The organism is Citrobacter sp. CFNIH10, from assembly GCF_002934585.1.
GTDB classification, from domain to species: domain Bacteria; phylum Pseudomonadota; class Gammaproteobacteria; order Enterobacterales; family Enterobacteriaceae; genus Citrobacter_A; species Citrobacter_A amalonaticus.
Genome location: NZ_CP026211.1, coordinates 1 through 51,267, shown reverse-complemented (window position 1 = coordinate 51,267; position 51,267 = coordinate 1). Strand labels below are relative to the sequence as shown.

General features: G+C 52.5%; 51 protein-coding genes and 11 pseudogenes. 31 read left to right on the top strand and 31 right to left on the bottom strand.

Annotation, left to right across the window (positions count from 1 at the left end):
* Positions 1-1,028 precede the first annotated feature (1,028 nt).
* From C2U53_RS00845 to ardB, 7 genes are all read right to left on the bottom strand, one after another.
* Positions 1,029-1,361: a hypothetical protein gene (locus tag C2U53_RS00845; RefSeq protein ID WP_012561126.1), complete on the bottom strand. Its 333-nt coding sequence runs from the start codon at positions 1,359-1,361 to the stop codon at positions 1,029-1,031.
* Between the two features lie 208 nt (positions 1,362-1,569).
* A complete protein-coding gene (ccgC, locus tag C2U53_RS00840) occupies positions 1,570-1,854 on the bottom strand; it encodes a protein CcgC (RefSeq protein ID WP_001750002.1) in 285 nt (94 codons plus the stop codon).
* A 68-nt stretch (positions 1,855-1,922) separates the two neighbouring features.
* Positions 1,923-2,264 (bottom strand): hypothetical protein, encoded by a 342-nt coding sequence (locus tag C2U53_RS00835; RefSeq protein WP_015344948.1) that lies wholly within the window; start codon positions 2,262-2,264, stop codon positions 1,923-1,925.
* 14 nt (positions 2,265-2,278) lie between these two features.
* Positions 2,279-2,575, bottom strand: coding sequence for a protein CcgD (gene ccgD, locus C2U53_RS00830; RefSeq protein WP_000545925.1), 297 nt, complete (start codon positions 2,573-2,575; stop codon positions 2,279-2,281).
* Positions 2,576-3,460: 885 nt separating this feature from the next.
* Positions 3,461-3,700 carry a hypothetical protein gene (locus C2U53_RS00825; protein WP_000932975.1) on the bottom strand — a complete coding sequence of 80 codons (240 nt, stop codon included), beginning with the start codon at positions 3,698-3,700 and terminating at the stop codon, positions 3,461-3,463.
* A gap of 9 nt (positions 3,701-3,709) precedes the next feature.
* Complete coding sequence (ardR, locus tag C2U53_RS00820; RefSeq protein WP_000881513.1) at positions 3,710-4,114, bottom strand: antirestriction protein ArdAB regulator ArdR; 405 nt, start codon at positions 4,112-4,114, stop codon at positions 3,710-3,712.
* Positions 4,115-4,171: 57 nt separating this feature from the next.
* The gene (gene ardB, locus C2U53_RS00815; protein WP_000447669.1) at positions 4,172-4,597 is read right to left on the bottom strand and encodes an antirestriction protein ArdB; all 426 of its coding nucleotides are present in this window, start codon (positions 4,595-4,597) and stop codon (positions 4,172-4,174) included.
* A 414-nt stretch (positions 4,598-5,011) separates the two neighbouring features.
* Here ardB and mucA point away from each other — a divergent pair, with 414 nt between their 5' ends.
* The 3 genes from mucA (at position 5,012) to C2U53_RS00795 (ending at position 7,647) form a co-directional block, all read left to right on the top strand.
* Positions 5,012-5,452 (top strand): translesion error-prone DNA polymerase V autoproteolytic subunit MucA, encoded by a 441-nt coding sequence (gene mucA / locus C2U53_RS00805; RefSeq protein WP_000861760.1) that lies wholly within the window; start codon positions 5,012-5,014, stop codon positions 5,450-5,452.
* Complete coding sequence (mucB, locus tag C2U53_RS00800) at positions 5,440-6,705, top strand: translesion error-prone DNA polymerase V subunit MucB (protein ID WP_001749980.1); 1,266 nt, start codon at positions 5,440-5,442, stop codon at positions 6,703-6,705. The genes mucA and mucB overlap by 13 nt, the downstream gene beginning before the upstream one ends.
* Before the next feature lie 150 nt (positions 6,706-6,855).
* Positions 6,856-7,647, top strand: coding sequence for a SprT-like domain-containing protein (locus C2U53_RS00795; RefSeq protein WP_001452808.1), 792 nt, complete (start codon positions 6,856-6,858; stop codon positions 7,645-7,647).
* Positions 7,648-7,661: 14 nt separating this feature from the next.
* Here the strand turns inward: C2U53_RS00795 and ardK are convergent, their stop codons facing one another.
* Complete coding sequence (gene ardK, locus C2U53_RS00790; RefSeq protein WP_000057569.1) at positions 7,662-8,003, bottom strand: antirestriction protein ArdAB regulator ArdK; 342 nt, start codon at positions 8,001-8,003, stop codon at positions 7,662-7,664.
* Positions 8,004-8,562: 559 nt separating this feature from the next.
* Between ardK and C2U53_RS00785 the strand changes: the two genes are divergently transcribed.
* Positions 8,563-9,282: a replication initiation protein gene (locus tag C2U53_RS00785; RefSeq protein ID WP_001749982.1), complete on the top strand. Its 720-nt coding sequence runs from the start codon at positions 8,563-8,565 to the stop codon at positions 9,280-9,282.
* A gap of 1,956 nt (positions 9,283-11,238) precedes the next feature.
* Here the strand turns inward: C2U53_RS00785 and C2U53_RS00775 are convergent.
* On the bottom strand, positions 11,239-11,859 hold the full coding sequence (locus C2U53_RS00775) for a recombinase family protein (protein WP_075583770.1): 621 nt from the start codon (positions 11,857-11,859) through the stop codon (positions 11,239-11,241).
* Here C2U53_RS00775 and C2U53_RS00770 point away from each other — a divergent pair.
* On the top strand, positions 11,850-12,554 hold the full coding sequence (locus C2U53_RS00770) for an IS6-like element IS26 family transposase (RefSeq protein ID WP_001067855.1): 705 nt from the start codon (positions 11,850-11,852) through the stop codon (positions 12,552-12,554). The two genes, C2U53_RS00775 and C2U53_RS00770, sit on opposite strands and share 10 nt — an antisense overlap.
* A gap of 47 nt (positions 12,555-12,601) precedes the next feature.
* Positions 12,602-13,453 (top strand): annotated as a pseudogene (locus tag C2U53_RS00760) (APC family permease); the annotation flags it as partial.
* A gap of 107 nt (positions 13,454-13,560) precedes the next feature.
* Here the strand turns inward: C2U53_RS00760 and mltB are convergent.
* Positions 13,561-14,310 (bottom strand): annotated as a pseudogene (gene mltB / locus C2U53_RS00755) (lytic murein transglycosylase B); the annotation flags it as partial.
* 54 nt (positions 14,311-14,364) lie between these two features.
* Positions 14,365-15,069 (bottom strand): IS6-like element IS26 family transposase, encoded by a 705-nt coding sequence (locus tag C2U53_RS00750; RefSeq protein ID WP_001067855.1) that lies wholly within the window; start codon positions 15,067-15,069, stop codon positions 14,365-14,367.
* Positions 15,070-15,126: 57 nt separating this feature from the next.
* Here C2U53_RS00750 and C2U53_RS00745 point away from each other — a divergent pair.
* The 8 genes and pseudogenes from C2U53_RS00745 to C2U53_RS00700 all read left to right on the top strand — a co-directional run.
* Positions 15,127-16,473: pseudogene (locus C2U53_RS00745) on the top strand (Tn3 family transposase); the annotation flags it as partial.
* A 184-nt stretch (positions 16,474-16,657) separates the two neighbouring features.
* Positions 16,658-17,680: an IS110 family transposase gene (locus tag C2U53_RS00740; RefSeq protein WP_000156887.1), complete on the top strand. Its 1,023-nt coding sequence runs from the start codon at positions 16,658-16,660 to the stop codon at positions 17,678-17,680.
* A 362-nt stretch (positions 17,681-18,042) separates the two neighbouring features.
* Positions 18,043-19,065 (top strand): IS110 family transposase, encoded by a 1,023-nt coding sequence (locus tag C2U53_RS00735; protein ID WP_000156887.1) that lies wholly within the window; start codon positions 18,043-18,045, stop codon positions 19,063-19,065.
* Positions 19,066-20,111: 1,046 nt separating this feature from the next.
* A complete protein-coding gene (locus tag C2U53_RS00725) occupies positions 20,112-20,441 on the top strand; it encodes a type II toxin-antitoxin system RelE/ParE family toxin (protein ID WP_000493286.1) in 330 nt (109 codons plus the stop codon).
* The gene (locus C2U53_RS00720) at positions 20,422-20,703 is read left to right on the top strand and encodes a helix-turn-helix transcriptional regulator (RefSeq protein WP_000780222.1); all 282 of its coding nucleotides are present in this window, start codon (positions 20,422-20,424) and stop codon (positions 20,701-20,703) included. The genes C2U53_RS00725 and C2U53_RS00720 overlap by 20 nt, the downstream gene beginning before the upstream one ends.
* Positions 20,704-20,980: 277 nt before the next feature.
* Positions 20,981-21,961, top strand: a complete 981-nt coding sequence (locus C2U53_RS00715) for an IS5-like element ISKpn26 family transposase (protein WP_016947617.1) — start codon at positions 20,981-20,983, stop codon at positions 21,959-21,961.
* Positions 21,962-22,080: 119 nt separating this feature from the next.
* On the top strand, positions 22,081-22,785 hold the full coding sequence (locus C2U53_RS00710; RefSeq protein ID WP_004118358.1) for an IS6-like element IS26 family transposase: 705 nt from the start codon (positions 22,081-22,083) through the stop codon (positions 22,783-22,785).
* 326 nt (positions 22,786-23,111) lie between these two features.
* Entirely contained in the window at positions 23,112-23,612 is a 501-nt protein-coding gene (locus C2U53_RS00700) for a non-heme ferritin-like protein (protein ID WP_001752509.1), read from the top strand.
* A gap of 320 nt (positions 23,613-23,932) precedes the next feature.
* On the opposite strand, the gene C2U53_RS00690 is transcribed toward C2U53_RS00700, so the two are convergent.
* The 9 genes and pseudogenes from C2U53_RS00690 to C2U53_RS00645 all read right to left on the bottom strand — a co-directional run.
* Complete coding sequence (locus tag C2U53_RS00690; RefSeq protein ID WP_004118358.1) at positions 23,933-24,637, bottom strand: IS6-like element IS26 family transposase; 705 nt, start codon at positions 24,635-24,637, stop codon at positions 23,933-23,935.
* 84 nt (positions 24,638-24,721) lie between these two features.
* On the bottom strand, positions 24,722-25,279 hold the full coding sequence (locus tag C2U53_RS00685) for a recombinase family protein (RefSeq protein WP_001162010.1): 558 nt from the start codon (positions 25,277-25,279) through the stop codon (positions 24,722-24,724).
* A gap of 129 nt (positions 25,280-25,408) precedes the next feature.
* Positions 25,409-25,621 (bottom strand): DUF3330 domain-containing protein, encoded by a 213-nt coding sequence (locus tag C2U53_RS00680; RefSeq protein ID WP_000993245.1) that lies wholly within the window; start codon positions 25,619-25,621, stop codon positions 25,409-25,411.
* Positions 25,622-25,686: 65 nt separating this feature from the next.
* The gene (gene merE, locus C2U53_RS00670; protein ID WP_001087807.1) at positions 25,687-25,923 is read right to left on the bottom strand and encodes a broad-spectrum mercury transporter MerE; all 237 of its coding nucleotides are present in this window, start codon (positions 25,921-25,923) and stop codon (positions 25,687-25,689) included.
* A complete protein-coding gene (merD, locus tag C2U53_RS00665) occupies positions 25,920-26,285 on the bottom strand; it encodes a mercury resistance co-regulator MerD (protein WP_001277463.1) in 366 nt (121 codons plus the stop codon). Before merD ends, merE begins: the two co-directional genes overlap by 4 nt.
* Before the next feature lie 17 nt (positions 26,286-26,302).
* Positions 26,303-27,985 carry a mercury(II) reductase gene (merA, locus tag C2U53_RS00660; RefSeq protein WP_000281123.1) on the bottom strand — a complete coding sequence of 561 codons (1,683 nt, stop codon included), beginning with the start codon at positions 27,983-27,985 and terminating at the stop codon, positions 26,303-26,305.
* 38 nt (positions 27,986-28,023) lie between these two features.
* Positions 28,024-28,431 carry an organomercurial transporter MerC gene (gene merC / locus C2U53_RS00655; protein WP_000522993.1) on the bottom strand — a complete coding sequence of 136 codons (408 nt, stop codon included), beginning with the start codon at positions 28,429-28,431 and terminating at the stop codon, positions 28,024-28,026.
* A 27-nt stretch (positions 28,432-28,458) separates the two neighbouring features.
* Positions 28,459-28,734: a mercury resistance system periplasmic binding protein MerP gene (merP, locus tag C2U53_RS00650; protein ID WP_000732276.1), complete on the bottom strand. Its 276-nt coding sequence runs from the start codon at positions 28,732-28,734 to the stop codon at positions 28,459-28,461.
* A 15-nt stretch (positions 28,735-28,749) separates the two neighbouring features.
* Positions 28,750-28,842, bottom strand: a pseudogene (locus C2U53_RS00645) (mercuric transporter MerT family protein); the annotation flags it as partial.
* 265 nt (positions 28,843-29,107) lie between these two features.
* Between C2U53_RS00645 and arsR the strand changes: the two are divergent.
* The 11 genes and pseudogenes from arsR to C2U53_RS00580 all read left to right on the top strand — a co-directional run.
* The gene (arsR, locus tag C2U53_RS00640; protein WP_001114073.1) at positions 29,108-29,461 is read left to right on the top strand and encodes an As(III)-sensing metalloregulatory transcriptional repressor ArsR; all 354 of its coding nucleotides are present in this window, start codon (positions 29,108-29,110) and stop codon (positions 29,459-29,461) included.
* Between the two features lie 47 nt (positions 29,462-29,508).
* On the top strand, positions 29,509-29,871 hold the full coding sequence (gene arsD / locus C2U53_RS00635; RefSeq protein ID WP_000783215.1) for an arsenite efflux transporter metallochaperone ArsD: 363 nt from the start codon (positions 29,509-29,511) through the stop codon (positions 29,869-29,871).
* A 17-nt stretch (positions 29,872-29,888) separates the two neighbouring features.
* Positions 29,889-31,640 (top strand): arsenite efflux transporter ATPase subunit ArsA, encoded by a 1,752-nt coding sequence (gene arsA, locus C2U53_RS00630; RefSeq protein WP_001556710.1) that lies wholly within the window; start codon positions 29,889-29,891, stop codon positions 31,638-31,640.
* Between the two features lie 48 nt (positions 31,641-31,688).
* Entirely contained in the window at positions 31,689-32,978 is a 1,290-nt protein-coding gene (gene arsB, locus C2U53_RS00625) for an arsenite efflux transporter membrane subunit ArsB (protein WP_000922630.1), read from the top strand.
* Positions 32,979-32,990: 12 nt separating this feature from the next.
* A pseudogene (locus C2U53_RS00620) lies at positions 32,991-33,182 on the top strand (arsenate reductase); the annotation flags it as partial.
* A gap of 73 nt (positions 33,183-33,255) precedes the next feature.
* Positions 33,256-33,944, top strand: a pseudogene (locus C2U53_RS00615) (IS3-like element ISEc52 family transposase); the annotation flags it as partial.
* A 672-nt stretch (positions 33,945-34,616) separates the two neighbouring features.
* Positions 34,617-36,125 (top strand): group II intron reverse transcriptase/maturase, encoded by a 1,509-nt coding sequence (ltrA, locus tag C2U53_RS00605; RefSeq protein ID WP_001189111.1) that lies wholly within the window; start codon positions 34,617-34,619, stop codon positions 36,123-36,125.
* 80 nt (positions 36,126-36,205) lie between these two features.
* Positions 36,206-36,394: pseudogene (locus C2U53_RS00600) on the top strand (DDE-type integrase/transposase/recombinase); the annotation flags it as partial.
* A 272-nt stretch (positions 36,395-36,666) separates the two neighbouring features.
* On the top strand, positions 36,667-37,743 hold the full coding sequence (locus C2U53_RS00590; protein WP_000227969.1) for an IS110 family transposase: 1,077 nt from the start codon (positions 36,667-36,669) through the stop codon (positions 37,741-37,743).
* Between the two features lie 16 nt (positions 37,744-37,759).
* Positions 37,760-38,068: pseudogene (locus C2U53_RS00585) on the top strand (integrase core domain-containing protein); the annotation flags it as partial.
* A 7-nt stretch (positions 38,069-38,075) separates the two neighbouring features.
* A pseudogene (locus tag C2U53_RS00580) lies at positions 38,076-38,312 on the top strand (ArsC/Spx/MgsR family protein); the annotation flags it as partial.
* Positions 38,313-38,342: 30 nt separating this feature from the next.
* On the opposite strand, the gene C2U53_RS00575 reads toward C2U53_RS00580, so the two are convergent.
* From C2U53_RS00575 to C2U53_RS30645, 3 genes are all read right to left on the bottom strand, one after another.
* Positions 38,343-38,717 carry an ArsA-related P-loop ATPase gene (locus C2U53_RS00575; RefSeq protein WP_000110555.1) on the bottom strand — a complete coding sequence of 125 codons (375 nt, stop codon included), beginning with the start codon at positions 38,715-38,717 and terminating at the stop codon, positions 38,343-38,345.
* A gap of 38 nt (positions 38,718-38,755) precedes the next feature.
* Positions 38,756-39,328: a recombinase family protein gene (locus C2U53_RS00570; RefSeq protein WP_001556711.1), complete on the bottom strand. Its 573-nt coding sequence runs from the start codon at positions 39,326-39,328 to the stop codon at positions 38,756-38,758.
* 143 nt (positions 39,329-39,471) lie between these two features.
* Positions 39,472-39,630, bottom strand: coding sequence for a hypothetical protein (locus C2U53_RS30645; protein ID WP_233790600.1), 159 nt, complete (start codon positions 39,628-39,630; stop codon positions 39,472-39,474).
* Here C2U53_RS30645 and C2U53_RS30640 point away from each other — a divergent pair.
* A pseudogene (locus tag C2U53_RS30640) lies at positions 39,562-39,795 on the top strand (hypothetical protein); the annotation flags it as partial. The gene C2U53_RS30645 and the pseudogene C2U53_RS30640 sit on opposite strands and share 69 nt — an antisense overlap.
* On the opposite strand, the gene C2U53_RS00560 reads toward C2U53_RS30640, so the two are convergent.
* The gene (locus C2U53_RS00560) at positions 39,686-40,390 is read right to left on the bottom strand and encodes an IS6-like element IS26 family transposase (protein ID WP_001067855.1); all 705 of its coding nucleotides are present in this window, start codon (positions 40,388-40,390) and stop codon (positions 39,686-39,688) included. The pseudogene C2U53_RS30640 and the gene C2U53_RS00560 overlap by 110 nt on opposite strands.
* A 65-nt stretch (positions 40,391-40,455) precedes the next feature.
* Between C2U53_RS00560 and C2U53_RS00555 the strand changes: the two are divergent.
* Positions 40,456-40,953, top strand: a pseudogene (locus C2U53_RS00555) (Tn3 family transposase); the annotation flags it as partial.
* A 9-nt stretch (positions 40,954-40,962) separates the two neighbouring features.
* Here C2U53_RS00555 and C2U53_RS00550 read toward each other — a convergent pair.
* The 4 genes from C2U53_RS00550 to C2U53_RS00535 are packed head-to-tail and all read right to left on the bottom strand — an operon-like array spanning position 40,963 to position 46,385.
* A complete protein-coding gene (locus tag C2U53_RS00550; protein ID WP_012561167.1) occupies positions 40,963-41,328 on the bottom strand; it encodes a DUF6710 family protein in 366 nt (121 codons plus the stop codon).
* On the bottom strand, positions 41,328-44,564 hold the full coding sequence (gene mobF / locus C2U53_RS00545) for a MobF family relaxase (protein ID WP_012561166.1): 3,237 nt from the start codon (positions 44,562-44,564) through the stop codon (positions 41,328-41,330). Before mobF ends, C2U53_RS00550 begins: the two co-directional genes overlap by 1 nt.
* Positions 44,564-46,093 carry a type IV secretion system DNA-binding domain-containing protein gene (locus tag C2U53_RS00540; RefSeq protein ID WP_000342688.1) on the bottom strand — a complete coding sequence of 510 codons (1,530 nt, stop codon included), beginning with the start codon at positions 46,091-46,093 and terminating at the stop codon, positions 44,564-44,566. Before C2U53_RS00540 ends, mobF begins: the two co-directional genes overlap by 1 nt.
* A gap of 1 nt (position 46,094) precedes the next feature.
* The gene (locus tag C2U53_RS00535) at positions 46,095-46,385 is read right to left on the bottom strand and encodes a hypothetical protein (RefSeq protein WP_000706094.1); all 291 of its coding nucleotides are present in this window, start codon (positions 46,383-46,385) and stop codon (positions 46,095-46,097) included.
* Between the two features lie 616 nt (positions 46,386-47,001).
* Between C2U53_RS00535 and stbA the strand changes: the two genes are divergently transcribed.
* The 4 genes from stbA (at position 47,002) to C2U53_RS00515 (ending at position 49,042) form a co-directional block, all read left to right on the top strand.
* Positions 47,002-47,421, top strand: a complete 420-nt coding sequence (stbA, locus tag C2U53_RS30165) for a plasmid stabilization protein StbA (RefSeq protein WP_001749974.1) — start codon at positions 47,002-47,004, stop codon at positions 47,419-47,421.
* Between the two features lie 8 nt (positions 47,422-47,429).
* The gene (stbB, locus tag C2U53_RS00525; RefSeq protein ID WP_001749973.1) at positions 47,430-48,146 is read left to right on the top strand and encodes a StbB family protein; all 717 of its coding nucleotides are present in this window, start codon (positions 47,430-47,432) and stop codon (positions 48,144-48,146) included.
* A 1-nt stretch (position 48,147) separates the two neighbouring features.
* On the top strand, positions 48,148-48,516 hold the full coding sequence (gene stbC / locus C2U53_RS00520) for a plasmid stabilization protein StbC (RefSeq protein ID WP_000414913.1): 369 nt from the start codon (positions 48,148-48,150) through the stop codon (positions 48,514-48,516).
* Positions 48,517-48,697: 181 nt separating this feature from the next.
* On the top strand, positions 48,698-49,042 hold the full coding sequence (locus C2U53_RS00515; protein ID WP_000999874.1) for a hypothetical protein: 345 nt from the start codon (positions 48,698-48,700) through the stop codon (positions 49,040-49,042).
* A gap of 110 nt (positions 49,043-49,152) precedes the next feature.
* Here the strand turns inward: C2U53_RS00515 and ccgAII are convergent, their stop codons facing one another.
* The 3 genes from ccgAII to C2U53_RS00500 form a co-directional block, all read right to left on the bottom strand.
* Positions 49,153-49,473 carry a protein CcgAII gene (gene ccgAII / locus C2U53_RS00510; protein ID WP_001749971.1) on the bottom strand — a complete coding sequence of 107 codons (321 nt, stop codon included), beginning with the start codon at positions 49,471-49,473 and terminating at the stop codon, positions 49,153-49,155.
* Between the two features lie 54 nt (positions 49,474-49,527).
* Positions 49,528-49,707 carry a protein CcgAI gene (gene ccgAI / locus C2U53_RS00505; RefSeq protein WP_000214483.1) on the bottom strand — a complete coding sequence of 60 codons (180 nt, stop codon included), beginning with the start codon at positions 49,705-49,707 and terminating at the stop codon, positions 49,528-49,530.
* A gap of 726 nt (positions 49,708-50,433) precedes the next feature.
* Positions 50,434-50,943, bottom strand: a complete 510-nt coding sequence (locus C2U53_RS00500; protein WP_000129958.1) for an antirestriction protein ArdA — start codon at positions 50,941-50,943, stop codon at positions 50,434-50,436.
* Positions 50,944-51,267: the final 324 nt, after the last annotated feature.

Genomic DNA, 51,267 nt, shown 5'->3' with positions numbered 1-51,267 from the left:
GCGGCCCGCCTGCGGGTCGCGGCGCCGTACTGCGAGTTAGCGGCCGCCGCGCGGCCGGTTACGGGGGACACCGCACCGTCACGGCCAGCGCCCCGCTGAGCTGCACAATCCACGGATAACACAATAGCGCACTGGCAAAGGATGCCGACGCCTGAAGGGCGTTGGCACCCCGAAGGGGCGGGGCGGCCGCTTGCGGCCGGGCGAGTCCGGCGCAGGGTGTGGCCTGCCAAGCGGAGCGCGGAGGCCGAAGGCCGGAGGCGTTAGCGGCCGCTGCCCGCGTAAGCGGGGCGAGACGGGAACCGGCTCGATGCGCAGCACAGCAGAGCGGCCCCGAAGGGGTAACGCCCTGTGTGGCATCAGGATTTAGCACAATGTCAGAACATAAACTGGAGAGATCACCGGCAAGCAGCTGCAAAGGGGCGGCACAGCCGCCCCGATGGCTGTTACTTGTCTTTGTCGCGTAGCACTTTGATTAGGCCGGTTACGGCCGTAATCAGAGCGGCCAGCGAGGTGATGATTTGCGGTAGGTTTTCGAGGATGGTAGAGGTCATATAGCACCTGTAGAGAAGTTGGCGGGGTGTCGTTTCCGACGGCCGCACTGTAACCGGGCGAATAAGGCAGGTTGTCAACAGCTTGAGCGAAGCGTCTGTTGACAACCTGCCGCGCCCGGTTTCACTGCGGTCATAGGCGGAACGACCCACGCCAACGGAACGGCTTTATGACCGGGCAGCTGAGATACCGGCGAACCTGGCTGGCGGCTGACGCCAGCCGCCAAGCGCCAGCGCGGAGGGCGAAGCCCGGAGGCCAAGCGGAGCGCGGAGGCCGAAGGCCGGAGGCGTTAGCGGCCGCTGCCCGCGTAAGCGGGGCGAGACGGGAACCGGCTCGATGCGCAGCACAGCAGAGCGGCCCCGAAGGGGTAACGCCCGGAGTCTGCCGCTGTTTATCTCTCGTTCCATCTGAAATCGGCGGTAAGGCCATTAAAAGGGTCAGTTTATCAGGGGGGCGTTAGCCCCCCATGTTGTTAATCATCAGGCAATATCGTCTTTGTAGCAGGCATAACCGAAGCTAAGCTCTGTTTTCATATAGTGGCGGGCAAAGTCCCAGGCATCGTGGCCGAAGTCCTCATAATCTGCCAGGACGATTTCGCGGGCTTTGTGCCATTGCTGTACGGAAGAAAGCGGCAGAACAGGGCAGGGAAGCGACCAGTCAGTGACGGTGTTGCAGATCATATCTGCCAGACGCTCCAGGGAGCCGTAAACCAGCTCTGTGCGCAGATCCGCCACCATGCGTTGTTTACGCAGTGATGCCAGATAATCAATCTCTTTGGTTATATCAGAATTTAAGCGGGTCTGGTAATCCATGATGTACTCCTTTGCGCGCCGATACCGGCAATTTTGCGGGCGACGGTGTTGCCTCCCGATGATTTAATTATCGGTGATTACGTCCTCAAAGTCAATATAAGTACTGAATGTGCATACAAAATTTTATATCTTGCAAAGCGTTCATAGAGTGCCTGAATCGCTTTCTGACAGCCTCAATAAAAAAGGCGGGGATTACCCGCCTTTTTTCTTACAGCTGCTTACGTGGCTTTTTACGCGTCATATACAACGGTATCGCGCAGTCTACCGCGTACAAAAAGCACGCCAGCGCGCCGCAACCGTACAGAAACGCAAGCGGCTTATTATCGAAGTAGCTGAAAACCCCTGTCGCCGCACACAGGCCCAGAACAGAGACGCAGGCGCAGGTGATCTGCACCAGATCCCTGTATCCCGCACGAACGATAAACCAGGGCAGGGCAAGCGCAGCGGCGCTAAAAATTAATGCGAGAGGGACAAAAACGAGATAGTGATACATGTGAACTCCTTGATGGTTGCCGATACCGGCGATTGTTCGGGCGGCGGTATTGCCACCCGATGATTTAATTAGAGGTTTTGCGCGTCCAGGAGATTGACCTGAGCCGGGGTAACGTGAAACTTTTCCCCTTTATGGATCACGTTATGCGGGGCGCTAATTTCATCACTGATAAAGCTAACCGGGTAACGTTTTTTACCGCAAATCCGCTCGCTAAACCACGCCACTTTTGCCGCTGGCCGATCCACTGGATGAACAATCACACCGGCCATGCTGCAACCCGTTGCGGGTTCGTCCAGCGTAATGCTTACCGGGACTGTATCCCGGTAAAAAAACTTAACCGGCGGCACACCTGCCTGCGTAGCGGCTGCGACAACTGCAAGCCCGATAACCGCTATCCGATTAATAAGCATTTTATTCCCCTTACTCATGCTGATATCACCTTGCCAGCTGTTACCAGTTTACGAAATTCGCTTTCATGAATTTCACGCCCATGCTCAAGCGTTGAATACACGTTGCCGATAAGCCAGTTACCAGCCGTTTTTGTCTCGGTATACCACCATGCTTCTGTCAGAGTAAGCAGCGGTTCGCTATCCTCGCCCTTCTCATAGATCCAGATTTTAGTGACGTCTTTACCCGTTTCGTTGCTGCCCTGAATGGTAGGGTCAAAGGTATGTTCAATCTCTATATCGAAGTAACGCTGAAGGAAGTTAGTAAAGTGCATGACGACTCCTGTAAGCGCCGATACCGGCAATTTTTCGGGTGGCGGTGTTGCCTCCCGATGATTTAATTATCGGTGATTACGCCTTTAAAGTCAATACAAGTACGGAATTTATTTACATGTTTTTATGCCCGTCAGGGCATGGAAGGCGACCGCGCCGGACTCCACCGGACACCGGCCGCAAATCGCCGGAAACTGCGGGACTGACCGGAGCAACAGGCCAACCCCCCTTCCTGCTAAGCCATAACCCAGCCCGCCGCCACGCAGCTGCCGCACGTCCCCCACGGGGGTGCGCAGTGGGCGCCGCGCGCCTGCGCGCGGGTACGGCGGCCCGCCTGCGGGTCGCGGCGCCGTACTGCGAGTTAGCGGCCGCCGCGCGGCCGGTTACGGGGGACACCGCACCGTCACGGCCAGCGCCCCACTGAGCTGCACAATCCACGGATAATGCAGGAGACGAATCATGATAGGAGGCTGAAGGGGAAATGAGCGGCAGCAGGGGAAGGGGTTGCCAAGCGGAGCGCGGAGGCCGCAGGCCGGAGGCGTCAGTGGCAGCTGCCCGCGTGAGCGGGGCGAGACGCGTAGCGGCTCGATGCGCAGCACAGCAGAACGGCCCCGGAGGGGTGACGTCCGGGGGTTCGCTTTTAAAGATTTTCGACCACATCAGTAAATCGTAGTGACACCATGAAGCAAAAGTATCGTGCAGACCAGAATCAACAACAGTAACAGCAGACCTTTTTTTCGACGTAATAAAACCGGCCCCAAAGCGCCCGCAAGAAGCACACTCAACACGATTTCCGTTATGCTAATCGTATTCATAATCTCTCACGTTTCCCTTTTTAGAACTCTGCCACACACGGATAAAACCTTATAACAAAGCAACAAAACCCGTTATTCAGACACGGTAATGCCTAGTTTTTTTGCCAGAATTTCAGATGACAAAGAAACCCTTATCGACTTCCCGGTTACAAGGTGAATGATTGTGGCTTCATGCCCTTCAACAGAGTGGGATATTAACTCACGCTGAATGATATGCGTCTCTCCATCATTTCCCGTCACGGCTATTAGGCTCTCTGTAGAACAGGGGTTGATACTACTAATGTTGGTGTTGTTTTCGGTTTTGTTCAGCATCGCTGATCCTCAAATATCGGTTTGTGTTACGTCTGCCGCTTTGCGCTGGATAAGCGACTTAAAGAAATCCGACGCCTTCAGAATATCGCTATCCTGGAAGTCGGGAAATGTCGCTTCTGTCAGCTCCTGCGCCGTACCTGCCCGTATAACGGTTTCATCGCGGATCATCGTTCGCTTAACGCCATCAGCCTGTTTTTTGCTGAAGGAGTGCCGGAAAATAATCGCGTATTGGCCGCCGCTATCCTGATGAACAGAAGTATCCCAGCGATGATTACCCTGTTTACGATAGTGGTGATAGATTTGCTGGCCGTAGCGCTCCTGATCGGAATTACGGTAATCGAACATTAACAGTTCCAAAAGCATTAACCGATCTGGCAATTGCCAGGCGGTAGGGTGTTGAAGTGTCGCTAACATAGTTTCCCCTGAGCGTGACAGTCACGATAAGGCGGGCTTTGCCCGCCTGGTTATCAGTTAATCAATGGCACGATAAATACGATTCTGGCTTTCGTTCTCCAGCGTATTAACGTACTCCCGCAACAGGTGATACCGGTTAGCCATCGTTTCGTTCAGTTCGGCTTTGCCTTCTTCATATGCCAGCCCGCAAAAGTAACTGTAGGCATACAGACAAACAATAATCCCTACTTCGCGCGCGCTGCATTCACCTTCAAAATAGTTAGGTAACGAGAGCCAAAGAGGTTGGGGCGCTTCCATAAAAAACGCGCCATTGCTGGCCTGAAGGTATTCCCAATACCCTCCCTGGTAGTCTTTAGCGTAACGATTCAGAAAGGACTGAATGAAGTGATCTGCGCTGAAGAAAGCGCCACGAAATGCCGCAGGCATGAAGTTCATGCGGGCGTTTTCAGAAATGTAGCGGGCGGTGATTTCGATAGTTTCCATGATACTTCCTCTTTAAGCCGATACCGGCGATGGTTAAGCGGCAGGCACATCACCTGCCACTTTTTAATTATCGTACAATGGGGCGTTAAAGTCAATACAAGTACGGATTATATTTACCTAATTTTATGCCCGTCAGAGCATGGAAGGCGACCTCGCCGGACTCCACCGGACACCGGGGGCAAATCGCCGGAAACTGCGGGACTGACCGGAGCGACAGGCCACCCCCCTCCCTGCTAGCCCGCCGCCACGCGGCCGGTTACAGGGGACACTGAGAAAGCAGAAAGCCAACAAACACTATATATAGCGTTCGTTGGCAGCTGAAGCAGCACTACATATAGTAGAGTACCTGTAAAACTTGCCAACCTGACCATAACAGCGATACTGTATAAGTAAACAGTGATTTGGAAGATCGCTATGAAGGTCGATATTTTTGAAAGCTCCGGCGCCAGCCGGGTACACAGCATCCCTTTTTATCTGCAAAGAATTTCTGCGGGGTTCCCCAGCCCGGCCCAGGGCTATGAAAAGCAGGAGTTAAACCTGCATGAGTATTGTGTTCGTCACCCTTCAGCAACTTACTTCCTGCGGGTTTCTGGCTCGTCAATGGAAGATGGCCGCATCCATGATGGTGACGTACTGGTTGTGGATCGCTCGCTGACGGCCAGCCACGGCTCAATCGTAGTCGCCTGCATCCATAATGAATTTACCGTGAAGCGGCTACTGCTGAGGCCCAGACCCTGCCTGATGCCGATGAACAAAGATTTTCCTGTGTACTACATTGACCCGGATAATGAGAGCGTTGAAATCTGGGGAGTGGTTACGCATTCCCTTATCGAGCATCCGGTATGTTTGCGCTGATTGATGTCAATGGCATGTACGCCAGCTGTGAGCAGGCATTTAGGCCAGATCTGGCAAACCGAGCAGTGGCCGTTTTATCCAACAATGACGGCAACATTGTGGCCCGTAATTACCTGGCGAAGAAAGCGGGCCTGAAAATGGGCGATCCGTACTTCAAAGTCAGACCCATAATCGAGCGTCATAACATCGCTATTTTTAGCTCTAATTACACTCTCTATGCCTCCATGTCGGCCCGGTTCGCGGCCGTAGTTGAGTCCCTTGCAAGCCACGTCGAACAGTATTCAATCGACGAGCTTTTTGTTGACTGCAAAGGGATAACGGCCGCCATGAGCCTTGACGCTTTCGGGCGCCAACTGCGCGAGGAAGTCAGGCGACACACAACGCTGGTATGCGGGGTCGGTATTGCCCGTACTAAGACGCTGGCGAAGCTGTGTAACCACGCTGCAAAAACATGGCCCGCTACTGGCGGGGTGGTTGCTCTGGACGATGGCGCCAGACTGAAGAAATTAATGAGCATCCTGCCGGTTGCGGAAGTCTGGGGCGTCGGCCATCGTACAGAGAAAGCACTCGCCACAATGGGGATCAAAACGGTGCTGGATTTAGCCAGGGCAGATACGCGCCTAATCCGTAAGACGTTTGGTGTTGTGCTTGAAAGAACGGTACGGGAGCTACGCGGCGAGGCTTGCTTCAGCCTGGAAGAAAACCCTCCGGCGAAGCAGCAGATTGTTGTATCGCGCTCATTCGGCCAACGCGTAGTAGCCCTGGCGGATATGCAGCAGGCGATCACCGGATTTGCAGCGCGCGCAGCTGAAAAACTGCGTAATGAGCGGCAATACTGCCGCGTCATAAGCGTCTTTATCCGCACCAGTCCTTATTCAGTGCGTGATACACAGTATGCCAATCAGGCAACCGAAAAACTGACGGTGGCAACCCAGGACAGCCGCACGATAATTCAGGCGGCACAAGCCGCGCTGGCGCGGATCTGGCGGGAAGATATTGCGTATGCAAAAGCAGGGATCATGCTGGCCGATTTCAGCGGAAAGGAGGCCCAGCTGGATTTATTCGACTCTGCTACGCCTTCAGCTGGCAGCGAGGCGTTAATGGCTGTTCTCGATGGCATAAACCGGCGTGGCAAGAGCCAGCTGTTTTTTGCAGGCCAGGGCATCGATAACTCCTTTGCCATGCGCCGTCAGATGTTGTCACCTGATTACACGACAGACTGGCGCTCGATACCAACAGCAACCATCAAATAATTACCGGCGCCGCACGCGGGCCGGTCAACCCCTCAACCGGCCGAAACGAGTTTCGGCGCGGTTTCGCGGTTTTCGGTAAAAGGCGTTTCATCTGTATAAAAGATCAGCTAAATTATGTGTATTGCACAATACATATATGTGAGGTTAACAGTGAATTTGCCTACGCCCGAAACCTACGATGAACTTCAGAGAGCCTACGATTTTTTTAATGAGAAGCTATTCAGCAACGAGCTGCCGCCATGCCTGATAACGTTGCAGCGTGAGAAGCGAACGTATGGCTATTGTTCCTTTAAGCGTTTCGTCGGCCGTGAGAGTGGGTACACGGTAGACGAGATCGCTATGAATCCGGTGTATTTCTCGATCAGAACCATAAAGGCCACGCTTTCAACACTGGTGCATGAGATGGTTCATCAGTGGCAATTCCATTTTGGCGAGCCTGGCCGCCGTGGCTATCACAACAAACAGTGGGCGGCCCGGATGGAACGGGTAGGACTAATGCCTTCTGATACCGGCGAACCGGGAGGCAGGAAAGTGGGCCAGAGCATGACCCATTATATTATTGCCGGTGGCCCTTTCGATATGGCCTGTGATGAACTGCTGACAGGCCATTTCCGGCTTTCCTGGATGGACAGGTTTCCGCCTTACCAGCCTAAGCCTGGCGCTGTGCTAAGCCCTACAGGAAAAGGCTATATTGACGACGAGGAAGATGATAGCGAACACGAACAGGAGGTGGAGGAAGGGCGCGACCCGGTTGAACTCGACGACGAGATCATAGAGGCCATGCGATTTGTAACCCCGCCGCCTGAAGCGCCGGTGAACAAAACAAACCGGGAAAAGTACAGCTGCCCGGTGTGTCATATCAATCTCTGGGGTAAACCGGGGATAGTGGTTTACTGTGGTGGCGAGCACTGTAATAAAGCCGCGTTAGTAGTCTTAAAATAAAGTCCTTTCGGACTTTATTTTTTTTCCATTTCCGAGGTCGTGATGTTATTAATGCTGTACTTCGCGGCTTCTTTTAAAACAGTTTCAGCAAGGCTTGCTGGTATCCAGACCTGAACTAATTTTAATGGTTCGCCGTTCTCGGCTTTAAGAGTGGTGTTCTGGTACAAATCCCAGATTCGCTTAACGGTGCTGGAAATGTTTTGCTTGGAACGGCCTACTCGCGTGGCTACGTCTGATGATTTCTCACCTTTGACAAGCACGGAATAGCCAATATCTGTTGTGATGTGTGCAAAGGAAGCCATTTGCGGCAGCAGCTGTTTCCATTCTGTTTCTGAAATTCTGTTTTTCTGAGCCATCTGTGGCGCCTCCGTAGTTTTGGTTACAGAAAGGATATACTCAGAATAAACTGGGGTCAATACAAGTACGATTTTTATAAACTTTATTTTATTTGAGGGTGAGGCCCGGTGCGGCAGCAGCGCGGGCCTCGATGGTGCCGCGAAGGTGCTGGCGCCATGCTTGGATTAAAACATGAACCGTGAAGAACTGCGAAACTTGTTTTCGCGGTTCTGAGGGGTTGACCGAGCCGCGAAGCGGCGCTGGTAAGCGATGATATGCACATATCCACAGGCATATTTTTAAAAGGTATTTTATAGATTTTTTATCTTTTTAAAGTCTTTTAGAGCTATATAACTCATTGATTTAAAATCATAAATAAGTGTTATCTCTGGGAATCCGCCCACCTTGTTATGGGAATTGGCCCACCTATCTATGGGAAACACCCCACCTTACTATGGGAATTAGCCCACCTTGTTATGGGAATTGGCCCACCTTAGACGAAACTGTAAAAAATGTATTTACTTGTTTGAACTTTGTGGTAGTGTGGAGAGTAATTTTTAACCCACAAAGGCAAGGCTCATGGATAAGTTGCTGAACAAAAAGATAAAAGTTAAGCAGTCTAACGAGCTTACCGAAGCTGCTTACTACCTCTCGCTAAAAGCAAAGCGCGTTCTCTGGTTATGTCTTATGCAGACGTATTTCACAGCTTCAGTAAGCGAAGATGATGATGAGATGGCTGTACTCGGTGACTCTACTTTCAAAGTAAAGGTGGCTGACTATGAGCAAATTTTTCAGGTAAGCCGTAACCAGGCTATCAAGGATGTTAAAGAAGGCGTGTTTGAGTTAAGCCGTTCTGCGGTAATCTTTTACCCGAAAGAAGGGAGTTTTGACTGCGTCGCGCGCCCCTGGCTAACAGAGGCTGGCAGCCGATCAGCTCGTGGTATCTGGGAAATCGAATTTAACCATAAACTCCTGCGGTACATTTACGGCCTGACGAACCAGTTCACCACCTACTCGCTCCGCGATTGTGGCAGTCTTCGAAATCCACGGACGATCCGCCTTTATGAAAGTCTTGCTCAATTCAAATCTTCAGGCTTATGGGTTACTACTCATGCTTGGTTAAATGACCGTTTCCTTTTGCCGGAATCCCAACAGAAGAACTTGGCAGAGTTGAAACGATCTTTCCTTGATCCTGCACTCAAGCAGATAAATGAGAAAACACCTTTACTTGCTAAGTATAGTATTGATGATTCAGGAAAATTTCTGTTCTCAATAATTGATAAGCAAAATCCCGTCTGACATAAATCAGCACACATGAGCCTGTCATTTGACAAATTTTTGTCATGAAGATGGGCGAATTTCCACACAGCACCGGCGCCCGGCAAGGTGGGCGGATTCCCACACGGCACCGGCGCCCGGCAAGGTGGGCGGATTCCCACACGGCACCGGCGCCCGGCAAGGTGGGCGGATTCCCACACGGCTCCGGCGCCCGGCAAGGTGGGCGGATTCCCACACGGCACCGGCGCCCGGCAAGGTGGGCGGATTCCCACACGGCTCCGGCGCCCGGAAAGGGTGGGCGGATTTCCACACAGCACCGGCGCCCGGCAAGGTGGGCGGATTCCCACACGGCACCGGCGCCCGGCAAGGTGGGCGGATTCCCACACAGCACCGGCGCCCGGCAAGGTGGGCGGATTCCCACACGGCACCGGCGCCCGGCAAGGTGGGCGGATTCCCACACGGCACCGGCGCCCGGCAAGGTGGGCGGATTTCCACACGGCACCGGCGCCCGGCAAGGTGGGCGGATTCCCACACGGCACCGGCGCCCGGCAAGGTGGGCGGATTCCCACACAGCACCGGCGCCCGGCAAGGTGGGCGGATTCCCACACGGCACCGGCGCCCGGCAAGGTGGGCGGATTCCCACACGGCTCCGGCGCCCGGAAAGGGTGGGCGGATTTCCACACAGCACCGGCGCCCGGCAAGGTGGGCGGATTCCCACACGGCACCGGCGCCCGGAAAGGGTGGGCGGATTTCCACACAGCACCGGCGCCCGGCAAGGTGGGCGGATTTCCACACGGCACCGGCGCCCGGCAAGGTGGGCGGATTCCCACACGGCACCGGCGCCCGGCAAGGTGGGCGGATTCCCACACGGCTCCGGCGCCCGGCAAGGTGGGCGGATTCCCACACGGCACCGGCGCCCGGCAAGGTGGGCGGATTCCCACACGGCTCCGGCGCCCGGAAAGGGTGGGCGGATTTCCACACAGCACCGGCGCCCGGCAAGGTGGGCGGATTCCCACACGGCACCGGCGCCCGGCAAGGTGGGCGGATTCCCACACGGCTCCGGCGCCCGGAAAGGGTGGGCGGATTTCCACACAGCACCGGCGCCCGGCAAGGTGGGCGGATTCCCACACGGCACCGGCGCCCGGAAAGGGTGGGCGGATTTCCACACAGCACCGGCGCCCGGCAAGGTGGGCGGATTTCCACACGGCACCGGCGCCCGGCAAGGTGGGGGGATTCCCACACGGCACCGGCGCCCGGCAAGGTGGGCGGATTCCCACACGGCACCGGCGCCCGGCAAGGTGGGCGGATTCCCACACAGCACCGGCGCCCGGCAAGGTGGGCGGATTCCCACACAGCACCGGCGCCCGGCAAGGTGGGCGGATTCCCACACGGCACCGGCGCCCGGCAAGGTGGGCGGATTTCCACACGGCACCGGCACCCGGCAAGGTGGGCGGATTCCCACACGGCACCGGCGCCCGGCAAGGTGGGCGGATTTCCACACAGCACCGGCGCCCGGCAAGGTGGGTGGATTCCCACACGGCACCGGCGCCCGGTAAGGTGGGCGGATTTCCACACGACAGCGGCGCCCGGCAAGATGGGCGGATTCCCATATCGACATGTATGTAGCTTGTGTTATCCGTGGATTGTGCAGCTCAGCGGGTCGCTGGTCGTATGGCGTAGTGTCCCCCGTAACCGGCCGCGTGCGGCCGCTAACTCGCAGTACGGCGCCGCGACCCGAAGGCGGGCCGCCGTTCCCGCGCGCAGGCGCGCGGCGCCCACTGCGCACCCCCGTGGGGGACATACGGCAGCTGTGTGGCGGTGAGCGGGATTAGGGCTTTGCAGGGAGGGGGCTGGGTCGGGCGATACGTTCAGCATTGCGGTTTCCGGCGATTTGCGGCCGGTGCCCGTTTAACTCCGGCGTGGTCGCCTTCCATGCCCTGACGGCATAAGAAAATAAAACCGCCATGCTGCGGTCATTCATGATTTTGTGGTGTAGCGATAAATAGTCATGCGAGAAACGTTGAAGCGCTTAGCAACTGCACCAACTGTCATTTCAGGATCAGCAAGTAAGATTCTAATTTGTTTAACATCTTCTTCAGAAAGTGACGGTTTTCTCCCTCCCACACGGCCCCTTGCGCGTGCAGCTGCAAGGCCTGAGCGCGTTCTTTCAATATTGCGGTTGCGTTCAAAGCTAGAGAATATCGCCATCAGATGAGTATAGATTTCCCCTATAACTGGCGCATTTGTGTCTATTCTGTCCTTGATGGCTATGAAAGTTATTCCGCGTTTCTTCAGGTCGTCGAGTAAAGTAATGACTTGACCCAATGAACCGCCGAGCCGATCTAGTGCCCAAACTACTAGGGTATCTCCCTCGCGCAATGCTTTCAGGCAGTTCTCCAGTTCCGGCGCACCTTTTTTGTCGCGCTTTGGGCCGCTACGTGAGGTCTGATCCTGATAGATTTGCTCACATCCAGCTTTTGTTAGTTCGTCAACCTGGTGCGCCACATCCTGAAGATGCGTAGATTGGCACTGTTGCAAATAGTCGGTGGTGATAAACTTATCATCCCCTTTTGCTGATGGAGCTGCACATGAACCCATTCAAAGGCCGGCATTTTCAGCGTGACATCATTCTGTGGGCCGTACGCTGGTACTGCAAATACGGCATCAGTTACCGTGAGCTGCAGGAGATGCTGGCTGAACGCGGAGTGAATGTCGATCACTCCACGATTTACCGCTGGGTTCAGCGTTATGCGCCTGAAATGGAAAAACGGCTGCGCTGGTACTGGCGTAACCCTTCCGATCTTTGCCCGTGGCACATGGATGAAACCTACGTGAAGGTCAATGGCCGCTGGGCGTATCTGTACCGGGCCGTCGACAGCCGGGGCCGCACTGTCGATTTTTATCTCTCCTCCCGTCGTAACAGCAAAGCTGCATACCGGTTTCTGGGTAAAATCCTCAACAACGTGAAGAAGTGGCAGATCCCGCGATTCATCAACACGGATAAAGCGCCCGCCTATGGTCGCGCGCTTGCTCTGCTCAAACGCGAAGGCCGGTGCCCGTCTGACGTTGAACACCGACAGATTAAGTACCGGAACAACGTGATTGAATGCGATCATGGCAAACTGAAACGGATAATCGGCGCCACGCTGGGATTTAAATCCATGAAGACGGCTTACGCCACCATCAAAGGTATTGAGGTGATGCGTGCACTACGCAAAGGCCAGGCCTCAGCATTTTATTATGGTGATCCCCTGGGCGAAATGCGCCTGGTAAGCAGAGTTTTTGAAATGTAAGGCCTTTGAATAAGACAAAAGGCTGCCTCATCGCTAACTTTGCAACAGTGCCGCTTTCTTTCAGTCAGGCCGATTTAAGCCCGGAAGCGTTAATGAAGCCACTGCTGGTGAACGCTGGTGACCTATCGGGGTTACTCTCTGGTGCGGCAGTGCTCTGTTTAGCCTTCCTTGGTTTTGATGCCATCGCGACCATGGCCGAAGAGGCGCACGACGCCAAACGCACCTTGCCACGGGCCATACTCTTTACGGTGATCAGCGCCGGTGCTATTTTTATCGCCGTTTCCTATGCTGCCCATTTGGCCTATCCCGACTGGCAATCGTTGATCCCGCATCAGGATACCGCCAGCCTGATTATCTCCGAGCATGTCGGTGGGAAGTGGATGTATAACTTCTTTATGGCCACTTATTTGACCGGCGTTTATGCCTCAGCAATGACCGCGCAGACCAGTGTGTCACGTATTTTCTATGCCATGGGGCGAGAAGGCGTACTACCACGCAAAGTGTTCTTCCATCTGCATCGCAAATTCCACACACCGTGGCGGGCCATTTTGTTCGTTGCCACCATCTCGCTGCTGGCCCTGTTCCTTGACCTGAACTTAGTGGTATCGATGATAAGCTTTGGTGCCCTCGGTGCTTTCACCTTTGTTAATTTGAGTGTGATAAAGCACTTTATTATCAATGAGAAACACCGCGGTACTGCGGCTATGTTTAAGTACGGGCTATTACCCATGATGGGATTCGTCATGTCGGTGTGGCTGTGGGTTCACCTTGAGCAACGGGCGCTTGAAGTCGGCTTATTGTGGCTATTGGCAGGCTTTATCTACTTGTTGTGGCTGACTCGCGGCTGGCGTAAATCGCCGCCATCCGTTAATCCAGATGATATTTCACACCTGTTGTAATAAGCACCAACCACGAATAGAAATAGAAAGGGCCGCATCGTAACATGTGGCCCTTTTACTGCTTGCCATAACGGCGCTAACCGTCGGCAACGCCTTTCACTCACCATTTACTGTATTGAACGTGCCCTGCCTACTGCCTCACCTAGCTGCCATACCGCCATCGCGTAATGGGTGCTGTGGTTGTAGCGGGTAATCGTGTAGAAATTGGGTAACCCGTACCAATACTGATAACCGGTGCCGACATCCAAACGCAGTAAACTGGCTTCCTGATAGCCCCCTAACGAACCGGACGGGCTCAGCCCTGCGGCAGATAACGTCGAGGTAGGGTATTTCGTCTTAAAGCCATTATCAAGGTATGGCGCTTGCCCATTAGCGGGCACCGCGACCATCGCACCTTTGGTCCAGCCATGGGATTTGAAGTAGTTAGCGACACTGCCGATGGCATCCTCCGGGTCCCATAAATTGATGTGGCCGTTACCATTAAAATCAACAGCATAGCTTTTGAATGACGATGGCATAAATTGGCCGTACCCCATCGCTCCAGCATAAGACCCCCGCAAGCTGAGCGGATCATTACCCTCCGCACGTGCCATCAACAGGAAGGTTTCCAGCTCGCCAGAAAAGTACTCAGCACGGCGTGGATAGGCAAAGGAGAGTGTTGCCAAGGCATCAATGATACGCGTTTTACCCATCACCCGGCCCCAGCGAGTCTCAACCCCAATGATTCCGACGATAATTTCTGGTGGCACGCCGTAAACCTCATAGGCGCGTTGCAACGCCTCTTGATGCTGATTCCAGAAGTTCACACCGTTTTGCACATTATCAGGGGTAATAAACTGTTTGCGATAGCGGTTCCACGGGCACTGTTGCAAAGTTAGCGATGAGGCAGCCTTTTGTCTTATTCAAAGGCCTTACATTTCAAAAACTCTGCTTACCAGGCGCATTTCGCCCAGGGGATCACCATAATAAAATGCTGAGGCCTGGCCTTTGCGTAGTGCACGCATCACCTCAATACCTTTGATGGTGGCGTAAGCCGTCTTCATGGATTTAAATCCCAGCGTGGCGCCGATTATCCGTTTCAGTTTGCCATGATCGCATTCAATCACGTTGTTCCGGTACTTAATCTGTCGGTGTTCAACGTCAGACGGGCACCGGCCTTCGCGTTTGAGCAGAGCAAGCGCGCGACCATAGGCGGGCGCTTTATCCGTGTTGATGAATCGCGGGATCTGCCACTTCTTCACGTTGTTGAGGATTTTACCCAGAAACCGGTATGCAGCTTTGCTGTTACGACGGGAGGAGAGATAAAAATCGACAGTGCGGCCCCGGCTGTCGACGGCCCGGTACAGATACGCCCAGCGGCCATTGACCTTCACGTAGGTTTCATCCATGTGCCACGGGCAAAGATCGGAAGGGTTACGCCAGTACCAGCGCAGCCGTTTTTCCATTTCAGGCGCATAACGCTGAACCCAGCGGTAAATCGTGGAGTGATCGACATTCACTCCGCGTTCAGCCAGCATCTCCTGCAGCTCACGGTAACTGATGCCGTATTTGCAGTACCAGCGTACGGCCCACAGAATGATGTCACGCTGAAAATGCCGGCCTTTGAATGGGTTCATGTGCAGCTCCATCAGCAAAAGGGGATGATAAGTTTATCACCACCGACTATTTGCAACAGTGCCATTAGCAGTCTGGATAAACTGGATGAGCCACCGGCACTGATACAATTGAATCGTCGGGTAAGAGAATTGATCCCTCCGGTTGATCTGACGGAGCTGTTGCTTGAAATAGATGCCCGAACCGGTTTTACCCGCGAATTCAGCCACGTCAGTGAATCAGGTGCTCGGGCGCAGGATCTCCAGGTCAGTCTGTGCGCAACACTGCTGGCAGAAGCCTGCAATATAGGGCATGAACCCCTGATAAAGCATAATATTCCCGCGCTTACTCGCCATCGTCTGAGCTGGGTTAAACAAAATTATCTCAGGGCAGAAACGCTGGTCACCGCTAATGCACGGCTGGTTGATTTTCAGTCCACGCTGCCGCTCGCGGGGTACTGGGGAGGTGGTGAGGTTGCCTCCGCAGATGGTATGCGTTTTGTCACACCGGTTAAAACGGTTAATTCCGGACCAAATCGTAAATACTTTGGTTCAGGACGCGGTATCACCTGGTACAACTTCGTCTCCGATCAATACTCCGGTTTCCATGGCATTGTAGTTCCCGGGACGCTTCGTGATTCCATCTTTGTACTGGAAGGGCTTCTGGAGCAGCAGACCGGGCTGAATCCGGTAGAAATTATGACGGACACGGCAGGATCCAGCGATATCATTTTTGGCCTGTTCTGGTTACTGGGCTACCAGTTTTCCCCTCGTCTGGCCGATGCAGGCGGGGCGATATTCTGGCGGGCAGATAAAACGGCACATTATGGTGCCCTGAATGAGCTGGCCCGGGGATGTGTTGAACTGTCAAAAATAGAATCCCAATGGGATGAAATGATGCGAATGGCGGGCTCACTGAAGCTTGGGACCATCCATGCATCAGAGCTTATTCGTTCACTGTTGAGAAGTAGCCGACCATCTGGTCTGGCTCAGGCGATTATGGAAGTGGGCCGGGTCAACAAGACGTTGTATCTTCTCAACTATATCGATGATGAGGATTACCGGCGTCGGATCCTCACTCAGCTCAACCGGGGAGAAGGACGCCATGCAGTGGCTCGAGCCATTTGCTACGGACAACGTGGTGAGATTAGAAAACGCTACCGTGAAGGGCAGGAAGATCAACTCGGTGCTCTGGGTCTGGTGACCAATGCGGTTGTGCTGTGGAATACACTTTACATGCAGGAGGCGTTGTCACATCTTCGCAAATCGGGGGAAACACCTGAAGAGGAGCATCTGGCAAGATTATCGCCGCTGATACATGGCCATATAAATATGCTGGGACATTATACGTTTTCGTTACCGGAAGATATTCTGAAGGGCGAGTTAAGACCATTAAATTTGAATACAAACAATGAATTAACCTCTTAGCGTGGTTTTTTACATCATTGGACCTCGAACCCCACTACCGCCTTAGCTGGCGGGGATTCTGCACGTCTGCAATAAACCTCAGTACAAAAAACAGCCTTAACGAATGGAAGGGACTTCCCCTGATTATGCGCCTGATTAACTCTTGTGCAATCATGGGGTACACATCGTCCCGGAGGAATTCGTTATGACTATCACGACTGTCGGTATCGATCTTGCTAAAAATGTGTTTGCTGTTCACGGTGTTGATCAAAATGGTAGAACTGTTCTGGTTAAGCCTAAAGTATCGCGTGCTGCACTTCCTGAGTTAATTGCAAGTTTGCCTCCCTGTGTTATCGGGATGGAAGCATGCTCCGGGGCTCACTACTGGGCAAGATTGTTTCGGCAGTATGGTCATGAGCCACGTCTGATGGCTGCTAAGTTTGTATCGCCTTATCGTATGGCCGGAAAATCAGGAAAAAATGATGCAGCTGATGCTCAGGCTATCTGTGAAGCTGTTCGTCGTCCGCATATGCGGTTCGTACCAGTGAAAGACGAAAGCCAGCAGGCCATGCAGTGTTTACATCGTACCCGTCAGGGTTTTATCGAAGAGAAAACAGCAACGTATAATCGTCTGCGAGGATTGATATCTGAATTCGGTGTCATCGCGCCACAAAGTGCTGATGCCCTGCGCCACATGGTTTCTGTGCAGAAGAGCTCTTTACCGCTTCAGGTTCAGCAATGTGTTGATGATTTGATGGAACACGTTGATCGCATTGAAGCTAACATCACTGAATATGACCGAATTTTGTCCCACATAGCCAAAACAGATCATCGCAGTCAGCGGCTGATGGAGCTAAAGGGCGTTGGTCCCACAACGGCCTGTGCACTGGTCGCCAGTATCGGTAATGCACATGATTTTAAAAATGGACGTCAACTGGCAGCCTGGCTGGGGCTGACGCCATCACAATACAGCAGCGGGGGAAAGTCGAAACTCGGCAGGATCACAAAAGCCGGTGATTCGTATCTGCGAACGCTTCTGGTTCAGGGGGCTCGTTCAGTGCTTATTGGCGCCGGGAAAAGGACTGACTCATTCAGCCGTTGGGTTTGTATGTTGGTTGAGCGCAGAGGGTACTGGCGGGCTGTTGTGGCCATCGCCGCCAAAAATGCGCGGCTGTGTTGGGCATCACTACATTACGGTGATGATTTCCGGCTGTACTCAGTCAACTAAAGCTCGAAGCTGTATAACCATCTGACCTGCAATTCGTTGATGATAAAGGGTTAGACCCCGTGAGGCCTATCTGGCTATTGTACAGGATATACGTATCCGCTTAACGAACAAGAACCTCACGCGCGTCTTTCATCAGGGCCCGAATCGATGACGATTCATCATGGCCGTTTATAGTACCGCAGTCTCTCCCCTTTATTTTTACTGAAGAGCAGACAGAAACCATAAATACCGGCTTTGACATGCCGGGGAAGTCCTTATAGTACAAAAAACAGCCTTAACGAATGGAAGGGACTTCCCCTGATTATGCGCCTGATTAACTCTTGTGCAATCATGGGGTACACATCGTCCCGGAGGAATTCGTTATGACTATCACGACTGTCGGTATCGATCTTGCTAAAAATGTGTTTGCTGTTCACGGTGTTGATCAAAATGGTAGAACTGTTCTGGTTAAGCCTAAAGTATCGCGTGCTGCACTTCCTGAGTTAATTGCAAGTTTGCCTCCCTGTGTTATCGGGATGGAAGCATGCTCCGGGGCTCACTACTGGGCAAGATTGTTTCGGCAGTATGGTCATGAGCCACGTCTGATGGCTGCTAAGTTTGTATCGCCTTATCGTATGGCCGGAAAATCAGGAAAAAATGATGCAGCTGATGCTCAGGCTATCTGTGAAGCTGTTCGTCGTCCGCATATGCGGTTCGTACCAGTGAAAGACGAAAGCCAGCAGGCCATGCAGTGTTTACATCGTACCCGTCAGGGTTTTATCGAAGAGAAAACAGCAACGTATAATCGTCTGCGAGGATTGATATCTGAATTCGGTGTCATCGCGCCACAAAGTGCTGATGCCCTGCGCCACATGGTTTCTGTGCAGAAGAGCTCTTTACCGCTTCAGGTTCAGCAATGTGTTGATGATTTGATGGAACACGTTGATCGCATTGAAGCTAACATCACTGAATATGACCGAATTTTGTCCCACATAGCCAAAACAGATCATCGCAGTCAGCGGCTGATGGAGCTAAAGGGCGTTGGTCCCACAACGGCCTGTGCACTGGTCGCCAGTATCGGTAATGCACATGATTTTAAAAATGGACGTCAACTGGCAGCCTGGCTGGGGCTGACGCCATCACAATACAGCAGCGGGGGAAAGTCGAAACTCGGCAGGATCACAAAAGCCGGTGATTCGTATCTGCGAACGCTTCTGGTTCAGGGGGCTCGTTCAGTGCTTATTGGCGCCGGGAAAAGGACTGACTCATTCAGCCGTTGGGTTTGTATGTTGGTTGAGCGCAGAGGGTACTGGCGGGCTGTTGTGGCCATCGCCGCCAAAAATGCGCGGCTGTGTTGGGCATCACTACATTACGGTGATGATTTCCGGCTGTACTCAGTCAACTAAAGCTCGAAGCTGTATAACCATCTGACCTGCAATTCGTTGATGATAAAGGGTTAGACCCCGTGAGGCCTATCTGGCTATTGTACAGGATATACGTATCCGCTTAACGAACAAGAACCTCACGCGCGTCTTTCATCAGGGCCCGAATCGATGACGATTCATCATGGCCGTTTATAGTACCGCAGTCTCTCCCCTTTATTTTTACTGAAGAGCAGACAGAAACCATAAATACCGGCTTTGACATGCCGGGGAAGTCCTTATAGTACAATAATTTTCGAAATCCAACCCATCCCGCCTACAGGAATGACGGATTTTTCGGCGGTTCCGGCGTAGACCCACCACAACTGCTGTATAGCTTGTGGGTAAGTGATAATGAAGTGCAAACGAGATGGCGCAAATACTCTTTTGGTTTATCTTTTAATTACTTACGTATTAAAAGATAAACCAAAAAATAAAAGACATTGCTGTTATCCCCTTTAAAAAGTGGATAACCGAACAGCATCGGCGCGAGCGCCTCAAAAGTAGCTCCCCACGCTAAAGCGCGGGGCATTCAGAACGGAATCCCTCGATGGCTAACAGCTCGCCTGTTAGCCATCGAGGGATTGGACAAATCCGGCCACGCCGGATACGTCAGCAAATATCGCTGAAGAATTAGATTACACGCTCGTAAGCGGCTCTTACGACCCGCTAACGCGGAGATACGCCCCAACTGCGGCTTCGGCCTTGTTGTGACCACTCCGACCGCGCACAAAAGCCTCTGAGCCGCTTTTAGCGGAATATGGCTTTGCAGGGTGAAGGGATGGATAGGCGATCCCTTTCGATCCCTCACTGGTATCGGCGGCTAACCCTCGGTGCTACCTGTCATTTCATCCTGCCGCCTTACATGCGCTAACGCGCATAAATCCCCGTTCCTCAGTGGAACGAAAACTCACGCTAACAGGGTAGTGACCGGGTAGCCACGATAACTGCCAACAAAATTAGCTTATAGGTTAATTCTACCTTGTCTGAAATTAGCCTATAGGTTAATATTAATAGAAATGGGAGGTCACATGTTTAGCGTTGTTTATCACCCGGAAGCCAGGGAAGAAGCCACAGCATTACCCGTAAAAATCAGGGTGAAGTTTGACCGTCTCATCGGCAAACTGGAGTATGACGCCCGATTACTGCGGGAGCCGGACACGAAGCCCCTGGGCGATGGACTTTTTGAGATCCGCACGATGGGGACGGACATAGCCAGGGGAATCTGGGTATACCACAAAGGCAATACCATCATCATGCTCCGTGTTTTCATCAAGAAGTCACAGAAAACGCCAGCGAAAGAAATCGATCTCGCCAAAAAGCGGTTAGCGGAGGTACTTAATGAAACTGGTAAGCCATAAAGAACTGCATAACGAGTGGATGCAGGACGATGAATATCGCGCTGCATGGCAGGAAGAAGAACGTAAGGAAAAGCTCAGGGAGCTGCTTGCTGAATGGCGCAAGCATGACAACCTGACAAAAGCGCAGGTTGCTGAACGCATGGGGGTTACACCTCCGGTTATTTCTCGCCTGGAAAACAACATCACCAAAGCCAGCATCGACACACTGACCCGCTACGCTCACGCCTGCGGCATCAAGAAACCTGTCATTGCCCTGTACTGAATAGCCAGCCCTCCGGGGCTGGCCTTTTTGTTTCGGTCAGTCCCAAAATTTTGTTAAAGCAAGTTTAAAATGTCACCTGTTTCTCCAAAGTTGAAATGTCACTTCTAAGCCAATCTATTTATACATAATCTTTACATCTTTCCCCGGTGACAAAGTGCTAATTGGTCTGTAATGTTCAATGTGTGGCAGGCAAGCCGCCGGTGACTTAGGGAAGGTGCGAACAAGTTCCTGATATGAGATCATCATATTCATCCGGAGCGCATCCCAGAGGGACATCATGAGCCATCAACTCACCTTCGCCGATAGTGAATTCAGCACTAAGCGCCGTCAGACCCGAAAAGAGATTTTCCTCTCCCGCATGGAGCAGATTCTGCCATGGCAGAATATGACCGCTGTCATCGAGCCGTTTTATCCCAAGGCGGGCAATGGCCGACGGCCCTATCCGCTGGAGACCATGCTGCGTATTCACTGCATGCAGCATTGGTACAACCTGAGCGACGGTGCCATGGAAGATGCCCTGTACGAAATCGCCTCCATGCGCCTGTTTGCCCGATTATCCCTGGATAGCGCCCTGCCGGATCGCACCACCATCATGAATTTCCGCCACCTGCTCGAGCAGCATCAACTGGCCCGTCAATTGTTCAAGACCATCAATCGCTGGCTGGCCGAAGCAGGCGTCATGATGACCCAAGGCACTTTGGTGGATGCCACCATCATTGAGGCACCCAGCTCGACCAAGAACAATGAGCAGCAACGCGATCCGGAGATGCATCAGACCAAGAAAGGCAATCAGTGGCACTTTGGCATGAAGGCCCACATTGGTGTCGATGCCAAGAGTGGCCTGACCCACAGCCTGGTCACCACCGCGGCCAACGAGCATGACCTCAATCAGCTGGGTAATCTGCTTCATGGAGAGGAGCAATTTGTCTCAGCCGATGCCGGCTACCAAGGAGCGCCACAGCGCGAGGAGCTGGCCGAGGTGGATGTGGACTGGCTGATCGCCGAGCGTCCCGGCAGGGTAAAAACCTTGAAGCAGCATCCGCGCAAGAACAAAACGGCCATCAACATCGAATACATGAAAGCCAGCATCCGTGCCAGGGTGGAGCACCCGTTTCGCATCATCAAGCGGCAGTTCGGCTTCGTGAAAGCCAGATACAAGGGGCTGCTGAAAAACGATAACCAACTGGCGATGTTATTCACCCTGGCCAACCTGTTTCGGGTGGACCAAATGATACGTCAGTGGGAGAGATCTCAGTAAAAACCGGAAATAACGCCAGAAATGGTGGAAAAAATAGCCTAAATAGGCTGATTCGAGGCACTGTTGCAAATAGTCGGTGGTGATAAACTTATCATCCCCTTTTGCTGATGGAGCTGCACATGAACCCATTCAAAGGCCGGCATTTTCAGCGTGACATCATTCTGTGGGCCGTACGCTGGTACTGCAAATACGGCATCAGTTACCGTGAGCTGCAGGAGATGCTGGCTGAACGCGGAGTGAATGTCGATCACTCCACGATTTACCGCTGGGTTCAGCGTTATGCGCCTGAAATGGAAAAACGGCTGCGCTGGTACTGGCGTAACCCTTCCGATCTTTGCCCGTGGCACATGGATGAAACCTACGTGAAGGTCAATGGCCGCTGGGCGTATCTGTACCGGGCCGTCGACAGCCGGGGCCGCACTGTCGATTTTTATCTCTCCTCCCGTCGTAACAGCAAAGCTGCATACCGGTTTCTGGGTAAAATCCTCAACAACGTGAAGAAGTGGCAGATCCCGCGATTCATCAACACGGATAAAGCGCCCGCCTATGGTCGCGCGCTTGCTCTGCTCAAACGCGAAGGCCGGTGCCTGTCTGACGTTGAACACCGACAGATTAAGTACCGGAACAACGTGATTGAATGCGATCATGGCAAACTGAAACGGATAATCGGCGCCACGCTGGGATTTAAATCCATGAAGACGGCTTACGCCACCATCAAAGGTATTGAGGTGATGCGTGCACTACGCAAAGGCCAGGCCTCAGCATTTTATTATGGTGATCCCCTGGGCGAAATGCGCCTGGTAAGCAGAGTTTTTGAAATGTAAGGCCTTTGAATAAGACAAAAGGCTGCCTCATCGCTAACTTTGCAACAGTGCCCCTAATCGTGTTCAGCAGAATAGCCGGAGGAAGTTTCCTACTGTCGATAAGAAAGGATTGGCACAGGGAGTGTGAATATCGAAACACCATCACAGAATAATGCCAGATAGAAATGCGATAGTAGGGTTGGATATTTAAATAAGGAGCATCCCGACTTAAAATGAATATGACTGCGTAACCAGGCGCAATAAAAAAAGCGAAAGAATCGCTTTTATTCTGGTTGTTTTTTCGAAGAGTGACCGTTTTCTGAGATGACAAGAAATAAGGAAGTCCTATGATCGCTAGCGGAATAGTTCAAAAACTGAATGCGCAAATGAATCAGGAGTTTTATACCTCAAATTTGTATCTTCAGCTCAGCCAGAGGTGCAGCGAGAATAGCCTTAATGGCACCGCACTATTTTTGCGTCATCAGGCGCAAAATACGGTGACGCAAATGATGCGCATGTACGAATACATCAAACAGAGCGGCGCCACGCCGGTGTTACAGGAGCAACACGCCCGGTGCGGTGAATTTTCCACGCTGGAAGATCTGTTTGAGCAGACGGTAAGCGATTACCAGAAGCGCATTAATGCGCTGACCTCTTTGACGGAAGACGCCCAGGCAGCAAACGATAAGTCAGCGATTAACTTCCTGAAGCGATACAGAAAAGAGGAAATCGTGGACGGGACGCTGTTGCAAATCATTCTGGATGAAGTCCGCAGCGCTAAAAAAGCGGGCATCAACATGCAGCAAACCGACCACTATCTGGTTGGCGTGATCGATCGCTATCACTAAATCAATTTCGCAGTACGAGGAGGTTTTACGCCTCCTCAGAAAATCTGTTTTACATCAGAAACAGAGGTTTATGCCAGTGAACATTTGATACCCAACACGTCATAGTGATTTTTTAACTTAGCGTTTTTATATCGTGCCAAAAATGTCTCTGCTTGTGTCTTTATATTAAGGAAGGTGCGAATAAGCAGGTCATTTCTTCCCAAGCTGACTCGCTGATTAAAATTTCGCGGATCTGGGCCGATTTTTTTCCCGCAAACACATCGAATCAGGCACTGTTGCAAAGTTAGCGATGAGGCAGCCTTTTGTCTTATTCAAAGGCCTTACATTTCAAAAACTCTGCTTACCAGGCGCATTTCGCCCAGGGGATCACCATAATAAAATGCTGAGGCCTGGCCTTTGCGTAGTGCACGCATCACCTCAATACCTTTGATGGTGGCGTAAGCCGTCTTCATGGATTTAAATCCCAGCGTGGCGCCGATTATCCGTTTCAGTTTGCCATGATCGCATTCAATCACGTTGTTCCGGTACTTAATCTGTCGGTGTTCAACGTCAGACAGGCACCGGCCTTCGCGTTTGAGCAGAGCAAGCGCGCGACCATAGGCGGGCGCTTTATCCGTGTTGATGAATCGCGGGATCTGCCACTTCTTCACGTTGTTGAGGATTTTACCCAGAAACCGGTATGCAGCTTTGCTGTTACGACGGGAGGAGAGATAAAAATCGACAGTGCGGCCCCGGCTGTCGACGGCCCGGTACAGATACGCCCAGCGGCCATTGACCTTCACGTAGGTTTCATCCATGTGCCACGGGCAAAGATCGGAAGGGTTACGCCAGTACCAGCGCAGCCGTTTTTCCATTTCAGGCGCATAACGCTGAACCCAGCGGTAAATCGTGGAGTGATCGACATTCACTCCGCGTTCAGCCAGCATCTCCTGCAGCTCACGGTAACTGATGCCGTATTTGCAGTACCAGCGTACGGCCCACAGAATGATGTCACGCTGAAAATGCCGGCCTTTGAATGGGTTCATGTGCAGCTCCATCAGCAAAAGGGGATGATAAGTTTATCACCACCGACTATTTGCAACAGTGCCGGATTGAGCGGCGTGGCATGGTCAGTCTTCCCGCAGGTACTGGTACAAGGTTTCGCGGCTGATGCCGAAGTCACGGGCCACCAAGGTTTTCTGGTCGCCTGCCGCAACTCGCCGTTTCAACTCGGCAATTTGTTCGCTGTTCAGCGATTTCTTTCGTCCCCGGTAGGCCCCGCGCTGCTTAGCCAGCACGATTCCCTCGCGCTGACGTTCGCGGATCAGAGCGCGCTCGAACTCAGCAAAGGCTCCCATGACCGACAGCATCAGATTGGCCATCGGTGAGTCCTCGCCGGTGAACGTTAGCCCTTCTTTGACGAACTCCATGCGCACGCCCCGTTGTGTCAGCCCTTGGACGATGCGGCGCAGGTCATCAAGGTTGCGTGCCAACCTGTCCATGCTATGCACCACCACGGTGTCGCCCTCGCGGACGAAGGCCAGCAGCCTTTCAAGTTCGGGACGTTGTGTGTCCTTGCCTGAAGCCTTATCGGTGAATACCTTGCCGACTTCTATTTGTTCCAGTTGTCGATCAGGATTCTGGTCGAAGCTGCTGACGCGAACGTAGCCGATACGTTGACCTTGCAAGATGCCTCCAAAGGTAAAAATGTCAGGATGAAATCTATTACCCTTGGCTGAATGTGTCAATAAATATAAATTAATACCCTACTCTGACGTTGTTTGTGCTCAACATCTGACATCAGGTTAGGGTATGCCTCAATCTGACGGCTGCGAACCGCCAGGGACAGGCGCAATGTCAGATTCTGTCGCGGCCTTGGCGCGTGCCTGGAAGCGTTCATAGCAATCCAGCCCGCAGAAATGTTCGACGTATTCCGCGCCTTCCGGGGTGAAGGCGGCATCGAGCGGAATTTCTTTGCAGCATACGCAGCAGGTGGTGCAACTGGCAGTGTTCGGGGCGTTTGCGTTCATGGTGGTACTCCTCCAGATTGGTAGCGAAGCTCAAAGCTGCCCACTCTCGGCTGGCTGGGAAGCGGTCATGATCTTCCCTTGAAGGCCCGCAGCAGCCGCGTCACAGACAGGACAAACAAGCCGGTCAGCGTGAGGGCTGCAATACCCCAGTGCTCCCCGATGAACGCGCCGGCCGTCGTGCCGGCTAGCACAATGGCGAGAATCGGCAAATGGCAGGGACAGGTGAGCACGGCCAGCGCGCCCCACAAGTAGCCGGTGATCGGTTTGTGCGTCTCAGACGGCAAGTGCTCTGGGCTGTTCATGGCAGACTCTCCGCGTGCTGTGCCGGTTCGGTTGGCATGGCGGCCAGTTGCATTTCGAGGCTGGCCAGGGCCTCGCGCCGACGCTCGACGAGTTGCCGCAACACGGCAAGCTGCGCAGACGCACCGTCACCGTCCGCAGCATCCAGCGCCCGGCACAGCCGCGCCAGTGCGTCCAGGCCGATACCCGCTTCGAAGGCAGCCCGTACAAAGCGCAGCCGTTGCAACGCGGTGTCATCGAACAAGCCGTAGCCGCCCGTGGTGCACGCGACCGGCCGTAGCAATCCGCGCAGCAGGTAGTCGCGCACGATATGCACGCTCACCCCGGCATCAAGGGCCAGCCGGGACACTGTGTAGGCGCTCATTGAACACCTCCTTTTCCTCATCCGGCGCAGCACGAAAGCTGCTTCACGTCCTTGCTGAAGGTCTGCGCCGCGAGCTTCAGCCCTTCGACCATGGTCAGGTAGGGGAACAATTGGTCGGCCAGTTCCTGCACGGTCATACGGTTGCGAATGGCGAGCACCGCCGTCTGGATCAGTTCACCCGCTTCCGGGGCCACCGCTTGCACGCCGATGAGCCGTCCGCTACCTTCCTCGATGACCAGCTTGATGAAGCCGCGTGTGTCGAAGTTGGCAAGCGCACGCGGCACGTTGTCCAAGGTCAAGGTGCGACTGTCGGTCTCGATCCCGTCGTGATGTGCTTCCGCCTCGCTGTAGCCCACGGTGGCGACCTGCGGGTCGGTGAACACCACGGCCGGCATTGCGGTCAGGTCCAGGGCCGCATCGCCGCCAGTCATGTTGATCGCAGCACGGGTGCCGGCCGCTGCCGCCACATAGACGAACTGAGGCTGGTCGGTGCAGTCGCCAGCCGCATAAATGTGTGGCGTACTGGTGCGCATGCCCTTGTCGATGACGATGGCCCCCTGCGCATTGGCAGCGACTCCCGCCGCTTCCAATGCCAGGCTGCGCGTGTTCGGTGCCCTGCCAGTGGCGACCAGCAGCTGGTCGGCGCGTATTTCACCGTACCCGGTGGTCAGCACGAATTCGCCGTCCACATGCGCGACCTGGCTGGCTTGCGTGTATTCCAATACCTTGATCCCTTCGGCACGGAACGCGGCTGTAACGGCCTCGCCGATGGCCGGGTCTTCGCGGAAGAACAGCGTGCTGCGTGCCAGGATCGTCACTTTGCTGCCCAGCCGGGCAAAGGCTTGCGCCAGTTCCAGCGCCACCACAGACGAGCCGATCACGGCCAGGCGCTCGGGAATGGTGTCGCTGACCAGGGCCTCGGTGGAAGTCCAGTAGGGTGACTCTTTCAGGCCCGGAATCGGCGGCACGGCCGGGCTGGCACCCGTGGCGACCAGGCAGCGGTCGAACGCCACCACACGCTCGCCGCCATCGTTTAAACGGACGGCAAGGCTCTGGTCGTCCTTGAAACGCGCTTCACCATGCAGCACGGTGATGGCCGGGTTGCTGTCCAGGATGCCTTCGTACTTGGCGTGGCGCAGCTCATCGACGCGCGCCTGCTGCTGGGCCAGTAGTTTGCTGCGATCAATCGCAGGCACAGTCGCCGCGATGCCACTGTCGAATGGGCTTTCACGGCGCAAATGGGCGATATGGGCAGCGCGGATCATGATCTTGGACGGCACGCAGCCGACATTGACGCAAGTACCGCCGATGGTGCCGCGCTCGATCAGCGTGACGTTCGCACCTTGCTCGACGGCCTTCAGCGCCGCCGCCATCGCGGCTCCGCCGCTGCCAATAACGGCGACGTGCAGTCCGTCCCCATCACCACCAGCCTTGTCGCCACCGCCCAGCCATCCCAGCGCCTTGCCAAGCAGTCTGCCCCGCGCTGAAGTGGATGGGGCATCGGCGGGTGTGGCCTTGTAGCCGAGGCCGGCCACAGCGGCGGTCAGCGCCTCTGGCGAGGTGCCGGGATCGGTGGCGAGTTGCGCGGAGCCTTTCGGGTAGGACACGAGCGCCGACAGCACGCCCGGCACTTTCTCCAGGGCGTCCTTGACATGTGTCGCGCACGAGTCGCAGGTCATTCCGGTGATATTCAAATACATTGCATCGTTCCTTTTCGTTTCGGCAACTGCCAATGCAGTTAGCCGTGTTTGGGTGGTAGTTCGCAGCGGCGGTTGGCCGGTGAGAGCAGATCCCAGATCGACACCCCGATCATCAAGGCCAGACCGACATAGAGGAGGTTCGCCGTCCACCAATTGCCAAAAAACAAGAGCATGGCCGCCAGCACGATGGCTGGGCCGACCATCCCGAGCAGGCTGCGGTACCATTGCCGATGACTCAGCCAGCCCAGTGCATTCGCCAGCAAAGCCACGACTGCGAACAGCGGCAGCAGCTTGGAGATAAACAACCCTTCGTATTCCTGTAGAAAGCCAAGGCCGATGGCCGCGCCCAGGCTGGCGATAGCCGGGAAACAGGCAGCGCATCCCATCGCGGAAACAACGCTGCCAAGCGCGCCAGCCTTGTCGGCAATGCGTGTAATCAGTCCCATGATCGCCCCAGGTTCGGGTTCAGTGGCTCACTGCTTGACGCTGGACGGATAGCCCGCGTCTCCGGTTGCCTTGGTCAGCTTCTGCACGCTGGTCTTGGCATCATCGAACGTGACAACCGCTTCGCGTGTCTCGAAGGTCACGTCAATTTTGCTGACGCCTTCGACCTTGGAAATCGCCTTCTTGACGGTGATCGGGCAGGTGGAGCAGGTCATGCCCGGTACGGACAGCGTGACGGTCTGGGTGGCGGCCCACACGGGGGCAACAACGGCAGCGAGGGCGAGGGCGGCAAACAGTTTTTTCATGATGAACTCCTGTGATTAATAGAAAAATGGCATGACGTAGGGAAATCCGAGCGCGACCAGGACCAGCGCGGCCACGATCCAGAAAATGAGCTTGTAAGGGGGTCTGAGGGCCAATGGAACGAAAACGTACGCTAAGGAAATAACCAATTGTTATAATTGATATTATTCATTCTTCTCTATGAACTGAAAGCCCGCACTAAGCAATGTTTTAGCCTCAAATGACTTTTTTACCTACCCAACTAACGTAACGATCGCACATCAGGTCGTTTTTCAACCGCATAGTGACACCTGCACTCACATGCGAGAAAACACATATGATTTTGACTTCTTGTTTTGGTGGAGAGACAATACCCATTCATAGCAGGAGTACATAATGCCAGAAATTGCATCCCTACAACTTTTCAAAATACTATCTGATGAAACCCGCCTGGGTATCGTGCTACTGCTCAGGGAGATGGGGGAGCTGTGCGTATGCGATCTCTGCACAGCGCTGGAACAATCACAACCCAAGACCTCCCGCCATCTGGCGATGCTTCGGGAAAGTGGCCTGTTGCTGGATCGCAAGCAGGGGAAATGGGTTCATTATCGCTTATCCCCGCATATTCCTTCCTGGGCTGCCCTGGTGATTGAGCAGGCCTGGTTAAGTCAACAGGACGACGTACAGGCCATCGCCCGTAAGCTGGCATCGGCCAACTGCTCTGGCAGCGGTAAGGCTGTTTGTATCTAAAAATTTTGCCTGTACATATATGTTTTTACGAATATGAGGTGTTAAAGATGAAAATGTTAACGGTGTTTGATCCGGCGATGTGCTGCAGTACCGGCGTTTGTGGTTCAGATGTCGATCAGGTTTTGGTCAATTTTTCTGCTGATGTGCAATGGCTGAAAGGGCGTGGGGTTCAGATCGAACGTTATAACCTGGCGCAGCAGCCTATGAGCTTCGTTGAGAACGAAAAAGCGAAAGCATTCCTTGAGGCTTCTGGAGCTGAAGGGCTTCCGCTGCTGTTGCTTGATGGTGAAACGGTGATGGCCGGGCGATACCCAAAACGCGCTGAACTGGCTCGCTGGTTTGGTATACCGCTGGAAAAGGTGGGTTTAGCTTCCACCAGTTGCTGTGGTGGTAAAACTTCCTGTTGTTGAGTATGTCAGGAGGACATATGAAATTCTTAGAGAATATCCCGTCTTACCTGTTTTTCACCGGTAAGGGAGGTGTAGGCAAAACTTCGATTTCCTGCGCAACGGCTATACGTCTGGCTGAACTGGGAAAGCGTGTTCTGCTTGTCAGTACCGACCCGGCTTCCAATGTCGGTCAGGTATTCGATCAGACTATCGGTAACACTATCCAGCCCGTGACTGCTGTGTCTGGTCTTTCGGCTCTGGAGATTGACCCGCAGGACGCCGCCCAGCAATACCGCGCCAGAATCGTTGACCCTATTAAAGGTCTTTTGCCTGATGACGTTGTTAACAGCATCAGTGAACAGCTTTCAGGAGCTTGTACGACAGAGATCGCTGCATTCGACGAGTTTACTGGCTTACTGACTGACGCTTCTCTGCTGACCCGCTTTGATCACATCATTTTTGATACTGCCCCAACTGGCCACACTATTCGCCTTCTTCAGCTTCCCGGAGCCTGGAGCAGCTTCATCGAAAGTAACCCGGATGGTGCTTCCTGTCTTGGTCCAATGGCTGGGCTGGAAAAACAACGCGAGCAATATGCTCATGCGGTTGAGGCATTATCCGATCCTGAACGAACTCGCCTTGTGCTGGTCGCGCGATTGCAAAAATCAACACTGCAGGAAGTCGCTCGTACTCATGACGAATTATCAGCTATTGGCCTTAAAAATCAGTATTTAGTCATTAACGGTGTCCTGCCTGCGAGCGAAGCAGAACGTGATGCACTGGCCGCTGCAATATGGCAACGGGAGCAAGAGGCGCTGGCAAATCTTCCTGCCGGGTTATCTGATTTGCCGACAGACAACTTATACCTGCAGCCGCTGAACATGGTTGGTGTATCCGCATTGAAAGGCCTGCTCAACGAACACGCTGAGATAACATCGCTTCCTGAACAAAGCCCACAGAACAAGCCAGAGAATATGTCGTTGTCTGTCCTGGTTGATGATATCGCCCGCAGTGAACACGGTTTGATTATGCTGATGGGCAAAGGTGGTGTGGGCAAAACCACAATGGCTGCGGCTATCGCCGTCAGTCTGGCGGATAAGGGTTTTGATGTGCATCTCACCACCTCAGATCCTGCTGCACATCTCAGTACAACGCTCAATGGCAGCCTCAAAAATCTGCAGGTCAGCCGAATCAACCCTCACGATGAAACTGAACGCTATCGTCAGCATGTTCTTGAGACGAAAGGCAGGGATCTGGATGAGGCTGGGAAACGGCTGCTCGAAGAGGATTTACGTTCTCCTTGCACAGAAGAGATTGCGGTGTTCCAGGCGTTTTCACGCGTAATTCGTGAAGCTGGCAAACGGTTTGTGGTCATGGATACGGCACCTACCGGGCATACGCTATTACTGCTTGATGCTACCGGGGCTTATCACCGTGAGATTGCCAGGAAGATGGGGGATAAAGGTCATTTTACCACTCCGATGATGCAGCTTCAGGACCAGGAACGTACCAAAGTTTTGCTGGTCACTCTGCCTGAAACCACACCTGTACTGGAAGCGGCAAACCTGCAGTCCGATCTTGAACGTGCGGGGATTCATCCCTGGGGCTGGATTATCAATAACAGCCTTTCGATTGCACAGACGCAATCGCCGCTGCTTTGCCAGCGCGCCCTACAAGAGCGTCCTCAAATCGAGGTTGTGAAAAACCAGCATGCAAGCCGCATAGCGTTAGTACCGGTAATGGCTGCAGAGCCCACTGGCATCGAGAAACTCAGAGAGCTGGTTGTTTAATTTTTTTTGTATATACAGGGCGGCAAAGCCGTCCTGTCTGGAGGATTTATGTTACTGGCAGGCGCTATTTTTGTCCTGACCATCGTTTTGGTTATCTGGCAACCGAAGGGATTAGGGATCGGCTGGAGTGCGACGCTGGGCGCGGTACTGGCGCTGATCTCTGGCGTAGTCCATTTTGGTGATATCCCTGTAGTGTGGAATATTGTCTGGAATGCGACGGCGACCTTTATTGCCGTGATTATTATCAGCCTTCTGCTCGATGAATCGGGCTTTTTCGAATGGGCGGCGCTGCACGTTTCACGTTGGGGTAACGGTCGCGGGCGTTTGCTGTTTACCTATATCGTTTTGCTCGGCGCAGCGGTGGCGGCACTGTTTGCCAACGATGGTGCGGCATTGATTCTGACGCCAATTGTTATCGCCATGCTGCTTGCATTAGGTTTCAGCAAAGGCACTACGCTGGCATTTGTCATGGCCGCCGGGTTTATTGCCGATACGGCCAGTCTGCCGCTTATCGTGTCCAACCTGGTTAACATCGTTTCTGCAGACTTCTTTGGGCTGGGTTTCACTGAGTATGCGTCGGTAATGGTGCCGGTGGATATCGCAGCCATTATCGCCACGCTGGTGATGCTGCATCTGTTCTTCCGCAAAGATATTCCGCCAACTTACGACCTGGCTCTCCTGAAAGCACCGGCAAAAGCGATTAAAGATCTGGCAACCTTCAGAACCGGCTGGATAGTGTTGATCCTTCTTCTGGTTGGCTTTTTCGTCCTTGAGCCGTTGGGTATCCCGGTCAGTGCGATTGCTGCTGTAGGGGCTGTCATTCTGTTTGCGGTGGCGAAGCGAGGCCATGCCATTAACACTGGCAAAGTGCTTCGCGGTGCGCCATGGCAGATCGTCATATTCTCTCTGGGAATGTATCTGGTGGTCTATGGTCTGCGTAATGCCGGACTAACAGAATACCTCTCCGGTGTGTTGAACGTGCTGGCAGATAAAGGACTTTGGGCCGCGACGTTTGGTACTGGCTTCCTGACGGCTTTCCTCTCTTCCATCATGAACAATATGCCTACCGTGCTGGTTGGTGCTCTCTCTATTGATGGCAGCACTGCAACAGGCGTTATCAAAGAGGCGATGATTTTTGCCAACGTGATTGGCTGCGATCTTGGACCGAAAATTACACCTATTGGTAGCCTGGCAACGTTGCTCTGGCTGCATGTCCTTTCACAGAAGAACATGACCATCACATGGGGATACTATTTCCGCACCGGGATCGTCATGACTCTGCCTGTGCTGTTTGTAACGCTGGCCGCGCTGGCGCTACGTCTCTCTTTCACTTTGTAATGAGATACTGATATGAGCAACATCACCATTTATCACAACCCAGCCTGCGGCACGTCGCGTAATACGCTGGAGATGATCCGCAACAGCGGTATCGAGCCGACCGTTATTCTTTACCTTGAGACTCCACCTTCACGCGATGAGCTGCTCAAACTCATTGCGGATATGGGCATTTCCGTCCGGGCTTTGCTGCGTAAGAACGTCGAGCTGAAGTGGTTTACTGAATTTGGCCACCTGAACAGAGGTGATATGCTCACCTCAGAACAACACAGGTGCCATAATGAAAAAAAGAAATTTCAGCGCAGAGTTTAAACGCGAATCCGCTCAACTGGTCGTTGACCAGAATTACACCGTGGCAGATGCAGCCAGCGCTATGGATGTCGGCCTTTCCACAATGACGCGATGGGTGAAACAATTACGTGATGAGCGGCAGGGAAAAACACCAAAAGCCTCCCCCATTACCCCGGAACAAATTGAAATCCGTGAGCTCAGGAAAAAGCTACAACGTATTGAAATGGAAAATGAAATATTAAAAAAGGCTACCGCGCTCTTGATGTCAGACTCCCTGAACAGTTCTCGATAATCGGGAAACTCAGGGCGCGTTATCCTGTGGCCACTCTCTGCCATGTGTTCGGGGTCCATCGCAGCAGCTACAAATACTGGAAAAACCGTCCTGAAAAGCCAGACGGCAGACGGGCTGTATTACGCAGCCAGGTACTTGAACTGCATGGCATCAGCCACGGCTCTGCCGGAGCAAGAAGCATCGCCACAATGGCAACCCAGAGAGGCTACCAGATGGGGCGCTGGCTTGCTGGCAGACTCATGAAAGAGCTGGGGCTGGTCAGTTGCCAGCAGCCGACTCACCGGTATAAGCGTGGCGGTCATGAGCACGTTGCTATCCCGAATCATCTTGAGCGACAGTTCGCCGTAACGGAACCAAATCAGGTGTGGTGCGGTGATGTGACCTATAGTGTGCCCGGAGTTCAGGGCGGGCATGGATGCTTAAATGAACCGCGAGTCTGTCTGGAATATTGAACCGGTAACTCACGATGAGAAACCCAACAATCCCACCGGGTGTGACGGTGGAGAACCTGAGCGGCAGTGACCTGCGGCATGCCCGCAGGGTGATGTAACCCGCTGACAACGGGGATTGAGGCGAGATCACTAAGCCGAGATGATCCTCAAGGTTAAGTACTGAAAGGCTGAAGAACATGAACCCGTTAATCCGCCTCTGTGGGTTGAAAACGTCACCACGGCCTACGTGATCTGACAGGCCGTGCAGGAGGAACTGGCAGTGATACGTAAGCACTGCCGGTCGAAGGTGTTTTGACATGTATGCGAAACACCGGGGCAGCAGCGTCTATCACGCTTGCGTTGCTGACTTCTGCCAACTTGCGGCAAGCAAGGATAAAGAGTGCGACGGGCAGCCTCCTCAGTATGCCTGAGTCCAGGCAGGTAAACCGGGGAAGGTCAGCGACGGATGTTAAGGGGGCATGGCTCCGATGACGCGCTGGCTGGCGGAGCTTCCGTAGTAGTCCGCGATGGGGAAAGCCCATTACATGGCGAAGGGAAGCAGTTTGAATGTGTTTGCGACGTGAATTAACTGACCTAACGAGGTGAAGACCTTTGATAATCAGCGAAATGCAACGCAAGCTTGCCACATGGGCAGCCACCGATCCGTCCCTACGGATTCAACGGCTGCTGCGTCTGATAACACAACCAGAATGGCTGGCTGAAGCGGCGCGGATCACGCTTTCATCAAAGGGGGCGCATACCCCCGGCGTTGATGGCGTGAACAAAACAATGCTACAGGCCAGACTGGCTGTTGAGCTGCAAATCCTCAGGGATGAATTACTCTCAGGCCACTACCAGCCCTTGCCCGCCAGACGGGTTTACATCCCTAAAAGCAACGGCAAACTGCGACCACTGGGTATCCCCGCGTTGCGGGATCGTATTGTTCAGCGGGCCATGCTGATGGCGATGGAGCCGATATGGGAGAGTGATTTTCATACGCTCTCATATGGCTTCCGGCCTGAGCGCAGTGTCCACCACGCGATCCGCACGGTGAAATTACAGCTCACAGACTGCGGTGAAACCCGGGGACGCTGGGTGATTGAAGGCGACCTGTCCAGTTACTTCGACACCGTACATCATCGACTGCTGATGAAGGCTGTACGCCGCAGGATCAGTGACGCACGTTTCATGACTCTGCTGTGGAAAACCATCAAGGCGGGACATATCGATGTCGGTCTCTTTCGGGCGGCCAGTGAAGGTGTGCCACAGGGCGGTGTTATATCGCCGCTATTATCGAACATCATGCTGAATGAGTTCGATCAATACCTGCATGAGCGCTACCTGAGCGGGAAAGCCAGAAAAGATCGGTGGTACTGGAATAACAGTATCCAACGGGGCCGAAGTACGGCGGTCAGAGAAAACTGGCAGTGGAAACCCGCGGTGGCGTACTGCCGCTATGCCGATGATTTTGTCCTCATCGTCAAAGGCACCAAAGCACAGGCGGAAGCCATCAGGGAGGAGTGTCGGGGTGTGCTCGAAGGCAGTCTGAAACTCAGGCTGAACATGGATAAGACTAAAATCACCCATGTTAATGACGGCTTTATCTTTCTGGGGCACAGGATCATTCGCAAACGCAGTCGTTATGGCGAGATGCGAGTGGTCTCAACGATCCCGCAGGAGAAAGCCAGAAACTTCGCCGCATCGCTGACAGCACTGTTATCAGGCAACTACAGTGAAAGCAAAGTCGATATGGCTGAACAACTCAACCGAAAACTGAAAGGCTGGGCCATGTTCTATCAGTTCGTTGATTTTAAGGCCAAAGTCTTCAGTTATATCGACCGTGTCGTGTTCTGGAAGCTGGCTCACTGGCTGGCCCGCAAATACCGTACAGGTATCGCTTCCCTGATGAGGTGGTGGTGTAAATCACCGAAACCGGGTCAGAGCAAAACGTGGGTTTTATTTGGTAAAACCAATCACGGCAAGCTCAGCGGCGAAATACTGTACCGGTTGGTGGGGCAAGGCAAGAAGCTGTTCCGCTGGCGGCTACCCGAAGGTAATCCCTATCTGAGGACGGAGACCAGAAACACGTATACATCGCGCTTTACAGAAGTGGCAATGGCGTTCGCCAGCATTTAAATGGAGAGCCGGATGCGCTGAAAGGTGCACGTCCGGTTCGGGGAGGAGAGGCAGGGAAATAGTCCGACTACGCCCTGCCTCTTACTCTACTCTGGACGGGTAAGCGCTGGGCGTACCTCGCCGTTGTTCTCGACCTGTTCGCAAGAAAACCAGTGGGCTGGGCCATGTCGTTCTCGCCGGACAGCAGGCTTACCATGAAAGCACTGGAAATGGCATGGGAAACCCGTGGTAAGCCCGTCGGGGTGATGTTCCACAGCGATAGTAATAATGCCGATGTCAGTCTTTACCACCACTTAGTTTGCCGTTTAACCAGATTGGTGTGATTACTGATGCAGTGAAGACCTTCCCGCATCCTGACTCACACAGCGATCGACCTTTTGTGTCCTGCCCTGGACCCGTCGGTTGCCGGAAGCGCCTTCATGCGAGGCATCTCCTCACCGATGCGCGTGACTCAAGAAGGGCCTGACGGCTTGTCTCGTTACTGTCCTGTCCGGGTTATCTGTCTGGAGATTCAACTCTGTTTCCTCACAGGAGCTCTGTCATGGTTGATAAAGTTACCGAAGCTGCCGTTGTGGGTGGCGTGGATACACATAAAGATTTGCACGTTGCCGCTGTCGTAGATCAGAACAATAAAGTCCTTGGGACTCAGTATTTCTCCACAACACGACAAGGTTACCGGCAGATGCTGGCATGGATGACCTCGTTTGGGACATTAAAGCGAATTGGTGTTGAGTGCACAGGTACCTATGGTTCCGGTTTGCTTCGTTATTTTCAGAACGCCGGGTTAGAAGTTCTTGAGGTGACTGCTCCAGACCGGATGGAGCGACGCAAACGGGGTAAAAGTGACACAATTGATGCTGAATGTGCCGCTCATGCAGCATTCTCAGGCATCAGGACAGTTACTCCCAAAACGCGTGATGGCATGATTGAGTCCCTGCGGGTATTAAAAACTTGCCGAAAAACAGCAATATCAGCCCGCAGAGTCGCTCTCCAGATTATCCATTCAAATATTATCTCTGCCCCGGATGAATTACGTGAACAGCTCAGAAATATGACGCGCATGCAGCTCATCAGGACCCTGGGTTCCTGGAGACCTGATGCCAGTGAATACCGCAATGTAACCAACGTTTATCGCATTTCATTAAAGTCCCTTGCCCGACGCTATCTCGAGTTACATGACGAAATCGCTGATCTGGATGTCATGATTGCGGCAATTGTCGACGAGTTGGCACCTGAGCTGATTAAACGTAATGCTATCGGATACGAAAGCGCTTCACAGTTGCTGATCACTGCCGGAGACAATCCTCAACGGTTAAGATCAGAATCAGGATTTGCGGCACTGTGTGGTGTCAGCCCGGTCCCCGTTTCTTCTGGAAAAACGAACCGTTACCGACTTAATCGTGGTGGAGATCGTGCTGCAAATAGTGCACTTCACATCATCGCCATCGGACGCTTACGAACTGACGCAAAAACAAAGGAATATGTCGCCAGGCGTGTAGCCGAAGGACATACAAAAATGGAAGCGATACGCTGTCTAAAGCGATATATCTCCCGTGAAGTTTACACGTTACTGCGCAATCAAAACAGGCGGATCAACAGTATCCCGATAACAGCTTGACTCTTAGAAGGGCGTCCAAGGCAGTCATTATACGAGCAGGCAGTTCCGGCAGTTACTGTGGCGATACCGGATCAGGCAGAGTATGAGTCGGCGTGGAAACTGCTGGGATAACAGCCCAATGGAGCGCTTCTTCAGGAGTCTGAAGAACGAATGGGTGCCAGCGACGGGCTATGTAAGCTTCAGCGATGCAGCTCACGCAATAACGGACTATATCGTTGGATATTACAGCGCACTAAGACCGCACGAATATAATGGTGGGTTACCACCAAACGAATCAGAAAACCGATACTGGAAAAACTCTAACGCGGTGGCCAGTTTTAGTTGACCACAACAAGCCGTATGAGGAACTGGGTCTTGCAGAAGATAAATTTACTGACGACCAGCTCATCGACTTTATGCTACAGCATCCGATTCTGATCAACCGTCCGATCGTAGTGACGCCACTGGGAACTAAACTTTGCCGTCCTTCAGAGGTTGTTCTCGATATCCTTCCAGATGCCCAGAAAGCGGCTTTCACCAAGGAAGACGGTGAAAAAGTCGTTGATGATTCAGGTAAAAGACTGAAATAAAGACGAAGGGGGCATTTGCCCCCTTCATTATTACTTCGCCATTTCTTCCAGCAGGTCAATACCAACCGGCTCTTCGCTCTGTAGCGCTGTTAATGCAATACGCTTTGCATACTGCTCTTCCACATCAGAGATGAGAGGCAGCTCGCGGTTCGCCCTGATCTTCAGGAAAGGCGAAGACGGTTGAGCAGCTGCCAGGCTGTTATTAACGACCCATGCCCACGGCTCGATGCCAGCTCGGCGTAGATCCTGCTGCAGGTTAGCGGCTTCCAGTACAGGTGTCGTTTCGGCAAGCGTCACGATAATCACCTTCGTCTTCTCCGGGTCTGCTGCTTTTTCGCTATCACCTGTCTTCGATGTCAGAAAGCGAGAGAATTCGGCTTCATGCTGTCGCCAGAACACACTCATGCAATTGTTGAATGCCTTTACATCACTCATGTTCGTCCTCAAATTTTGCTCAGATTAACCCGGCTCTCATCTTCCAGAATTTTATAAACAGTGGAACGGGCAATACTGAGCCGGCGGGCAATATCTGTTGCACCAGTTCCCTGCTGATGAAGTGCCAGTACACTATTTCTGTCGATGATGCGCTTTCGGCCAAACCGGATACCTTTCAGCCTGGCCTCCTGCCGTCCTTCGTTCGTACGCTCCAGAATCCTCCTGCGTTCGGCCTGGGCTACAGCTGAAAGAATGGTCACAACCATTTTCCCCATTTCACCGTCGGTGCTGATCCCGTCGTCTATGAATCGGACCGCGACTCCCTGAGCGTCGAATTCTTTTATCAGTTGGATCATATCGGCAGTGTCGCGGCCAAGCCGGTCGAGTTTCTTCACCAGGATGACGTCACCTTCCTCCACCTTCATTCGCAGCAGATCCAGTCCTTTCCTGTCGGTAGAACTGCCGGATGCTTTGTCGGTAAATATGCGACTGGCTTTCACCCCCGCCTCTTTAAGCCCCTTGATCTGAATATCGAGGGACTGCTGGCTTGTTGATACCCGTGCGTAACCAAAAAGTCGCATAAAAATGTATCCTAAATCAAATATCGGACAGTGGGTGTCTGTTATAACAAAAAATCGATTTAATAGACACCTAGACAACACCATTTTAGTGTGTCCGAGAATTTATAATATTTCGAACGGTTGCAGTTGTGTTAAAAAAGCCGTCAGGCAGGGAGGCCGATATGCCCGTTGATTTTTTGACCACTGAGCAGGTTGAGAGTTATGGCAGGTTCACTGGCGAACCCGATGAACTTCAGCTGGCGCGTTATTTTCATCTTGATGAAGCGGATAAAGAATTTATCGGGAAAAGCCGGGGTGATCACAATGGCACTGTTGCAAAGTTAGCGATGAGGCAGCCTTTTGTCTTATTCAAAGGCCTTACATTTCAAAAACTCTGCTTACCAGGCGCATTTCGCCCAGGGGATCACCATAATAAAATGCTGAGGCCTGGCCTTTGCGTAGTGCACGCATCACCTCAATACCTTTGATGGTGGCGTAAGCCGTCTTCATGGATTTAAATCCCAGCGTGGCGCCGATTATCCGTTTCAGTTTGCCATGATCGCATTCAATCACGTTGTTCCGGTACTTAATCTGTCGGTGTTCAACGTCAGACGGGCACCGGCCTTCGCGTTTGAGCAGAGCAAGCGCGCGACCATAGGCGGGCGCTTTATCCGTGTTGATGAATCGCGGGATCTGCCACTTCTTCACGTTGTTGAGGATTTTACCCAGAAACCGGTATGCAGCTTTGCTGTTACGACGGGAGGAGAGATAAAAATCGACAGTGCGGCCCCGGCTGTCGACGGCCCGGTACAGATACGCCCAGCGGCCATTGACCTTCACGTAGGTTTCATCCATGTGCCACGGGCAAAGATCGGAAGGGTTACGCCAGTACCAGCGCAGCCGTTTTTCCATTTCAGGCGCATAACGCTGAACCCAGCGGTAAATCGTGGAGTGATCGACATTCACTCCGCGTTCAGCCAGCATCTCCTGCAGCTCACGGTAACTGATGCCGTATTTGCAGTACCAGCGTACGGCCCACAGAATGATGTCACGCTGAAAATGCCGGCCTTTGAATGGGTTCATGTGCAGCTCCATCAGCAAAAGGGGATGATAAGTTTATCACCACCGACTATTTGCAACAGTGCCCAGTCCACGCCTCAGAACTTGTGGGCTCGCTTTTAAAAAGTTCCCGTCCGTCAGGGCTGGCGCAGGCGATTATGGAGGTGGGACGGGTCAACAAGACGCTGTACCTCCTCAACTACATTGATGATGAAGAATATCGTCGCAGGATACTGACTCAGCTTAACCGGGGAGAAGGCCGTCACGCCGTGGCAAGGGCGATCTGTTACGGCCAACGTGGTGAGATTAGAAAACGTTACCGTGAGGGGCAGGAGGATCAACTGGGTGCGCTGGGGCTTGTCACTAACGCAGTTGTATTGTGGAACACGCTTTATATGCAGGAAGCGCTATCACATTTGCGCAGCGCTGGTGAGATCCCGGAAGACGAGCATATCTCACGCCTGTCGCCACTGATGTACGGTCATATCAACATGCTGGGACATTATACGTTCACGCTGCCGGAAAATATTCTGAAGGGAGAGTTGAGGCCATTAAATTTCAATTCAAACAATGAATTATTGCCTTAACGTGGTTTTTTACACGATTGAACCTCGAACCCCTATATCGGCTAAAGCACTCCGGTAGCTTGATTCACCCCACGGCCACGGCAGGATCTTGGCCGTCGCAAGCGCCAGGGGAAAATCTTCAGCTGCAAGCCTGAGTGATTTCATGTGCGTGTAATCCATCGCCCAGATGATTTTTGTGAAGAAGAACTCGCGCTCGTTCATGTCCGGGCGCGCGTCCTGGCCCTCCGTGCCAACGGCCAGCAAGTAATCGGCCTGAATTGGCAGTATCAGCGCGCGTAGTAAGTCATGGATCGCCGGTTGCGGCAGTCTGCGCGCCAGATTAATTACCCGGTCGAACTTCAGTTTATCCTGCTTGCGCTTGTCGGTCTGCTCCATCAGATTTCATGGCCCCCTTCTTCATGCTCATGCTCATGGGTGTGTTCTTTTCCGGTATGGCTCTGTTCCGCCTGAGACGTCTGCGGCATGGCGTAATCGTCGTAAATGCTGCTGTCAAAGTCGTAGTCTGATGCTTCGGCATAATGCTCGTAATCGGCATACTCCTGCGCGCTCCACTGCTGATCGTCGGCAGCAGCATAATCATGGGCCAGTTCTGCATCATTTTGCTGTGCTTCATGACGCCGCAGGCCAACGGAATCATCCATAGGGTTCTGCTTAAGATGAAAGGCGTCCTCTGCGTTGCTCACCGGCTGATAATCAGTGCCGGTTGTCATGTTATGTTCATCGGGTTTCTGGTTAAACGCCATGCTTTCCCCCGTGGCTTCTGGCAGACCTTTTTCAGCTGATCGGGTTTCTAAACTGGTATCGCGGCCAATATCCTTAAACCTGGCCTCAAGCCCAAAGAAACGGTCAATTTCTGCGGCCGTGGTTTTCGGGCTGTCGCGGCTCACGCTCGATGCCAAAGATTTTTTATCGTCGGTAAAAATTTCCACCTCATGACGCGCACGCGAAATACCAACATAAAAAACGTCCTTAGAAGTGGTAAGCGATTTGGTATCTATGTTGAACAACACGCGATCACAGGTAAGCCCCTGGGATTTGTGGACGGTGGTTGCATAAGCATAGGAAAGATAAGAAGCCTGTTTTTTGTCCAGCTCAACCGTGCGCCCTTTTTTGTCCTCAAGCGTCAGTTTTTCACCCTCCACGGTTTTCACCGTGAAGCGGTCGCCGTTGGCAACGTCCAGCGTTTTATCGTTACGCGTTACCATGACCTTATCGCCCGGCGCCAGTTCGGCGCTGACTGCCTGGTATACAGACAGCTTGGTGTGTGTACGCGGGCTGAAAGCGATCTGCTCACCGCTGCTGCTTTCAACCGTCAATTTGTTGCCCGGCCCGGTATCAAGAACCTGGTAAGACTCGCCCCGCTTCATACCATTTTTGTAATCCTGTTCGGGGATAATGATTTGCCCTTTACTGAAATAACGGCTGTCGCGGCGTTCCGCCTGTGTCGAATCCACGCGGTCAAGTAGCGTGAACGTTTCGCCGGTTCCGGCAAGCCCCAGATTGCCCCGGATGTAGTCATTGAGGGTTTTGCGTGAGGCGTTCGTACCAGAGATTATCAGGGTGGCATCCTGTTGTTCTGAGGACAGAGACAGGTAGCGATCGGCAAGTTGAGCGAGTCGGGGCGCTTCTTCCTTCAGTTCGTTCACGCCGGTGATATTTTTCAGGGCGCGCGCGGCATTACCTTCAGCGGCATACTTAACCGCCTCAAGCAAAACTTCATTCTTCTGTCGCTGAATGTCTTTCATGTAGCTGGTCTGCATACCTGCTTTAATCAGCTGCTCAAAAGGCTTACCGGCTTCTACCGCTTTCGTCTGTGACGTATCCCCCAGGAATACCGCGCGAGCGTTATGCTTCTCGATCACCTCCATCAGCTGTTTCATCTGCCGGGCGGGTATAACCCCGGCTTCATCAATGAATACGACTGATTTTTCATCCAGCTTTTTATCCTTCGCTTTGAGGAAGGCGGCAACGGTGCGGGCCGGTAATCCATCATCTTCAAGCGCTTTTTTCTGTGTCCCATAGGGGGCCAGCGCCGTGACCTTCAGCCCTTGTGACTCCAGCAGCTCTTTAGCGGCCATCGTCATATAGCTTTTACCGGTACCGGCGTAACCATGTGCGGCCACAAAACGATCTTTGCTCGTCACAATTTCTGTAACTGCGCGCATCTGCTCATTCTTGAGGGTTTTCCCGGCGAGCAGCTGGCCTGCAATCTCTGCGGTCAGCTGTCGCGGCATCTGCCCCCGGCCGCGTGATTCGATAGTCAGAATGGAACGCTCAAGGCGAATACCCTCCACGGTAGTGACGCGGTGGCTGGTCTTTTTAAGCCTGCCGTTTTTAATACCATCATCTACCGCAAAACGGGCTTTATCCGCACGCATCCCGCTATTCGTCAGCGAGTCGATCCACTCTTTGCGCGTCAGAGTTTCGGCCATAACTGAAGCACCGACCTTCAGCGTTGATTGATACCGGGCTTCGCCCTCGATGATGGCGCCCTTCTGTACCGCCTTCAGGTACGCTTTTTCAACATCGGCCATTGTGGCATGGCCCAGCACCTGCTTATTAGCGATCTGAATCAGCTTCTGGCGTTCAAAGCTGGCATCGCGCTCTGACAGCGACTTAACTGCAAACTGGATAGCCCGGTCAGCTTTAACCTCAGGGCTGGTAAAATCCGGGGCCATGTTGCGCGCAATATCAGCCTCCAGAGGTTTACCGTGTCCCTGCCATTCACGGTTATCAAAATCAATGCCTAGCGTTTTGGCGCGGCTGGCCCATTCCTGGTGAATTTCTTCACGGGAATGCTCTGTTTTCTTTTCACGCGTCGCCATCGAGACGCGGCTTTTCGTCTGAGCATCGGCGGTTTCCCGCGTCAGGCCCATTGCAGCGAGTCCCTTTTCAATTTGCTCCGACCGGCGGGAAAAAGCGCGAATCTGTTCGTCTGAAAAATGGGCCATATCGAACGTGTTATTTTTGCTGTTGTAACGCAGCTCATAACCGGCTTTGGTCAACTCCAGCGCCAGCTCCTGTTTGTAAACATCGCCCAGGTGCATTTTGTTACGCATCAGCTCATCATTTTTGAGCGCGCGCCACTGGCCGTCCTCGCGCTGGGTCATGTTCATGACAAAAGCGTGGGTGTGCAAATCAGGATCTAGCGCCCTGGACGTTTCGTGGCGAAAAGTAGCGACGACAAGGTTATTGGTATTCTGGGTTACTGATTTCCCCTGGCGAGTCGTCCGGGCCTGCGCGAGTTTTTCAGCTTCACGCACAGCAGCGGCAACAGCTTTTTCATGAGCCTCGATAATGGTTTTATCGCCGTGTATCAGCGCCTGCATGGATACCCCTTTAGGCGCTGAAAACGTCAGGTCGTAGCCCAGACGCTCTTTTTTGGCATCACCCACGTGTCGCTGCATATGCGTGAAGGTATCTATCTCTCCGACAAGCAGCTCTTTAAACCGGGCTGATTCAACGTCCCCGGATAAGCCGAGGGCTTCAGCTCCGGTTCCCTGCCAGGACGTGAATGATGAATCCTTACTGTAGTAATCATCCTTTGCATCAGAGTAGTAGCCCACAACGCTAGTGACGTTCTGGCGGGTAATCGTGGTTATATCAAGCATCAGATCTCCCTCAGTTCAATGCCAGGAACAGGGTTTTTGCGATGGTATTTAACGTGTTTAGCCTTGAACTTAGCGACGGGCATATCACCAGGCAACGCCAGATAGCCGGTGAGGTTTGGCAACATTGATATTTCGGTAGGCGTTACGGCACGAACAACTTTAACGTCGCGGCGTTTACGGACAATCCAGGGCTTCTGAGGATCGGATTCTTTACGCTCAACTTCGCCTTCTATCTCACCGAGTGAGCGCGACATTTGATCCAACGTTTCATCACCGAGACGGCTGCCGCCCAGCACGATGTTAGAACGCATGTTAGCCAGAATTGTCTGAGCCATATCCCGACCATAAACCTTAACCAGCTGAGAATAGGTTTGATAGCCAGCATAAACACACAGACCGCTTTTACGCCCTTTGGTCAGTGCATCGTTGAGGTTTGGCAGAAACTGGAGTGATTCCAGCTCGTCAATAAATACATTAATGCGGCTTTCTTTTTCACCCATACCCAGCACGATAGAAAAAATCGAATCCAGCCAGCAGGAAATTAGCGGATTAAGTGACCTTTTCATTTCTTCCTGCCAGGTGATAAACAGGGTTCCCGGCTTTCCATCATCAAGCCAGTCACGCAGGGAAAAATTACCTTCCGGCATTTTCAAATGTGGGGCAAGATTCTTACTGAGAACAAATCGCGCGCTTCCAACTGCTTTTTCAGACCCGGAAAAAATAGCTTCGGCAGGCGTCCCCATTAAAAATTCTTTTAATTTTTTCTGGTCAACGTTACAGGCCCAGTGAATAACTTCTTCCATAGTTACTGTGCTATATAGGCTGTGAAGTTTTTTCGAAACTTCACTAAAAATAAGACGGCCATAGCCGAACCATTCTTCAGTAGCCATATCAGGGCTTTCCTGAACAATAGAGTTCACTAAGCGCTCGTAATCATATGAACGGCGAATTTCATTGAAAAACACCCAGCCTTCAGTGCGTTTATCATAGGCGTTTAAAATAACATCGCCGGGACGATAGAAATTCTTTAAGAAGCCCCCATTTGGATCTAAAGCAATATTTTTGCCGCCTCTAATGATGCTCTTAAATAACAGTTCATTGAAAATTGTGGTTTTACCAGTACCGGTTGTACCGGCAATCGAAAAATGCAAGTTCTCAGCGTATGTAGGTATGGGGATATTAGCCACGGTTAACTGGTTGACACCTCTTTCGCGTGTTTTATCAGCGAGTGTTCTGGCGCGAACAAGCTCTGTACCACGATAAATCTTTTTGAATCTTTCGCCTTTAAACACGCGTGATTTATCATAAATGATAAAAGCGATCAGACCGCCAACACCAATAAACCAGCCAGCAATTAAAGCTGACCATAAAGGCCATAGCGAAAAAGTATTCTTAACCAGATACGGAATCAGGTATTTAGCCGTGGATGGATCAATACCGTAGGTAAATTTTGCAACTAGAAACCATACCATCACTGGAGGCAAAGTAATTGCAAATAAAAATGCTAAGCCTCTTTCTCTATCGTCCATTTCAGCGCTCCTTTTTTGGTTCCCAGACTTTGTAGCCGTTACGTTCAACCTCTGCTTTTGCCGCTTTGGTTTTGCCCGGTTCTGCTATCGAGCGCAGGAGGATTAGCGTTTCAATAGCGAGTGATTCATGCAACATCATCTGTCCTGCCGGTGGGAATTTTACGCCAGATAGCGTTTCGGTTATTGCCTTCAGCTCATCGCGCAGTGGGCCAAAATCCGCATCTGAAGCACGGTCAAAAAGATAATCCAGTTTGCGATTTACGTCGCTCAGCCGGTCGGCAACTATTTTCAACCCGGACTCCCGATCACCTGGGCCAGCTTCAATGCAGCGCCGCAGATAATCTGACCGATTACCTCCTGAAACCAGGTCTATATAGGCCAAAAGTTCATCTGATACTTTTGCGGTTATTATTGGCATTCAGTCCTCACATTGTGCATTTTTTAAACAAAAAATTGGGATCTAACAAGCTGAAATCTTAGTATTACCAAAGTAATAAAGCAAACTCATTATAAAACAATGAGTTATTGGGTGTTTTTAATACCTAATTATTACCGAATATTGTTGCTATTTATTTTTTTATCTTTTAAATCAGTATGATAGCGTGATTTATCGCGCTGCGTTAGGTGTATAGCAGGTTAAGGGATAAAAAATCATCTTTTTTGGTAGGGGCGATCTACGTAGGTTAAGGACTAACTGGCTAAAAAGCGTTCAATATTCCGTATTCATGCTTGCATGAATACCAGTACAACAAAAGTACATCAAAATTACATCAAAATTACATCACTTGAAGGTTGACAGTACAACAAAATTACATCATTCTTTGGTCATGAGGTAGCCAGTACAACAAAAGTACATCAAAAGTACATCAAAATTACATCAAAATTACATCATTCTAAATGAGGGTACTATGAAGCCCAAAAGTATCAGGGCGGCACTTCAGTTGATGTTGCCGGAAATAGAAGAAATGCTGTCACTGGGAGTTTCCAGGGAGGAAATTTATAAGGCAGTTTCTGAACGCTTCGGCCTGGAAGGTGTGAACGTTCGTAGCTTTGATACGTCCCTATATAGAGCGCGGCAAATCCGGAAAAATGGAATGCACAATACACATGAAAGGATGCCGAACAATGATGATAGTGTATTGCACAATACACAAAAAGGAGGTAGCGAGAAAGGTGCAGAGGAAAGTGTATTGCACAATACACAAACGCCGCCTGAGCCTGAACCGCAAGGAAGTGAAAAAAAAGAAAGTCCCGGCATTATTGATAAAGAGTTCTTCAATAAAATCAGTGAAGATTTCGACCCTAAGATGTTCAATAAAAAATTCTGAGGTGATTTATGAAAGTAGCGGTAATTAATTACAGTGGCAGCGTTGGTAAAACCTTAATTTCATCCTACCTGTTAGCCCCGCGTCTGACTGGAGCAAAATTCTATGCGGTTGAAACTATCAACCAGTCTGCTTCCGATCTGGGGATTGAGAATGTTTCCATTTTTAAAGGTGATGACTTTTCACGGTTGATTGAAGATATTGTTTTTGAAGATGCCGGGATTATTGATATTGGTGCGTCAAACGTAGAAGCGTTCCTGATGGCAATGTCCCGCTTTGACAGTGGCGCGAATGAATTTGATAAGTATGTAATCCCGGTTACGCCTGATAATAAGGCCATTGATGAAAGCCTGAAAACAGCACATACGTTAAGTAAGGCAGGTGTAAGCAGCGATAAAATCATCTTTGTTCCAAACCGCATTAGTCCAGATAGTGAAGTAGAGGATGTACTGGCGCCGGTATTTGAATTTGTCAAACGAACGAAAGTTGGCAAAATCAGCAAGAAATCTGTTATTTATAACAGTGAAGTTTTCGAATATCTCGCGTATCACCGTATCTCATTCGAAGCATTGACCGCTGAAGATCCAGAAGAATTTAAAGCCCGCGCTAAACAAACAACGGATGCTGACGAGCGCAAAAAACTGGCCCGCCGTTATACCTACATGAAACAGGCAATTCCTGTTAAAGCTAATCTCGATAAAGCATATGCGGCTTTAATGGGAGAATAAAATGGAAAAGCAGCCAGATAAATTTGAAGTTCTGATGGATTGGTTTTTAGGTGACGCGAAGGAAATCACCGCAAGTCAGAAAGAAATGACTGAGATACTTTCTGCGCTTTCGGAAAAGCTGGCAAAAGACACCGAAAGTTTAGGAGAGACGGCAGACTCTCTTAAACGGACTTTAGTAGAAAACCAGCGTTCAATTAGCCTGGCAATTAGTGATGATGCTAAGGCGCGTGAGGAATTTCTGACGAAGTTCCGCCGCGCGCAGGCGTCCAGAGCTGAGACGTTAACCCGTCAGATCCTTTTTATTACAGCTGGCTGCACTATTGTGGGCGCCGCCGTGGGTGCCGCGATAGCCATAATTCTACTGAGATAATGTAAACCGGGCATGTCCCGGTTTTTTTTCAAGCGAAGCGCGGAGGCCGCAGGCCGGAGGCATTAGTGGCCGCCGCCCGAAGGGGCGAGACGCGTAGCGGCTCGATGCGCAGCACGGCAGAACGGCCCCGCAGGGGTAATGCCCGGTTTAATTCAACGTGACAGTCACGTGGAGGAAAAATATGAATGACCGACAGCGTGAACAAGCCCGTATTCGCCAGGCCCGGCGCCGCGCGCGACTCAAAGAGGAAGGCGCTAGCGTGACAGTCACGCTAACAAAACAGGAAGAAGCAATGTTACAGGAGCTTTGCCGGGTTCGTCGTCCAGGACGAACAGCCTATTCCACGAATGAGTTTTTCCAACTGCTGCTGATCCGAAACTGGCAACAGTGGCAGGAGCAAAAGGCGCAGCTGGGGAAATGCCAGGCTTGCGGAAAGCTGAAAGCGGAGGGAGGTTGCGGCGGCGAACGGCAGAGCGAAACCTTTAACTGCTGGCTAGCCGTCGAAGCAAACGAGCTTAATGTGTAGTGTATTGTGCTATACAGAAATTGCCAAAAGCAGCGCGGAGTAATAACTGAAACGGCCGCGCAGCGGAAAGAAAAAAGCCCGGTCAATCCGGGTTTTTTTCTTTCGGCGGCTCAGTAATCGTCTAGATCTCCGCAGCCCAGCGGGCAACAATTACGCTCAATACCGTGGCTGCAATAATCGTTTTCCCGATCCTGCCGGATTTCTTCCGCGATCTCGTCTTGGGTCAGATAGTCAAATTCACGCCGCGCTACCGCGATCAGTTCTTCCCGATACTCGGCCGGAACGCCAGCAAGATAGCCGTCAATAACCGCGCTCAGGCGGCGCTGATACAGTTCATAAATCAGGCCGCAGCGGGGCTGCTGTTCGCGCGCAAAACTCTCACACTGGCGACGAAAATCTTCAAGAGTCTGCTCAAGGGTTTGTGTGGTCATGTCGTTTGTCCTCGATCTTTCTGTTAAAGACCCGGCTTGGCCGGGTCGTCAGTGCTATTTAGTTTGTTGCAGCAGCTGGTCTAATTTTGCCGCCAGTGCATACGTCGATGTGAAAGCGCCTTGCAGGCGCTGATTAGGCAGCTGGTTGAACGCTTCGAGGCAGGCGCGCAGCAATAATTCTTTCTGAGATTCGACTTCTTTTTTCAGCTGGGAAGGGGTGGTAACAGTGGTCATGCTTACTCCTTAGTGATCCGATACCGGCAATTTTTCGGGTGGCGGTATTGCCTCCCGATGATTTAATTATCGGTGATTACGCCTTTAAAGTCAATACAAGTACGGAATTTATTTACATGTTTTTATGCCCGTCAGGGCATGGAAGGCGACCGCGCCGGACTCCACCGGACACCGGCCGCAAATCGCCGGAAACTGCGGGACTGACCGGAGCAACAGGCCAACCCCCCTTCCTGCTAAGCCATAACCCAGCCCGCCGCCACGCAGCTGCCGCACGTCCCCCACGGGGGTGCGCAGTGGGCGCCGCGCGCCTGCGCGCGGGTACAGCGGCCCGCCTGCGGGTCGCGGCGCCGTACTGCGAGTTAGCGGCCGCCGCGCGGCCGGTTACGGGGGACACCGCACCGTCACGGCCAGCGCCCCGCTGAGCTGCACAATCCACGGATAACACAATAGCGCACTGGCAAAGGATGCCGACGCCTGAAGGGCGTTGGCACCCCGAAGGGGCGGGGCGAGACGGGAACCGGCTCGATGCGCAGCACAGCAGAGCGGCCCCGAAGGGGTAACGCCCTGTGTGGCATCAGGATTTAGCGCAATGGCAGAACATGAGCTGGAGAGATCACCGGCAAGCAGCAGCAAAGGGGCGGCGCAGCCGCCCAGATGGCTGTTTGCCGATACCGGCGATTAATTAGAGCGGTGTTTAATATCCCCCGCGTGGCGGGGGACTAGGTTTCAGCAAGTCATGTTAAATACGTGTCCGTCATGTAAACTGAAATCCCCAATAAACAGATCCCGCGCATAGGCTACGATGTCAAAATATCGGGCTACGGATTCAGGAATTTCATTCAGTAGACCGCTATCATTCAGGTATTCCTCTGCAAAAGTTTCTTCGTCCTTAGCTTCGCCCATATAGGCATCTCTAAACAGGTCGAAATCAGTGCTATTAAACAGATCAACAAAGGCCACAAACGCCGCTTCGTTTCCTTCCTCGCGGGCTTGTTTAAAGCCGTTAATAAAATCCCAGTTGATATGGCACTCTGACGCCATATCAGACGGAATACCCTCCCAATCCTGGAACATAAATTCTGGATCAGCCTCATTTGCGTGTAACTCGCGGCAGCGCTCGTAAAACTCCTCTGAGCTATCAAAATCGGTCAGATCGAGCCAGGCTCCCGCAATGCTTCCGCAGTTGTATTTATGGTAAGTGCCAACATAAACAGAAGGGGTCGTAATATCAGTCATGGTGTACTCCTTAAAGCGCCGATACCGGCAATTTTTCGGGCGGCGGTATTGCCTCCCGATGATTTAATTATCGGTGATTACGCCTTTAAAGTCAATACAAGTACGGAATTTATTTACATGTTTTTATGCCCGTCAGGGCATGGAAGGCGACCGCGCCGGACTCCACCGGACACCGGCCGCAAATCGCCGGAAACTGCGGGACTGACCGGAGCAACAGGCCAACCCCCCTTCCTGCTAAGCCATAACCCAGCCCGCCGCCACGCAGCTGCCGCACGTCCCCCACGGGGGTGCGCAGTGGGCGCCGCGCGCCTGCGCGCGGGTACG

Coding starts and splice junctions, on each gene's coding strand:
- C2U53_RS00845 (WP_012561126.1), bottom strand. CDS start 1,361: ATGGATTACCAGACCCGCTTAAATTCTGATATAACCAAAGAGATTGAT.
- ccgC (WP_001750002.1), bottom strand. CDS start 1,854: ATGTATCACTATCTCGTTTTTGTCCCTCTCGCATTAATTTTTAGCGCC.
- C2U53_RS00835 (WP_015344948.1), bottom strand. CDS start 2,264: ATGCTTATTAATCGGATAGCGGTTATCGGGCTTGCAGTTGTCGCAGCC.
- ccgD (WP_000545925.1), bottom strand. CDS start 2,575: ATGCACTTTACTAACTTCCTTCAGCGTTACTTCGATATAGAGATTGAA.
- C2U53_RS00825 (WP_000932975.1), bottom strand. CDS start 3,700: ATGCTGAACAAAACCGAAAACAACACCAACATTAGTAGTATCAACCCC.
- ardR (WP_000881513.1), bottom strand. CDS start 4,114: ATGTTAGCGACACTTCAACACCCTACCGCCTGGCAATTGCCAGATCGG.
- ardB (WP_000447669.1), bottom strand. CDS start 4,597: ATGGAAACTATCGAAATCACCGCCCGCTACATTTCTGAAAACGCCCGC.
- mucA (WP_000861760.1), top strand. CDS start 5,012: ATGAAGGTCGATATTTTTGAAAGCTCCGGCGCCAGCCGGGTACACAGC.
- mucB (WP_001749980.1), top strand. CDS start 5,440: ATGTTTGCGCTGATTGATGTCAATGGCATGTACGCCAGCTGTGAGCAG.
- ardK (WP_000057569.1), bottom strand. CDS start 8,003: ATGGCTCAGAAAAACAGAATTTCAGAAACAGAATGGAAACAGCTGCTG.
- C2U53_RS00785 (WP_001749982.1), top strand. CDS start 8,563: ATGGATAAGTTGCTGAACAAAAAGATAAAAGTTAAGCAGTCTAACGAG.
- C2U53_RS00770 (WP_001067855.1), top strand. CDS start 11,850: ATGAACCCATTCAAAGGCCGGCATTTTCAGCGTGACATCATTCTGTGG.
- C2U53_RS00775 (WP_075583770.1), bottom strand. CDS start 11,859: ATGGGTTCATGTGCAGCTCCATCAGCAAAAGGGGATGATAAGTTTATC.
- C2U53_RS00750 (WP_001067855.1), bottom strand. CDS start 15,069: ATGAACCCATTCAAAGGCCGGCATTTTCAGCGTGACATCATTCTGTGG.
- C2U53_RS00740 (WP_000156887.1), top strand. CDS start 16,658: ATGACTATCACGACTGTCGGTATCGATCTTGCTAAAAATGTGTTTGCT.
- C2U53_RS00735 (WP_000156887.1), top strand. CDS start 18,043: ATGACTATCACGACTGTCGGTATCGATCTTGCTAAAAATGTGTTTGCT.
- C2U53_RS00725 (WP_000493286.1), top strand. CDS start 20,112: ATGTTTAGCGTTGTTTATCACCCGGAAGCCAGGGAAGAAGCCACAGCA.
- C2U53_RS00720 (WP_000780222.1), top strand. CDS start 20,422: ATGAAACTGGTAAGCCATAAAGAACTGCATAACGAGTGGATGCAGGAC.
- C2U53_RS00715 (WP_016947617.1), top strand. CDS start 20,981: ATGAGCCATCAACTCACCTTCGCCGATAGTGAATTCAGCACTAAGCGC.
- C2U53_RS00710 (WP_004118358.1), top strand. CDS start 22,081: ATGAACCCATTCAAAGGCCGGCATTTTCAGCGTGACATCATTCTGTGG.
- C2U53_RS00700 (WP_001752509.1), top strand. CDS start 23,112: ATGATCGCTAGCGGAATAGTTCAAAAACTGAATGCGCAAATGAATCAG.
- C2U53_RS00690 (WP_004118358.1), bottom strand. CDS start 24,637: ATGAACCCATTCAAAGGCCGGCATTTTCAGCGTGACATCATTCTGTGG.
- C2U53_RS00680 (WP_000993245.1), bottom strand. CDS start 25,621: ATGAACGCAAACGCCCCGAACACTGCCAGTTGCACCACCTGCTGCGTA.
- merE (WP_001087807.1), bottom strand. CDS start 25,923: ATGAACAGCCCAGAGCACTTGCCGTCTGAGACGCACAAACCGATCACC.
- merD (WP_001277463.1), bottom strand. CDS start 26,285: ATGAGCGCCTACACAGTGTCCCGGCTGGCCCTTGATGCCGGGGTGAGC.
- merA (WP_000281123.1), bottom strand. CDS start 27,985: ATGTATTTGAATATCACCGGAATGACCTGCGACTCGTGCGCGACACAT.
- merC (WP_000522993.1), bottom strand. CDS start 28,431: ATGGGACTGATTACACGCATTGCCGACAAGGCTGGCGCGCTTGGCAGC.
- merP (WP_000732276.1), bottom strand. CDS start 28,734: ATGAAAAAACTGTTTGCCGCCCTCGCCCTCGCTGCCGTTGTTGCCCCC.
- arsR (WP_001114073.1), top strand. CDS start 29,108: ATGCCAGAAATTGCATCCCTACAACTTTTCAAAATACTATCTGATGAA.
- arsD (WP_000783215.1), top strand. CDS start 29,509: ATGAAAATGTTAACGGTGTTTGATCCGGCGATGTGCTGCAGTACCGGC.
- arsA (WP_001556710.1), top strand. CDS start 29,889: ATGAAATTCTTAGAGAATATCCCGTCTTACCTGTTTTTCACCGGTAAG.
- arsB (WP_000922630.1), top strand. CDS start 31,689: ATGTTACTGGCAGGCGCTATTTTTGTCCTGACCATCGTTTTGGTTATC.
- ltrA (WP_001189111.1), top strand. CDS start 34,617: ATGCAACGCAAGCTTGCCACATGGGCAGCCACCGATCCGTCCCTACGG.
- C2U53_RS00590 (WP_000227969.1), top strand. CDS start 36,667: ATGGTTGATAAAGTTACCGAAGCTGCCGTTGTGGGTGGCGTGGATACA.
- C2U53_RS00575 (WP_000110555.1), bottom strand. CDS start 38,717: ATGAGTGTGTTCTGGCGACAGCATGAAGCCGAATTCTCTCGCTTTCTG.
- C2U53_RS00570 (WP_001556711.1), bottom strand. CDS start 39,328: ATGCGACTTTTTGGTTACGCACGGGTATCAACAAGCCAGCAGTCCCTC.
- C2U53_RS00560 (WP_001067855.1), bottom strand. CDS start 40,390: ATGAACCCATTCAAAGGCCGGCATTTTCAGCGTGACATCATTCTGTGG.
- C2U53_RS00550 (WP_012561167.1), bottom strand. CDS start 41,328: ATGGAGCAGACCGACAAGCGCAAGCAGGATAAACTGAAGTTCGACCGG.
- mobF (WP_012561166.1), bottom strand. CDS start 44,564: ATGCTTGATATAACCACGATTACCCGCCAGAACGTCACTAGCGTTGTG.
- C2U53_RS00540 (WP_000342688.1), bottom strand. CDS start 46,093: ATGGACGATAGAGAAAGAGGCTTAGCATTTTTATTTGCAATTACTTTG.
- stbA (WP_001749974.1), top strand. CDS start 47,002: ATGAAGCCCAAAAGTATCAGGGCGGCACTTCAGTTGATGTTGCCGGAA.
- stbB (WP_001749973.1), top strand. CDS start 47,430: ATGAAAGTAGCGGTAATTAATTACAGTGGCAGCGTTGGTAAAACCTTA.
- stbC (WP_000414913.1), top strand. CDS start 48,148: ATGGAAAAGCAGCCAGATAAATTTGAAGTTCTGATGGATTGGTTTTTA.
- C2U53_RS00515 (WP_000999874.1), top strand. CDS start 48,698: ATGAATGACCGACAGCGTGAACAAGCCCGTATTCGCCAGGCCCGGCGC.
- ccgAII (WP_001749971.1), bottom strand. CDS start 49,473: ATGACCACACAAACCCTTGAGCAGACTCTTGAAGATTTTCGTCGCCAG.
- ccgAI (WP_000214483.1), bottom strand. CDS start 49,707: ATGACCACTGTTACCACCCCTTCCCAGCTGAAAAAAGAAGTCGAATCT.
- C2U53_RS00500 (WP_000129958.1), bottom strand. CDS start 50,943: ATGACTGATATTACGACCCCTTCTGTTTATGTTGGCACTTACCATAAA.